General features: G+C 66.8%; 52 protein-coding genes and 1 tRNA gene (1 of these 53 running past the window's edge). 26 read left to right on the top strand and 27 right to left on the bottom strand.

Translation table 11 applies throughout. The annotated features are described in order from the left end of the window. A protein-coding gene (locus ACFQ2S_RS13190; protein WP_386075111.1) for an ATP-binding protein crosses the window boundary here: on the bottom strand, nt 1-210 show its start. The gene continues 1203 nt to the left of window position 1, outside the view; the window shows 210 of its 1413 coding nt (coding positions 1-210); it begins with the start codon at nt 208-210; its stop codon lies off the left edge, out of view. Nucleotides 211-463: 253 nt separating this feature from the next. Between ACFQ2S_RS13190 and ACFQ2S_RS13185 the strand changes: the two genes are divergently transcribed. Continuing rightward, the gene (locus tag ACFQ2S_RS13185; protein WP_386075109.1) at nt 464-1603 is read left to right on the top strand and encodes a patatin-like phospholipase family protein; all 1140 of its coding nucleotides are present in this window, start codon (nt 464-466) and stop codon (nt 1601-1603) included. A 25-nt stretch (nt 1604-1628) separates the two neighbouring features. Here the strand turns inward: ACFQ2S_RS13185 and ACFQ2S_RS13180 are convergent, their stop codons facing one another. From ACFQ2S_RS13180 to ACFQ2S_RS13165, 4 genes are all read right to left on the bottom strand, one after another. Then, the gene (locus ACFQ2S_RS13180) at nt 1629-3953 is read right to left on the bottom strand and encodes a Tex family protein (RefSeq protein WP_386075108.1); all 2325 of its coding nucleotides are present in this window, start codon (nt 3951-3953) and stop codon (nt 1629-1631) included. Nucleotides 3954-4054: 101 nt separating this feature from the next. Continuing rightward, nucleotides 4055-5032: a 2-dehydropantoate 2-reductase gene (locus ACFQ2S_RS13175; RefSeq protein WP_386075106.1), complete on the bottom strand. Its 978-nt coding sequence runs from the start codon at nt 5030-5032 to the stop codon at nt 4055-4057. Between the two features lie 9 nt (nt 5033-5041). Continuing rightward, nucleotides 5042-6583 carry an acyl--CoA ligase gene (locus tag ACFQ2S_RS13170; protein ID WP_386075104.1) on the bottom strand — a complete coding sequence of 514 codons (1542 nt, stop codon included), beginning with the start codon at nt 6581-6583 and terminating at the stop codon, nt 5042-5044. 31 nt (nt 6584-6614) lie between these two features. Then, nucleotides 6615-7301 carry a fumarylacetoacetate hydrolase family protein gene (locus ACFQ2S_RS13165; protein ID WP_386075102.1) on the bottom strand — a complete coding sequence of 229 codons (687 nt, stop codon included), beginning with the start codon at nt 7299-7301 and terminating at the stop codon, nt 6615-6617. A 132-nt stretch (nt 7302-7433) separates the two neighbouring features. On the opposite strand from ACFQ2S_RS13165, the gene ACFQ2S_RS13160 reads away from it, so the two are divergent. The 8 genes from ACFQ2S_RS13160 to ACFQ2S_RS13125 all read left to right on the top strand — a co-directional run bounded on the left by ACFQ2S_RS13160 (nt 7434) and on the right by ACFQ2S_RS13125 (nt 14854). After that, on the top strand, nt 7434-8162 hold the full coding sequence (locus ACFQ2S_RS13160; RefSeq protein ID WP_386075101.1) for a FadR/GntR family transcriptional regulator: 729 nt from the start codon (nt 7434-7436) through the stop codon (nt 8160-8162). An 80-nt stretch (nt 8163-8242) separates the two neighbouring features. Further along, a complete protein-coding gene (locus tag ACFQ2S_RS13155) occupies nt 8243-9205 on the top strand; it encodes an ABC transporter substrate-binding protein (protein WP_386075100.1) in 963 nt (320 codons plus the stop codon). A 79-nt stretch (nt 9206-9284) separates the two neighbouring features. Further along, the gene (locus ACFQ2S_RS13150; RefSeq protein WP_386075099.1) at nt 9285-10046 is read left to right on the top strand and encodes an ABC transporter permease; all 762 of its coding nucleotides are present in this window, start codon (nt 9285-9287) and stop codon (nt 10044-10046) included. Continuing rightward, nucleotides 10033-10833 (top strand): ABC transporter ATP-binding protein, encoded by an 801-nt coding sequence (locus ACFQ2S_RS13145; protein WP_386075097.1) that lies wholly within the window; start codon nt 10033-10035, stop codon nt 10831-10833. Before ACFQ2S_RS13150 ends, ACFQ2S_RS13145 begins: the two co-directional genes overlap by 14 nt. A 3-nt stretch (nt 10834-10836) precedes the next feature. Beyond that, nucleotides 10837-11589 carry an ABC transporter permease gene (locus ACFQ2S_RS13140; protein ID WP_386075095.1) on the top strand — a complete coding sequence of 251 codons (753 nt, stop codon included), beginning with the start codon at nt 10837-10839 and terminating at the stop codon, nt 11587-11589. A gap of 392 nt (nt 11590-11981) precedes the next feature. Continuing rightward, nucleotides 11982-12974, top strand: a complete 993-nt coding sequence (locus tag ACFQ2S_RS13135) for a TRAP transporter substrate-binding protein (RefSeq protein WP_386075093.1) — start codon at nt 11982-11984, stop codon at nt 12972-12974. A gap of 72 nt (nt 12975-13046) precedes the next feature. Next, nucleotides 13047-13547 (top strand): TRAP transporter small permease, encoded by a 501-nt coding sequence (locus tag ACFQ2S_RS13130; RefSeq protein ID WP_386075091.1) that lies wholly within the window; start codon nt 13047-13049, stop codon nt 13545-13547. After that, complete coding sequence (locus tag ACFQ2S_RS13125; RefSeq protein ID WP_386075090.1) at nt 13544-14854, top strand: TRAP transporter large permease; 1311 nt, start codon at nt 13544-13546, stop codon at nt 14852-14854. Before ACFQ2S_RS13130 ends, ACFQ2S_RS13125 begins: the two co-directional genes overlap by 4 nt. 57 nt (nt 14855-14911) lie before the next feature. On the opposite strand, the gene ACFQ2S_RS13120 is transcribed toward ACFQ2S_RS13125, so the two are convergent. From ACFQ2S_RS13120 to iolD, 4 genes are read right to left on the bottom strand one after another with little or no spacing between them, the layout of a single operon-like run. After that, a complete protein-coding gene (locus ACFQ2S_RS13120; protein ID WP_386075088.1) occupies nt 14912-15754 on the bottom strand; it encodes a class II fructose-bisphosphate aldolase in 843 nt (280 codons plus the stop codon). Continuing rightward, nucleotides 15751-16593, bottom strand: a complete 843-nt coding sequence (locus ACFQ2S_RS13115; protein WP_386075086.1) for a 5-deoxy-glucuronate isomerase — start codon at nt 16591-16593, stop codon at nt 15751-15753. Before ACFQ2S_RS13115 ends, ACFQ2S_RS13120 begins: the two co-directional genes overlap by 4 nt. A gap of 14 nt (nt 16594-16607) precedes the next feature. After that, complete coding sequence (iolC, locus tag ACFQ2S_RS13110) at nt 16608-17591, bottom strand: 5-dehydro-2-deoxygluconokinase (RefSeq protein WP_386075085.1); 984 nt, start codon at nt 17589-17591, stop codon at nt 16608-16610. Then, on the bottom strand, nt 17591-19456 hold the full coding sequence (gene iolD, locus ACFQ2S_RS13105; RefSeq protein WP_386075084.1) for a 3D-(3,5/4)-trihydroxycyclohexane-1,2-dione acylhydrolase (decyclizing): 1866 nt from the start codon (nt 19454-19456) through the stop codon (nt 17591-17593). The genes iolC and iolD overlap by 1 nt, the downstream gene beginning before the upstream one ends. 127 nt (nt 19457-19583) lie before the next feature. Between iolD and ACFQ2S_RS13100 the strand changes: the two genes are divergently transcribed. Genes ACFQ2S_RS13100 through ACFQ2S_RS13090 form a run of 3 tightly spaced genes read left to right on the top strand, consistent with a single transcriptional unit; the run spans nt 19584 to nt 22745 of the window. Then, nucleotides 19584-20693 carry a Gfo/Idh/MocA family protein gene (locus tag ACFQ2S_RS13100; RefSeq protein WP_386075082.1) on the top strand — a complete coding sequence of 370 codons (1110 nt, stop codon included), beginning with the start codon at nt 19584-19586 and terminating at the stop codon, nt 20691-20693. A 13-nt stretch (nt 20694-20706) separates the two neighbouring features. Next, on the top strand, nt 20707-21600 hold the full coding sequence (locus ACFQ2S_RS13095) for a sugar phosphate isomerase/epimerase family protein (RefSeq protein ID WP_386075080.1): 894 nt from the start codon (nt 20707-20709) through the stop codon (nt 21598-21600). Between the two features lie 11 nt (nt 21601-21611). Continuing rightward, nucleotides 21612-22745, top strand: coding sequence for a Gfo/Idh/MocA family protein (locus ACFQ2S_RS13090; protein ID WP_386075078.1), 1134 nt, complete (start codon nt 21612-21614; stop codon nt 22743-22745). 4 nt (nt 22746-22749) lie between these two features. On the opposite strand, the gene ACFQ2S_RS13085 is transcribed toward ACFQ2S_RS13090, so the two are convergent. Then, on the bottom strand, nt 22750-23748 hold the full coding sequence (locus ACFQ2S_RS13085) for a LacI family DNA-binding transcriptional regulator (protein ID WP_386075076.1): 999 nt from the start codon (nt 23746-23748) through the stop codon (nt 22750-22752). Between the two features lie 196 nt (nt 23749-23944). Here ACFQ2S_RS13085 and ACFQ2S_RS13080 point away from each other — a divergent pair, with 196 nt between their 5' ends. The 5 genes from ACFQ2S_RS13080 (at nt 23945) to ACFQ2S_RS13060 (ending at nt 28960) form a co-directional block, all read left to right on the top strand. Then, entirely contained in the window at nt 23945-24883 is a 939-nt protein-coding gene (locus tag ACFQ2S_RS13080; protein WP_386075132.1) for a sugar ABC transporter substrate-binding protein, read from the top strand. Between the two features lie 86 nt (nt 24884-24969). Further along, entirely contained in the window at nt 24970-26094 is a 1125-nt protein-coding gene (locus ACFQ2S_RS13075) for an ABC transporter permease (protein WP_386075074.1), read from the top strand. Nucleotide 26095: 1 nt separating this feature from the next. Beyond that, entirely contained in the window at nt 26096-26884 is a 789-nt protein-coding gene (locus tag ACFQ2S_RS13070; protein WP_089233666.1) for an ATP-binding cassette domain-containing protein, read from the top strand. 265 nt (nt 26885-27149) lie between these two features. Next, entirely contained in the window at nt 27150-28034 is an 885-nt protein-coding gene (locus tag ACFQ2S_RS13065; RefSeq protein ID WP_386075072.1) for a hypothetical protein, read from the top strand. 47 nt (nt 28035-28081) lie between these two features. Further along, nucleotides 28082-28960 carry a Vgb family protein gene (locus ACFQ2S_RS13060; protein ID WP_386075070.1) on the top strand — a complete coding sequence of 293 codons (879 nt, stop codon included), beginning with the start codon at nt 28082-28084 and terminating at the stop codon, nt 28958-28960. A 102-nt stretch (nt 28961-29062) separates the two neighbouring features. On the opposite strand, the gene ACFQ2S_RS13055 is transcribed toward ACFQ2S_RS13060, so the two are convergent. The 3 genes from ACFQ2S_RS13055 to ade form a co-directional block, all read right to left on the bottom strand. After that, nucleotides 29063-29353, bottom strand: coding sequence for an HU family DNA-binding protein (locus tag ACFQ2S_RS13055; protein ID WP_089233669.1), 291 nt, complete (start codon nt 29351-29353; stop codon nt 29063-29065). A gap of 131 nt (nt 29354-29484) precedes the next feature. Continuing rightward, a complete protein-coding gene (locus ACFQ2S_RS13050; RefSeq protein WP_386075068.1) occupies nt 29485-30969 on the bottom strand; it encodes an AMP nucleosidase in 1485 nt (494 codons plus the stop codon). Beyond that, the gene (ade, locus tag ACFQ2S_RS13045) at nt 30966-32771 is read right to left on the bottom strand and encodes an adenine deaminase (RefSeq protein ID WP_386075066.1); all 1806 of its coding nucleotides are present in this window, start codon (nt 32769-32771) and stop codon (nt 30966-30968) included. Before ade ends, ACFQ2S_RS13050 begins: the two co-directional genes overlap by 4 nt. Before the next feature lie 111 nt (nt 32772-32882). Between ade and ACFQ2S_RS13040 the strand changes: the two genes are divergently transcribed. The 3 genes from ACFQ2S_RS13040 to ACFQ2S_RS13030 all read left to right on the top strand — a co-directional run bounded on the left by ACFQ2S_RS13040 (nt 32883) and on the right by ACFQ2S_RS13030 (nt 35626). After that, on the top strand, nt 32883-33326 hold the full coding sequence (locus tag ACFQ2S_RS13040) for a DUF1810 domain-containing protein (RefSeq protein ID WP_386075064.1): 444 nt from the start codon (nt 32883-32885) through the stop codon (nt 33324-33326). A 257-nt stretch (nt 33327-33583) separates the two neighbouring features. Then, complete coding sequence (locus ACFQ2S_RS13035) at nt 33584-34447, top strand: SDR family oxidoreductase (protein WP_386075062.1); 864 nt, start codon at nt 33584-33586, stop codon at nt 34445-34447. 117 nt (nt 34448-34564) lie between these two features. Continuing rightward, nucleotides 34565-35626: a DUF1254 domain-containing protein gene (locus ACFQ2S_RS13030; protein ID WP_386075060.1), complete on the top strand. Its 1062-nt coding sequence runs from the start codon at nt 34565-34567 to the stop codon at nt 35624-35626. A gap of 195 nt (nt 35627-35821) precedes the next feature. Here the strand turns inward: ACFQ2S_RS13030 and dxs are convergent, their stop codons facing one another. From dxs to ACFQ2S_RS13000, 6 genes are all read right to left on the bottom strand, one after another. Further along, entirely contained in the window at nt 35822-37747 is a 1926-nt protein-coding gene (dxs, locus tag ACFQ2S_RS13025) for a 1-deoxy-D-xylulose-5-phosphate synthase (protein WP_386075058.1), read from the bottom strand. Nucleotides 37748-37801: 54 nt separating this feature from the next. Then, nucleotides 37802-38674 (bottom strand): polyprenyl synthetase family protein, encoded by an 873-nt coding sequence (locus ACFQ2S_RS13020; RefSeq protein ID WP_386075056.1) that lies wholly within the window; start codon nt 38672-38674, stop codon nt 37802-37804. Continuing rightward, the gene (locus tag ACFQ2S_RS13015; protein ID WP_386075054.1) at nt 38671-38913 is read right to left on the bottom strand and encodes an exodeoxyribonuclease VII small subunit; all 243 of its coding nucleotides are present in this window, start codon (nt 38911-38913) and stop codon (nt 38671-38673) included. Before ACFQ2S_RS13015 ends, ACFQ2S_RS13020 begins: the two co-directional genes overlap by 4 nt. Continuing rightward, nucleotides 38910-39845 carry a histone deacetylase family protein gene (locus ACFQ2S_RS13010; RefSeq protein WP_386075052.1) on the bottom strand — a complete coding sequence of 312 codons (936 nt, stop codon included), beginning with the start codon at nt 39843-39845 and terminating at the stop codon, nt 38910-38912. Before ACFQ2S_RS13010 ends, ACFQ2S_RS13015 begins: the two co-directional genes overlap by 4 nt. Before the next feature lie 68 nt (nt 39846-39913). Beyond that, on the bottom strand, nt 39914-40648 hold the full coding sequence (locus ACFQ2S_RS13005) for a response regulator (RefSeq protein WP_386075051.1): 735 nt from the start codon (nt 40646-40648) through the stop codon (nt 39914-39916). After that, complete coding sequence (locus tag ACFQ2S_RS13000; protein ID WP_386075050.1) at nt 40645-41157, bottom strand: MarR family winged helix-turn-helix transcriptional regulator; 513 nt, start codon at nt 41155-41157, stop codon at nt 40645-40647. The genes ACFQ2S_RS13005 and ACFQ2S_RS13000 overlap by 4 nt, the downstream gene beginning before the upstream one ends. Before the next feature lie 156 nt (nt 41158-41313). Here ACFQ2S_RS13000 and ACFQ2S_RS12995 point away from each other — a divergent pair, with 156 nt between their 5' ends. Together ACFQ2S_RS12995 and ACFQ2S_RS12990 are read left to right on the top strand one after the other, a co-directional pair. Next, entirely contained in the window at nt 41314-42183 is an 870-nt protein-coding gene (locus ACFQ2S_RS12995; RefSeq protein WP_386075048.1) for a branched-chain amino acid aminotransferase, read from the top strand. Nucleotides 42184-42244: 61 nt separating this feature from the next. After that, on the top strand, nt 42245-42718 hold the full coding sequence (locus tag ACFQ2S_RS12990; RefSeq protein WP_386075046.1) for a hypothetical protein: 474 nt from the start codon (nt 42245-42247) through the stop codon (nt 42716-42718). Between the two features lie 32 nt (nt 42719-42750). Here the strand turns inward: ACFQ2S_RS12990 and ACFQ2S_RS12985 are convergent, their stop codons facing one another. From ACFQ2S_RS12985 to mtgA, 4 genes are all read right to left on the bottom strand, one after another. Beyond that, entirely contained in the window at nt 42751-42948 is a 198-nt protein-coding gene (locus ACFQ2S_RS12985) for a hypothetical protein (RefSeq protein ID WP_089233683.1), read from the bottom strand. Nucleotides 42949-43050: 102 nt separating this feature from the next. Then, nucleotides 43051-44082, bottom strand: a complete 1032-nt coding sequence (queG, locus tag ACFQ2S_RS12980) for a tRNA epoxyqueuosine(34) reductase QueG (protein WP_386075044.1) — start codon at nt 44080-44082, stop codon at nt 43051-43053. A 96-nt stretch (nt 44083-44178) separates the two neighbouring features. Continuing rightward, nucleotides 44179-44844 (bottom strand): FtsZ-binding protein FzlA, encoded by a 666-nt coding sequence (fzlA, locus tag ACFQ2S_RS12975; protein ID WP_386075042.1) that lies wholly within the window; start codon nt 44842-44844, stop codon nt 44179-44181. A gap of 58 nt (nt 44845-44902) precedes the next feature. Beyond that, nucleotides 44903-45658, bottom strand: a complete 756-nt coding sequence (mtgA, locus tag ACFQ2S_RS12970; RefSeq protein WP_386075040.1) for a monofunctional biosynthetic peptidoglycan transglycosylase — start codon at nt 45656-45658, stop codon at nt 44903-44905. Nucleotides 45659-45826: 168 nt separating this feature from the next. On the opposite strand from mtgA, the gene ACFQ2S_RS12965 reads away from it, so the two are divergent. Further along, nucleotides 45827-46333, top strand: a complete 507-nt coding sequence (locus ACFQ2S_RS12965) for a hydrolase (RefSeq protein ID WP_386075039.1) — start codon at nt 45827-45829, stop codon at nt 46331-46333. Between the two features lie 82 nt (nt 46334-46415). On the opposite strand, the gene gltB is transcribed toward ACFQ2S_RS12965, so the two are convergent. The 3 genes from gltB to ACFQ2S_RS12950 all read right to left on the bottom strand — a co-directional run bounded on the left by gltB (nt 46416) and on the right by ACFQ2S_RS12950 (nt 53316). Continuing rightward, complete coding sequence (gene gltB, locus ACFQ2S_RS12960) at nt 46416-50966, bottom strand: glutamate synthase large subunit (RefSeq protein WP_386075037.1); 4551 nt, start codon at nt 50964-50966, stop codon at nt 46416-46418. After that, nucleotides 50963-51802 (bottom strand): hypothetical protein, encoded by an 840-nt coding sequence (locus ACFQ2S_RS12955; protein WP_386075036.1) that lies wholly within the window; start codon nt 51800-51802, stop codon nt 50963-50965. Before ACFQ2S_RS12955 ends, gltB begins: the two co-directional genes overlap by 4 nt. Nucleotides 51803-51879: 77 nt before the next feature. Further along, nucleotides 51880-53316, bottom strand: coding sequence for an NAD(P)-dependent oxidoreductase (locus ACFQ2S_RS12950; protein WP_386075034.1), 1437 nt, complete (start codon nt 53314-53316; stop codon nt 51880-51882). Nucleotides 53317-53533: 217 nt separating this feature from the next. Between ACFQ2S_RS12950 and ACFQ2S_RS12945 the strand changes: the two genes are divergently transcribed. Next, entirely contained in the window at nt 53534-54337 is an 804-nt protein-coding gene (locus ACFQ2S_RS12945; protein ID WP_386075032.1) for an undecaprenyl-diphosphate phosphatase, read from the top strand. A 78-nt stretch (nt 54338-54415) separates the two neighbouring features. Here ACFQ2S_RS12945 and ACFQ2S_RS12940 read toward each other — a convergent pair whose 3' ends face one another. Continuing rightward, on the bottom strand, nt 54416-55396 hold the full coding sequence (locus ACFQ2S_RS12940; RefSeq protein WP_386075031.1) for a complex I NDUFA9 subunit family protein: 981 nt from the start codon (nt 55394-55396) through the stop codon (nt 54416-54418). A gap of 173 nt (nt 55397-55569) precedes the next feature. On the opposite strand from ACFQ2S_RS12940, the gene ACFQ2S_RS12935 reads away from it, so the two are divergent. Further along, nucleotides 55570-55656, top strand: a tRNA-Leu gene (locus ACFQ2S_RS12935). Nucleotides 55657-55738: 82 nt separating this feature from the next. Beyond that, nucleotides 55739-55930: a DUF6538 domain-containing protein gene (locus ACFQ2S_RS12930; protein ID WP_386075030.1), complete on the top strand. Its 192-nt coding sequence runs from the start codon at nt 55739-55741 to the stop codon at nt 55928-55930. The last annotated feature ends 49 nt before the right edge of the window (nt 55931-55979 follow it).

Raw genomic sequence — 55979 nt, 5'->3', positions numbered from 1 at the left:
CTCGAGCTCCGGCCAGCCGCCGGCCCCGGAATCGTAATCGGCGGCCAGGGTTTCGGCCAGCCCGTCCAGCCGGCGCAGCTCGCCCTTCAGCAGGTAGACCGAGAACCCCTCGCGCATGCCGTAGGCGACCAGCAACGCCATAACCACCACGACCAGCATGGAAGCCAGGCCGATGGCGGCAAAAAGCCTGTAGGTCAGGGACAATCGCATGGGGCCCATATCGCCCATTAGCCCTTTCAATGTGAAGCGAAGATGGAGCGGCGCGGCGAAGCCTCACTGCAACGGTGTGAAATTTCCGTTCACGGGCTTCCTTCTCGCCCCACATTTGCCTGTCATCTTCCCCTCGGAGAGGGCCCCGGAAGGTGTGCCCGACGCAGACGAGACCTCGCCGGGGCAGGGCAGGCGGCGCTGGCCATATGGCGGCGCGGTCGCCGGACCGGCACGCAACCGGGATGACGTTCAGATGACCGACACACCCCTGACCCCTTTCGGACTCGGGCGCCGACAGGTGCTGGCCGGGCTCGCCGGTCTCGCGCTCGCCGGCTGCGCGCAGCCGACCCGCACTGAGCTTTCGACGCGCTCCTACACGGAGGACGACCCGCTGTCCGGCTGGCGCCTGCCCGCGAATGCCGGCGCCTCGGTATGGTCCGAACACCTGCCCGCCGCTGAGCTTGCCAGAGGTCCGATGACGCTGGCGATCTCCGGCGGCGGGGAGGATGGCGCCTTCGGGGCCGGCGCGCTCGTGGGATGGTCGCGGACCGGGCATCGGCCGGCGTTCGACGTGGTCACCGGCGTCTCGGTCGGCGCGCTGATCGCGCCCTTCGCCTTTCTCGGCCCGTCCTATGACGACGCGCTGCGGCGGATCTTCACCGAGTACGACGCGGACGATTTCATGGCGCTATCGATCTCTGACGCGGTCTTCGGCTCGGCGCTCTACGACACGGCAGGGCTGCGGAAACTGCTGGAGACCTTCGTTCCCGACAGCCTGATCGACGCGGTTGCGGAGCGGCATGCGGATGGCGCGCGGCTGTTCGTCGTCTCCTCCTGCCTGGAAACCTCGCGCGGCCATGCCTGGAACATGGGAAAGATCGCGCAGGCCGGTCACTACGACCTGTTCCGCGGTATCCTGCGGGCCTCCTCCGCGCTGCCGGGCGTGTTTCCGCCCGTCGCGCTGGCGATCCCGGTCGACGGCGGGACCCTGACGGAGACCCATGTCGACGGCGGGGTTCAAATGCAGTTCCTGGCGCTGCCGGCCGCCATCGCGCCGGGACGGGGGCAGATCTATGTCCTGATCAACAACACGCTCACGCCCGCGGCCACCGACGGGGCGCACAGCGCCTTGGGCGTCTCACAGCAGGCGCTGACCGCGATGATCCGGGCCAATGCGCTCTCCGCGGTGCAGGCCGCGGCACGGCGGGCCCGCGCCAACGGCGTGTCCTTCGCGGTGGCCGCCATCGATCCGGCGAGCGGGATCGTCTACGACCCGTCCAACCGGTTCGACGCGGGTTACATGAACGCGCTTTACCGGCACGGCTACGAGCGCGCGGTCGGGGGCAGCCTGTGGACGCACCCGACCGGCGAGGGCGCGCCCGCGCCGACCTGAGCCGGCGGGGCGGGCCAGGCGGGCGTCAGTCGCGCTTCATCGCATCGAGCAGTGCCGCCCCGAAGGAGCCGGTGCCGCCGTTGCCGGACGTGGCGCCGCCGGACTTGCCGCGCGGCGCCTGGCCCTTCTGCGGCCGGCCGCGGCCGGAGGCGCCGCCGGTGGCGCGTTCCGGACGGTCGCCGCCGCGCTCCGGGTCCTTTTTCATCGACAGGCCGATGCGCTTGCGCGCTACGTCGACCTCCATCACCCGCACCTTCACCACGTCGCCGGTCTTCACCACCTCGTGGGGGTCCTTCACGAACCGGTCGGCGAGCTGCGAGATGTGGACCAGGCCGTCCTGGTGCACGCCGACATCGACGAAGGCGCCGAAGGCCGCGACGTTGGTCACCGTGCCCTCCAGCAGCATCCCCGGCTTCAGGTCGGTGATCTGCTCCACCCCGTCGGTGAATTTCGCGGTGACGAACTCCGGGCGCGGGTCGCGGCCGGGCTTGGCAAGCTCGGAGAGGATGTCGCGCACCGTGGGCAGACCGAAGGTCTCGTCGACGAAATCCTCGGCGCGGAGCGTCCGGAGCCGCGCCTCGTCGCCCATCAGGCTGCGCAGGTCGCGCCCGCAGGCGGCGACGATCCGGCGGGTGACCTCGTAGGCCTCGGGGTGCACGGCGGAGGCGTCGAGCGGTTCCTTGCCCTCGCGGATCCGCAGGAAGCCCGCGCATTGCTGGAAGGCGCGCGGCCCGAGGCGGGCGACCTTGAGCAGGTCCTTGCGGGTGTCGAAGGGCCCGTTGGCATCGCGATGCGCGACGATGGATTCCGCGAGCGTCGACCCGACGCCGGAAACCCGCGCCAGCAGCGGGGCGGAGGCCATGTTGAGATCGACGCCGACCGCGTTCACCGCGTCCTCGACCACCGCGTCGAGCGCCTTGGCGAGGCGGAACTGGTCGACATCGTGCTGGTACTGGCCGACCCCGATGGCCTTGGGCTCGATCTTCACAAGTTCGGCCAGCGGGTCCTGCAGGCGCCGCGCGATGGAGACCGCACCGCGCAGCGACACGTCGAGCCCGGGGAATTCCTTCGCCGCCAGTTCGGAGGCGGAATAGACCGAGGCGCCGGCCTCGGAGACCACGACCTTCATCGGCTTGGGTGCCGGCAGGTCGCCGATCAGCTCGGCCACCATGCGCTCGGTCTCGCGGCTGGCGGTGCCGTTGCCGATGGCGATGAGCTGCACGCCGTGCTGGCGGATCAGCCGGGCCAGCGCGGCTTGCGCGCCGCGCAGGTCGTTCTTGGGCTGGAACGGATAGACCGTTTCGGTGTCGAGCAGCTTGCCGGTCGCATCGACCACGGCGACCTTTACGCCGGTGCGGATGCCGGGGTCGAGCCCCATCGTCGCGCGGTTGCCGGCGGGGGCCGCCAGCAGCAGGTCCTTGAGGTTGCGGGAGAAGACGCGGATCGCCTCTTCCTGCGCCCGCGCGCGAAGCTCGCCCTGCAGGTCGAGCAGCATGGTCAGGCTCAGTTTCACCCGCCAAGCCCAGCCCGCCACGCCGCGCAGCCAGGCATCGCCGGGGCCGTCGCCGCGGGTGTCGAGCGCGGCGCAGACCATCGCCTCCACCGCCGGGAGGTCGGCCTCCGGATCGGGCGCGATGTCGAGCCGCAGGATGCCCTCGTTGCTGCCGCGGAACATCGCCAGCGCCCGGTGGCTCGGCACGTCGGCCCAAAGTTCGCGATGGTCGAAATAGTCGGAGAACTTGGCGCCCTTCTCCTCCTCGCCCTCGTTCACGCGGGAGGTCAGGTAGGCCCGCGCCTGCATGAACTCGCGCAGGCGGCCCAGCAGGTCGGCATTCTCCGCCAGCGTCTCCACGAGGATGTCGCGCGCGCCGTTGAGCGCCTCCTTGGTGTCGGACACCTCGTCGGTGATGAAGCCCTGGGCCAGTGACTCGGGCGGCGTGGCGCGGTCGGCCAGGATCGCATCGACCAGCCCGCCCAGGCCCCGCTCGCGGGCGATCATCGCACGGGTGCGCCGCTTCGGTTTGTAGGGCAGGTAGAGGTCTTCGAGCGCAGCCTTGGTCTCGGCCGTCACCAGCCGCTTCTCCAGATCCTCGGTCAGCTTGCCCTGCTCGCGGATCGAATCGAGGATCACCCTCCGCCGCGCCTCCATCTCGGTCAGGTAGGCGAACCGCTCCGACAGGTTGCGCAGCTGGGTGTCGTCCAGCCCGCCGGTGGCCTCCTTGCGGTAGCGCGCGATGAAGGGGACGGTCGCCCCTTCGTTCAGCAACCCGATGGCGGCGGTCACCTGCTCCGGCCGGGCGCCGATTTCGGTTGCGATGCTGCGGGCGATGCGGGGGGTGTCAGCTGTCATGGCGCTCCGGAACTCCGTTGGGAAGCCCGGTTTACAGCCCCCGCCGGACTCGGCCAAGCCCAAACCGGCGGGCTCGGCTCATCCCCGCCCGGCCGTCGCGGTCAGTAAAGCCCCGCCGACCGCGCCCGGAGCTGAACCAGCGCGAGGATCGTGTCGATCATCGGCGTCGGCAGGTCCACCAGCCGCCCCAGCTCCTGCACCGAGGCGACCAGCGCGTCGATCTCCATCGGCCGGCCGAGTTCCAGGTCCTGCAGCATGGAGGTGCGATGCACGCCCACTTCGGCGCCCGCGTCGATGCGGCGGTCGACCTCGATGGGGAAGCGCACGCCGAGCGCCTCGCCGATGGCCTGCGCCTCGACCATCATCTCGCGCACCAGCGGCCGGCAGCCGGGATCGGTGCAGAGAACGTCGAGCGTGGCATGGGTCAGCGCCGAGATCGGATTGAACGAGAGGTTGCCCCAGAGCTTGATCCAGATCTCCTCGCGGATGCGCGGCCGCACCGGCGCCCGCAGGCCCGCCTCGCCCATCAGCTTCGACAGCGCTTGCGCCCGGTCGGATTTCGACCCGTCCGGCTCGCCCAGCGAAAAGCGGTTGCCCTCGACATGGCGCACCACGCCCGCCTCCGGCATCTCGGCCGCCGGGTAGACCACGCAGCCGAGGATCCGCTCCGGGCCAATGCCGTCCCACTGTACGTCGCCCGGATCGACCGTGGCGAGCCGGGTGCCTTCGTATGCTCCGCCGACCTGGTGGAAATACCACCAGGGCAAGCCGTTGACGCCCCAGACGACCGTGGTCTCGGGCCCGAGAAGCGGCTGCATCCGGTCGACCACCCCGGGCACCGAATGCGCCTTGAGCGTCACGATCACGTAGTCCTGCGGGCCGAGGTCCGAAGGGTCGTCGGAGGCCCGGAGCCGCGCCGTTTCGGGCTCGGCGCCCTCTTCCAGCAGGGTCAGCCCGTTGGTCCGGATCGCCTCCAGGTTGGGGCCGCGCGCCACCAGGCTCACCTCCGCCCCGGTCCGCGCCAGCCGCGCCCCCATGAAGCCGCCGATGGCGCCCGCTCCGAATATGCAGATCTTCATCGTCGCCCCTTACGCGTTTGCCAGCCCAAGCTTTTCGGCCAGGCCGATCCGCTGGATCTTGCCGGTGGCGCCCTTGGGGATCTCGTCCAGAACCACGATCTGCCTCGGCACCTTGAAGTCGGCCAGCCGGCCGGAGGCGTAGTCGCGGATGCCGCGCGCGTCCGCTTCAGCGCCCTCGCGGATCACCACCGCCGCGCCGATCTCCTCGCCGAGCTTGGGATGCGGGATCGAGAAGGTCACGGCCTGCGCCACGTCGGGATGCTCCAGCAGCACGGTGTCGATCTCCAGCGGGCTGATCTTCTCGCCGCCGCGATTGATGATCTCCTTGAGCCGTCCGGTCAGGCTCAGGTAGCCGTCGCCGTCGAACGTGCCCTGGTCGCCGGTGCGGAACCAGCGCCGCCCCTCGGCCTCGAAGAAGGATTTCGCATTGGCCTCCGGGTTGCTCTCGTAGCCGGGGGTCACGTTGGGACCGGAGATCACCACTTCGCCGGTCTCGGCGCTCCCGATCAGCCGGTCCTCGGCCTCGTCGGCCAGCCGCACCTCGGGGCCGGCCGGAACGCCGACGGAACCGGGCTTCTGCGCCCCGCGACCCAGCGGGTTGCAGGCCATCTGGTGCGCCGCCTCGGTCATGCCATAGGCCTCGATCACCGGCGCGCCAAAGGTCTCCTCCAGCGCGCGCATCACCGGCGCGGGCAGAGAGGCGGAGGAGGAGCGGAGGAACCGCAGCCCGGCCTCGCGGATGATCTCCTCGTTGCGCCCGGCGCGGGCCAGGATCGCCTGGTGCATGGTCGGAACGGCCGTGTACCAGGTCGCGCCGCTAGCCTTCAGCTCGGCAAAGAACCGCAGCGCGGTGAAACCCTGCGAGCACCAGATCGACCCACCCGAGGACAGGGTCGCCGTCACCGCCGCGATCAGCCCGTGGATGTGGAAGAGCGGCATGACGTTCATGCAGCGATCCCCGGCGGTGAGGTCCAGCGAGCGGGCGACGTTGCCCGCCGAGGCCGCGACGTTGGATTGCAGCAGCGGCACGATCTTGGGCCGCGAGGTGGTGCCGGAGGTATGCAGGATCAACGCGACATCCCCGGCCTCGGGCGCGGCGGTGTCGGGCGTCCCGGCAATGCCGCCGCCTTCGTTCTTGAGGCGATAGGCGCCGGCGGGCGCGCCCGGCTCGACCGCCAGCCGCAGCAGCCGCAGGCCGAACTTGCGCGCCGCGGCGATGGCGGGGCCGTCGTAGCCATCGGCAACGATCAGCGCCCTCGCGTCGAGGTCGCCGAGGTAGAACTCGAACTCCTCCTCCCGGTAGGCCGGGTTGAGCGGCGCGGTGGTCGCCACCTGGGCTACCGTGATGAAGGCGCTCGCCATTTCCGGGCCGTTGGGCAGGACGATGGCGACGCGGTCGCCGCGGCCGATCCCGGCGGCGTGGAGAGCGGCGCGGGTCTCGGCCACCTGCGCGGCAAGACCCGCGTAGCTCAGCCAGGCACGCCCCTCCGCGCCGAGCGCCGGGCGCTCCCCGGGGATATCGGCCAGAAGGCCGGCAATCGTGTCGCTCATCGTCCTGCCCTCCCGTTGCTGTCCCGCGCTGTCAGACGACCGCGACCGACAGCTCGCCAAGACCGGCCACGGAGGCCTCCATCCTGTCGCCGCGCACCACCGGGCCGACGCCCGAAGGCGTGCCGGAGAGAATCACGTCGCCCGCGGCCAGCTCGAAATACTCGGAGAGGTAGGAGATCATCTCCGGCACCTTCCAGATCATCTGGTTGAGGTCGCCCTCCTGGGTCACCTTGCCGTTCACCTTGAGTTGGACCAGCCCTTCGGAGGGATGACCGACCTCGCTCGCCGGGTGAACCGGCCCGCAGGGCGCGGAGCGCTCGAAGGCCTTCCCGATTTCCCAGGGCCGGCCCATCTTCTTCATCTCGCCCTGCAGGTCGCGGCGGGTCATGTCGAGCGAGACGCCGTAGCCGTAGACGTGATCGAGCGCCTGATCGAGCGGGATGTTCCGGCCGCCGGATTTCAGCGCCACCAGCATCTCGATCTCGTGGTGCACGTCCTCGGTGTGCGGCGGATAGGGAAATTCGCCCGAAACATCGAGGTTGTCGGGGTTTTTCTGGAAGAAGAACGGCGGCTCGCGATCCGGGTCATGGCCCATCTCGATGGCATGGGCGGCGTAATTGCGGCCGATGCAATAGACCCGTCGCACCGGAAACATCGCCTCCGACCCGGCGACGGGAATCGCCACCACGGGGGGCGTGGAAATCACGTAATTCGTCATGTCGTCCTCCATCCGACCCGGTCTTCCTTCTGCGGGCGACCGAAACCAATTACGCAACCAATCGCAACCAATCGCTGTCTTGTCAACAAATCTATTGACGAAAGCCAATTGATCGGCCCTAATCGAACCAATATGACGAAATTGGGCGATCAATTGCCGGTTCACCCGGTGGCCTCCAACGGAGGCGGGCCCGTCTCGAGGGAGGCGGCGGTCGCGGCGCTGCGCCGGCTGATCGAGCTTGGAAACTACGCGCCGGGCGACAGGCTTCCGCCGGAGCGGGAGCTGATCGTGCAGCTCGGGCTGACCCGGGCTGCGCTGCGCAAGGCGCTGGAGACGCTGGAGGCCGAGGGCCTGATCTGGCGACATGTCGGCAAGGGCACCTTCATCGCCAGCGAGGGGGAGGGGGCCGTCGCCGGCCGGTTGCACGACCTCGCCAAGCAGATCACCCCGGTCAAGATGATGCGGTCCCGGATCGCCATCGAGCCGGCGATCGCCCGGGAGGCTGCGCTGAACGCCTCGAGCGAGGCGCTGGCGCGGATCGAGGATGCGCTGACCCAGACGGTGAACGCACCGACATGGGACGAATACGAACAGTTCGACGACCTGCTGCACCGGCGGATCGCCCTGGCGACCGACAACCCGCTGCTGATTTCGTTGTTCGACCAGCTCAACCAGGTGCGCCGTGCGGTGGCTTGGGGAAATGTCGTGCGGGCCTCGATCCGCCCGCCGGCCGACCACACGAGCTTTGCCGAACATGCTGGAATCGCCGAAGCGATAGCCGCACGCGACGCAAACGGCGCACAGGAGGCGATGCGCAAGCATCTGGCGTCCGTGTCCGCGCGGCTTTTTGGGGAGGTTTGATACGACGGAAGACATCCGCGCAGGGGCGGCAGAACCCCGACCGGACCAAGGACCTACGGAACATGTCTAGGGAGGACACCATGAAACACCTGATGAAACGGGCCATGGCCGCTGCGTTCGCAGTCGGCTTCGCGGCAACGGCGGCGCAGGCGGACACCATCCGCATCGCGCTCGCCGAAACACCTTCGGACGAACTCGCGGCCTTCTTCGTCGCGCTGGAACGTGCGAAGGCCAACGGTCTCGACTACGAGTGGACGGCATTCTCGGACGAGGAACTGGCAATTCAGGCCGTGCTGAGCGGCCAGATGGACATCGGCTTCGGCACCCCCTACGCGGCGATGCAGCGCTCCAAGGCGCCGATCCGCATCGTCTTCCAGCTCTCCAAGCTGAAGTTCTTCCCCGTCACTTCGAAGAAGTACGAGAAGCTGGAGGACCTGGACGGTGAGCCGATCATGCTGCACTCGCGTGGCGGCGGCACCGATTCCATCGCCAACGTGATCGAGGAAAAATACGGCATCACGTTCGGCGAGCGGTCCTACGTGCCTGGCTCCGCGAACCGCGTCGTGGCGCTGGTTGCCGGGCAGACCGATGCCACGATCCTCGACCTGTCCAACAAGAACAAGCTGATGAAGCAGGAAGGCGACAAGTTCAACGTCCTGCCGATGTTCGAGGTCGAGGCCAGCGACGAAGCGCTCTTCGCCAACCTCGACTGGATCCAGAACAACGAGGAGGCGGTGAACACCTTCGTCGCCGCCCTGGTCAGCACCTGGCAGGACATGTCGGAAGATCCGACGATCATCAGCCGCGAGACCAACCCGGACGGCCCGATCGGGCAATTGCCGCCGGAGATCCTCGGCAACCTCGACACCTTCTACACCGACGCCGTCGAGGGCGGGCTCTATGATCCGAACGGCGGCGGCGAGAAGGCCGCGATGGCGGACCTGGAATGGTACTCCGGGGCCGGTCAACTCGAGGGCGACCCCTCCGAGCTGAAGATCGAGGACTTCTGGTACCTCGAGCCGCTCAAGGCCGCGACCCAGTAAGGGCCACGTGCCGTGCCGGCCCGGGCCGACCGGGCCGGAAATCCTTTCCCAACCAGTTTCGCGACAGGAGTTCCAACGGATGCTCTCGCGCCCGACCCTGCTCAAGATCCTCTCCACGCTGATCGTCTTCGGCGCCTGGGAGATCGCCGGACGCATACCGGTGAGCTACGCCTTCCCGACCTTCATCGAATCCATGCAGGCGCTGGCCCGGATGACCTTCGATGGCACCCTCTTCACCGCCTATGGCGAAACCCTGAAACCGCTGGTGATCGGCATCCTGATCTCGACGGTGCTGGGCATCAGCATCGGTCTCGCAATCGGCCTGAGCGGCTGGTTCGACTGGCTGATGTCGCCGATCTTCATCGTCATGCAGGCCGCCCCGCTCGCGGCGTTGATCCCCCTGCTGGTGATGGCCTACGGGATCGGGCTGACGTCCAAGGTCTTCGTGGTCTGCATCATGGCGATGCCGGTAATCGTCCTTAACACCTCGAGCGCGGTGCGCAACACGCCCTCCTCGCTCAAGGAGATGGGCCGTTCCTTCCTCGGCAACGACCTTGAGATCATCACGAAGATCATCATCCCCTCGGCTTCTCCGATCATCTTCTCCGGCCTTCGGCTGGGGGTCTCGGCCGGCTTCATCGGGGCGATCCTGTCGGAGCTCAAGATCACGCCTACCGGGGTAGGCGACATCATCACCTACAGCCGGTCCATCGCCGACTATCCGTCGATGTATGCGGCAATCTTCTCGATCATCCTGCTCGCCGTGCTTTTCCTGAACCTGCTGGAAACGATCGAAAACATCCTCTTCGAAGGGAACAACCGTGGTTATGTCTCAGACTAAGGAAGCGTTCGCCAAGGCGACGGCGCTGGACACCGACATCGCTGTCTCGACGCGCAACATCTGCAAGAACTACGGCGCGGTCGAGGCTCTCAAGAACCTGTCGCTGGAGTTTCCCCGCGGCCAGCTGACATCCCTGCTCGGGCCCTCGGGCTGCGGCAAGACGACCTTGCTCAAGATCATCGCCGGGCTGCTGGAGCCGACCTCGGGCGAGGTCGAGGTCAACGGCAGGCTGGTCACCGGGCCGGGACCGAACCGGGCTTTCGTTTTCCAGGATTTCGCGTTGCTCCCCTGGGCCAGCGTGATGCGCAACGTGGCCTTCGGGCTGGAGCTGCGCGGCGTGGCGAAGTCGGAGCGCGAGGCGATCGCCGAGCGCTACATCAACGCCGTCGGCCTCACCGGGTTCGAGAAAAGCTATCCGCACGAGCTGTCGGGCGGGATGCGGCAGCGGGTTGGCCTGGCCCGCGCGCTCTCGGTCGACGCCAAGGTCCTGCTGCTCGACGAACCGTTCTCGGCTGTCGACGAGCAGACCCGCCGCAAGTTCCAGGAGGACATGCTCAACCTCGTGGCGCACGAGAACAAGACCTTCATCTTCGTGACCCATTCGATCGAGGAGGCGGTGTTCATCTCCGACCAGATCGCGATCCTGTTGCCGCGTCCGAGCCGGGTGTCGGAGATCATCCGCCCGACCGGCTTCCGCAACCGCGACATGGCCAACATCCGGCGCGACCCGGAATACCTCGACATCGTGGACCAGATCTGGGCCTCGCTGCGCAGCTATGTGGAATAGACCATGAAGATCGGAACCTACACGCTTCCCAACATGTCCTCGCTGCTGCTCTGGGGCTTGCTGTGGGAGATCATCGGACGCTCCGGCATGACGTTCTTCGTGCCGCCGCTCTCCGAGGTCGTCGTGACGCTGTTCTCGGTGATCGGCACACCGGCCTTCTTGAAGGCCCTCTCGGAAACCGCCTATGCCTTTTTCGCCGGTGTCTTTTTCGCCATCGCCATCGGCGTGCCGATCGGCGTGATGATGGGCAAGAGCCGACTGGTCGACGAACTGCTGCTGCCTTGGGTAAACATGTTCCTCAGCGCGCCGCTGACCGCGCTGGTGCCGGTGCTGATGGTGCTCTTCGGCTTCGGCATGAAGTCGATCATCATCACCACCACGCTCTTCGCGATCTGGATCATCATCCTGAACACACGGGCCGGGGTGAAGCAGATCAACCGGTCGCTGATCGAGATGGCGCGGAGTTTCGGTGCCACGGCGCGGGACGCCTTCTTCAAGATCTACATCTGGGCGGCCCTGCCCGAGATCCTGAACGGTATCCGGATCGGCGTGATCCGGGCGGTGAAGGGGGTGATCATCGGCCAGCTCCTGATCAGCATCGTCGGCTTCGGCGCGCTGTTCGAGCTCTATTCGTCCAACTTCCTGATGGCGCATTTCTGGGCGGTCCTGATCGTTCTCTTCGCCATGGCCTTTGCGGTGTCGGAACTGCTCGCCTATCTCGAGCGCCGGGTGTCCTACTACGCCTCGACCCGCTGAAGCGGCCCCGAAGCGCCGGCCGGCCGGCTGATCCCGTCAGCCGGCCGAGCGCGTTTTATGCCATCCGTTTATCCCCGCCGGGGCGCCGGTCCGATCCCGGCGGCTCAATTTTTTGACGTTGGGTCAGGTTGGGTCGGTAGGCGGGTGCCGCCCCCCGGAAAAAAATTTGTCATATTTGTTACGCACCCGTGAGCCTTGCGCGGGCGTGCAACGCATTGAACTGAGTGGAAAACTTTGTGGATGCCGCGCGCGCCCTGACGTTTCGCCCGCTGTCGATGCGACAAATAACTACTTGATTTATGGCGTTACTTTGGGGAAGCGTCTGGGCGACATGATGGGTCGGACAATGTTTGCCGGCCCCATTTGTCGACGTCCAATGGGAGGAATACAATTTGTCACTATTTAGCTTCGGCCGCGCAACCGTGGCCGCGATTGCCGTATCTGTCGCTGCCGCGCTCCCCGTCTCGGCTGCCGACCTGACGCTCCGCGGCGCAAGCCTCTTCGACGAGAATCACGCCTACACCAAGACGCTGGTCAAGTTCACCGAGCTGCTGAACGAATACTCGGATGAAGACATCGAGTTCGACATCCGTCTCAACAGCGAGCTGGGCACCGAGCCCGATTTCGTCAACTTCCTGACCCAGGGCGTCGCCATCGATTTCGCGATCATCGCGCCGTCCAACCTGGCCCGCTTCGCCGACGCGCTGCCGCTGATGGACATGCCCTTCGTGTTCCGGGATCTCGATCACTGGAACGCCGTGCTCTCCAGCGACGTTTTCACGCCCCTGGAGGAGGAACTCCGCGAGAAGGCCGACCTCGTGATCGTGGGCTACGCCGGCGGCGGCACCCGAAACCTGATCTCCAACAAGGAGATCAAGAATTTCGACGATCTCAACGGTCACAAGATGCGGGTCATGGGCGCGCCGATCCAGGCGCAGATTTTCAACGCCCTGACCGCCAGCCCCTCCGCCATCGCCTATGCGGAGGTCTACAACGCCATCCAGACCGGCGTCGTCGACGGGCTGGAGAATGAATCCGCCAGCCTCGCCCAGTACAAGTTCTACGAAGTGGCCCCGCACGTCACGCTGACCAAGCACTCGATCACCGTGCGCCCGATCGTCTTCTCCGGCAAATCCTTTGCCAAGCTCTCGCCCGAGCTGCAGGAAGCGATCATGCGGGCCGGCCGTGAAGCAGGCGACTATGGCCGCCAGCTGGAAACGGTCGAGGACGCAGAGAAGCTGGCCGCAATGACCGAAGCCGGCAACATCCAGGTCCACGAGTTCGAGGGCCGCGAAAAGATGCTGGAAATGGTGATCCCGGTTCAGGACGCCTATGCCGAGGAGCTCGGCGCCGCGGAACTGCTTGAAGCGATCCGCTCCAAGTAATCCCAGACCCTTGCTGTCCCGGGCCACCCTCCGGCCCGGGACGATCCCCATATCCAAGAAAAGACCCCCACAATGAAAACCATCGGGCGGGCCCTGGAACTCTCGTGCATGGCGTTGCGAGTGATCATCGGCGTCCTTGTCGGTCTGTTGACCGTCCCCGTCGGTATGCAGGTGATCTCCCGCTATACCGGCATCATCCCGGTCTATCTCTGGACCGAGGAACTCGCGACCTTCATCTTCGTCTGGATCGTCATGCTCGGCTCGATGCTGGCCGTCTGGGACCGGACGCATTTCGACGTCCACGTCCTCCCCGAGGCCACCAGCCCGCTGGGCCGGCTGCTCCAGCAGGGCTTCGTGCACGTGATGGTCTCGGCCTTCGCCATCCTCTTCATCTGGTATGGCATCGGCTACACCGAGTTCGGCTCGATCCAGCATTCCGTGATGCTGCGCATGAACATGGCGCTGACCTATGTCACCGTGCCGGTCGCCGGTGTCGGCTGGGCGCTGTTCTCGCTCTACCACCTCTCCGAAGAAGTCCGGATCTACCGCGACAGCCGCAGGACAGCCCAATGATCGTCTCCACCGCCCACGCCTGCGCCCTCCTCGTCGGCAGCTTCATCTTCCTTGTCGCGATGCGGGTGCCGGTGGCCTTCGCACTTGGCATCGCCACCATCCCGGTCGTCATGATGGATATCCGCCTGACGCCGTTCCTGATCATGGACCGGATGTTCCAGTCCTATAACTCCTTCATCCTTCTGGCGGTGCCGTTCTTCCTGCTGGCGGCCAACCTGATGAACTCCGGCAAGATCACCGACCGGCTGATCGAACTGGCCCGCGTGCTGACCGGCTGGATGCCGGGGGGGCTCGGGCACGTCAACGTTGCGGTCTCGATGCTGTTTGCCGGCATTTCCGGCTCCTCGACGGCCGACGCCGCCGGCTGCGGCAAGATCCTGATCCCGGCGATGACCAAGCAGGGCTACGACGCGCGCTTCGCCGTGGCGATCACCGCCTGTTCCTCGGTCATGGGCGTGATCATCCCGCCCTCGATCCTGATGATCGTCTGGGGCGGCGTGATGTCGATCTCGGTCGGCGCGCTGTTCCTGGCGGGCGCGATTCCGGGCTTCCTGATCGCGGTGGCGCTGATGGGGACGGTCTTCGTCTATGCCAAGATCTACGACTACCCGACCGCCGGACGGCCGACGCTCTGCGACTTCTGGGCCGCCTTCAAGGGCGCCGGGCTCGCGGTGCTGACGCCCGTCTTCGTGATCGGCGGCATCGTAGCCGGCATCGTCACGCCGACCGAAAGCGCCATTATCGCGGCGGGCTATTCGCTGATCCTCGGCATGTTCGTCTACCGCACGATCACGGTGAAGGACCTCGGCCACGTGCTCTACGACACCGGCCGCTTCGCCTCGATCTCGCTCTTCGCGATCGGCACCGCTTCGATCTTCGGCTGGCTGCTGGCCTTCTACGACGTGCCGCGGCTGATCGTCGACGCGCTGACCGGGTTGAACGTCGGGCCGTTTACGACGGCGCTGATCATCGCCGGGCTGTTCCTTTTCTTCGGCCTCTTCATCGACGCGATCCCGACGATCATCATCCTCGGCACGGTGCTCTACCCGGTGGCCTCGGCGGCCGACATCCACCCGATCGCCTTCGCCATGATCGGCATCGTCTCGCTGGCCTTCGGGCTGGTGACGCCGCCCTACGGGCTCTGCCTGCTGATCTCGGCGGCAATCGCCGGGCTCAACGTGGTGCAGGTGCTGCGCGACGTGGCGATCATCCTGGTGCCGATGCTGGCGATCCTTCTGCTACTGATCATCTTTCCCGAGATCGCGCTCTGGCTTCCCGGAAAACTGATGCCGCAAGCAATCCAATAATCGGGCAGTGCAAGAAGCGGGGCGCCGGTCGCGAAAGCAGCCGGGGCCCCGTGGCGTTCATGGGCGCGCGACGGGCGCTCCAAAGGCGCGCAGGACCTGCCGCGTGGCGGCCACCACGGGATCGTGGGTCTCGCGCAGGATCTGCACCCGGTCGAACCGGTCCGGATCGCGGTTGACGGCCTCGCGCAGCGCCGCGCCAAAGGCCATGCGCAACTCGGTCCCTATGTTGAACTTGCAGATGTTTGAGCCGCGGGCGAGTGCGGTGCGCTGCGCCACCGGCACGCCGGAGCCGCCGTGGATCACCAGCGGCACTTCCGTCACCGCCTCGATGGCGCGGATGCGCGCCTCGTCGAGCCCCGCGCCGCTCTCCTGCTGGAGATGCACGTTGCCGACCGAGATCGCCATCGCGTCCACTCCGGTTTCGCGGGCAAAGCGCGCGGCCTCATCAGGGTCTGTTCCGGCGGAGGTCTCGCCGCCCGAATAGCCCACAAAGCCAATTTCCCCCTCGCAGGAGATCCCGGCCGTATGGGCCATCTCGGCAATCGTCGCGGTCTCGTCGATGTTCTGGGCCAGCGGCTTGCGGGAGCCGTCGAACATGAGCGAGGTGAAGCCCGCATCGAGCGCCGCGCGGCACTCCTCCAGCGTGTAGCCGTGGTCGAGATGCGCCACGACCGGCACGCTCGCCTGCTCGGCCAGATGCCGGAACATCCTGCCCAGCACCGGCAACGGCGTGTGCTCCCGGCAGCTCGGCCCGGCCTGCAGGATCACCGGGCAGCCCTCGGCCTCGGCGGCGGCCACGTAGGCGCGCATGTCCTCCCAGCCGAGCGTCACCAGCCCGCCGACCGCGTAGCCCTGTTTCAGCGCCGGTTGCAGGACGTCGGACAAGGTCGCGAGGGTCATTTGAACTTCGCCACCATGTCCTTGATGCCCGGGATCGTGTCGAGCTGCGCGGCATGGGTCGGCTGGAAATACTGCACCAGTGAGCGCTGGCTCAGACCGCCGAGGATGGTGAAGTAATACATCTCGTAGCCGGGCAGCACGCAGCAGGGGTGATAGCCCTTGTCGAGCAGGATCGTGGAGCCGTCCATGATGTGGTAGGCCTCGCCCGGCTCGTTGTCGACGCGCTGGAGCATCTGCACGCCGGAGCCGTAGTTCGGCCGGAAGCGGAAGTTGTAGGTCTCATCGTGGCGGGTCTCGTCGGGCAGCCGGTCGGTGTCGTGCTTGTGCGACGGGAAGCCGGACCAGCCGCCCTGGCCGACCGTGAACAGCTCCGACACCAGCAGCCGGCCGACCTTGCCGTGCTGTTTCTGCCCGAGGATGTGCTTGATCTTGCGGTGGGTCTTGGTGTCGTCCGATCCGTATTGCACGACGTCGAGCCCGTCGGCGCGCACGTCGAAGGGCTCCAGAACCTCGTCGAACTTCGCGCCGGCGACGAACACCTCCGCCTCATCGGAAATGCAGACCATTCGTGCCCTGGCGCCCGACGGCACATAGACGCCCTCGGGCTCGCCGTCCCAGACGTCGAGGCGGCGGTTGCCGAGCGCGGCAAAGCCCACGCCCTCCACGTCCACGTCCACCGTGCCGGTCGCCGGCGCGATGCAGGTCTCGTAGCCCGGCACCTGGTACTCGAAGGCGTCGCCCTTCTTCAGCTTGACGATGTTGAAATAGTTGAGCGGCACGGTTGCGTCATCGACATCGACGATCGGGCGGTTCTGGTTGTCATGAGGAGGGATATGCATGGTGTCTTCTCTTGTTAGACCGGGGTCGGGCCGGGGTGGCTGGCGAGGAAACGCTCCAGCGCCTCCGTCGTCGGCATGGCGGGGGCGCAGCCGGGCTGCGAAACGACGATCGAGGCGCAGGCCGAGCCGCGGAGCACCGCGTCGCGCAGGTCGCGCCCCTCGGCCAGCCCCGCCAGAAGGCCGGCCATGAAACTGTCGCCGGCGCCGTTGGGCTTCACGGCGGTGACGGGGTAGATGCCGGTGCGGATCTCCTGGCCGTCGGCGAGCGTCACCGCGCCCTCGTGGCCCATCTTGTAGATCACGATGCGGCCGGGCCGGGAGGCCAGCTCGCGCGCCTTGTCCAGCCCCTTGTCGATGCCGCCGGCCATGAAGCCGAACTCCTCGTCGTTGCCGACGATCAGGTCGCTCTCCTCGCCGGCGCGGGACAGCACCTCGGCAGCCACCTCCGGCGAAGGCCAGGAATAGGGCCGGTAGTCGATGTCGAAGATCACCGGCAGGCCGGCCTTGCGTGCGTTTTCGAAGGCGCGGAACGTGGAGCCGCGCGACGGCTCGGCAGCAAAGACGGTGCCGGCGGTGATCAGCGCGCCGAAATCGCCGTAATCCACCCGGTCCACATCGGCCTCGGTCACCTGGAAATCCACCGCGTTGTTGCGATAGATCACCAGCTGGAAATCCTCCATCGTGCTCTCGTAGACCGCCAGCGAGATCCGCGCCTCGCCCGGCAGCGAGCGAAGATACTGCGTCTCCACCCCGTAATGCGCCAGCCGGTTGCGGCAGAACCGGCCCACCGCGTCGTCCGAGATCGAGGTCACCAGCGCCGAGCGCGCGCCCAGCTTGCACAGCCCGGCGCAGATGTTGGCCGAGGAGCCGCCGAGATCCGAGCGGAAGCTCTCCGCGTGCTCGGCCTTGGTGCCCGGCGGGTCGGCGAACATGTCCATGCCGGCGCGGCCGAAGACCACGAAGCTGTTCTTGCGGATGCCGTCCATCAGGCTGCTCATCACACGCCCTGCCTCTGCCGGGGGCGGGCCGATTCCCACTCCGCGTGGGCCGCGCGGACCTTTTCGCTCTCGCTGACCTCAGGCGTGCCGCATTCCCACCAGGTGTGGCCCTTGTCGGTCCAGGCGCCATAGGCCGCGACCTTCATGCAGATCACGTAGGTCTTGTCCGAGGCCTTGGCCCGCTTGAACGCCTCGCCCAGTTCCTCGGCATTCTCCACCGTCTCGGCCGTCGCGCCCATTGCAGCAGCATGGGCCTCGAAATCGACGTCGAAAGGCTCGGGGATCGTCGGGGCGTCCTCGTAGAGGCAGTTGAAGCTCTCCGACCCGACGTTGTTCTGCAGCTTGTTGATCACCGCCCAGCCGCCGTTGTCGAGCAGCAGCACGATCATCTTCTTTCGGGTCAGGACCGAGGAATAGATGTCGGAATTCATCAGCATGTAGGCGCCGTCACCAACAAACACGATGGTGTCCTTGTCCGGCTCGCGCTCGGATTGCGCGATCCGCGCGCCCCAGCCGCCGGCCACCTCGTAGCCCATGCAGGAAAAGCCGAACTCCACGTCGACGGTGCCGGTGTCGAGTGTCCGCCAGTTGGCGGTGATCTCGGCCGGCAACCCGCCCGAGGCGGTCACGATCCGGTCGCGCGGATCGCAGAGCGCGTTTACCGTGCCGATCGCCTGGGCGTAGGAATTTGGCTTGTTGCCGTGCGACACGTTCTCGGCCACGTAGGCGTCCCAGCAGGCGCGCTCGCGCCGCGCCAGCTCGGTCCAGCTCTCCGGGGCGCGATACCCCGCCATCGCCGCGCCGAGCGCCTCCAGCGCCCGTTTCGCATCGCCGACCACCGGAAGCGCCCGGTGCTTGCCGGCGTCGTGGCGGGCGGCGTTGATCGAGACGATCCGCGCGTCCCTGGCAAAGGCCGTCCAGGAGCCGGTGGTGAAATCCTGAAGCCGCGTGCCCACGGCAAGGATCACGTCCGCCTGCTCGGCAATGGCGTTGGCGCTGTCGGAGCCGGTCACGCCGATGGGGCCGATGTTGAGTGGGTGGGTCGCCACCATGTTGGCGCGGCCGGCGATGGTCTCGACCACCGGGATGTCATGCGCCTCGGCAAAGGCGGTCAGGTCCGCCACGGCACGCGAATACTGCACGCCGCCGCCGGCGATGATCATCGGCCGCGCGGCGGATTTCAGCAGCGCGGCAGCATCCGCGATCTCCTCGGCGTCGGGGCTGACGCGGCGGATGCGGTGCACCTTCTTCTCGAAGAAGACGGCGGGGTAGTCGTGGCTCCAGCCCTGCACGTCCTGCGGCAGGCCGATGAAGGCCGGGCCGCAATCGGCGGGGTCGAGCAGCGTGGCGATGGCGGCGGGCAGCGACTGGATCACCTGCGCGGGGTGGGTGATCCGGTCCCAGTAGCGGCTGACCGGTCGGAACGCGTCGTTCACGCCCAGCGTCGGGTCACCGAAATTCTCCATCTGCTGCAGTACCGGGTCAGGCAGGCGGGTGGCATAGGTGTCGCCGCAGAGCATCAGCATCGGCAGGCGGTTGGCATGGGCCAGCGCAGCGGAGGTCACCAGGTTCGAGGTGCCCGGACCCGCCGAGGCAGTGCAGAACATGAACCGCTGGCGCAGCCAGGTCTTGGCATAGGCGGCGGCGGCGAATCCCATGCTCTGCTCGTTCTGCCCGCGATAGAGCGGCAGCGCGTCGCGATGCGCGTAGAGCGCCTCGCCAAGGCAGGTCACGTTGCCATGGCCAAAAATCCCGAAGCCGCCGCCGCACAGCCGGTACTCGGTTCCGTCGATCTCGATGAACTGGTTCGCCAGCCAGCGGACAATGGCCTGCGCCGTTGTCAGCCGATATGTCTCGTCGCTCATGCGTTGCTATCTCCCGGGTGGTCATCGCGGCCCTCTCCTCCGATTGCCGCTTGCACGATCCTGATTCCGAGGATAACAATTTTGCAACCGGTTGCAAATTGAATCTGAGGGAGGAGCAGGCTCGATCATGCGACAAATCGGAATCGGAATCCTGGGCGGGGGCTACATGGGCAAGGCCCATTCCGTCGCCATGGCCGCCGTGGGCGCGGTGTTCGACACCGGCCTGCGGCCCCGGCTCGAGATGATCTGCGCCAGCAGCCAGGCCTCGGCCGAGCGCTATGCCCGGGCCTTCGGTTTCGCCCGCGCCACCGCCGACTGGCGCGTGCTGGTCGAGGATCCGGCGATCGAGGCGATCGTGATCGCCACGCCGCAGGCCCTGCACCGCCAGATCGCCGAGACGGCCTTTGCCCTCGGCAAGCCGGTGTTCTGCGAAAAGCCGATGGGCGCATCGCTGGAGGATGCCGAGGCGATGGTCGCGGCCGCCGAGGCCAGCGGGCAGGTCAACATGGTCGGCTACAACTACATCCGAACGCCCGCCAGCCAGTACGCCCGCAAGCTGATCGCCGACGGCGAGCTGGGCGAGATCACCTGGTTCCGCGGCGAGCATACCGAGGATTTCTACGCCGACCCGCAGGCACCGGCGACCTGGCGGACCGACGGCATGGCCAACGGCACAATGGGCGACCTTGCCCCGCACATGATCAACGCCGCGCTTGCGCTCATGGGGCCTGTCGCCTCGCTGATCGCCGAGGTCGAGACGGTCCACACCGACCGCCCCGGCGGCAAGGTCACCAACGACGACCAGGCGCAGCTGATGTGCCGTTTTGCCAGCGGCGCCATGGGCCATATGCATTTCAGCCGCATCCAGACCGGGCGCAAGATGGGCTATACCTACGAGGTGACGGGCACGCGCGGCGCGCTGCGCTTCGACCAGGAGGACCAGAACGCGCTCTGGCTCTACCGGGCCGAGGGGCCGGAGGCCGAGCGCGGCTTCCGCAAGATCCTGACCGGCCCGGCGCATCCCGATTACCTGCCGTTCTGCCAGGGGCCGGGCCACGGCACCGGCTACCAGGACCAGATCATCATCGAGGCCCGGGACTTCCTGCGCGCCATCGAGACGGGGGACCCCGTCTGGCCCACCTTCCGCGACGGCCTCGAGGTCGTCCGGATCGTCCATGCCGCGATCGCCTCCGCACGGAACCGGACGTGGCGCGACCTCCCTTCAGACCAGAGTTGAAAGGCTCGACAACATGACAATCCGCATTGGAAACGCGCCCTGTTCCTGGGGTGTGGAATTTGCCGATGATCCGCGCAATCCGACCTGGCAGAGCGTGCTGAAGGACTGCGCCGAGGCCGGTTACAAGGGCATCGAGCTCGGCCCCGTGGGCTTCATGCCCGAGGATCCGGCGATCCTCGGCGCGGCGCTGGCCGACAACGGGCTGGAGCTGATCGGCGGCGTGGTCTTTCGCCCCTACCACGACCCAGATGCCTGGGACGACGTGCTGAACGCCACCCATCGCACCGCGCGGGCGCTCCGGGCGCATGGCGCGCAGCACTTGGTGCTGATCGATTCCATCTCGCCCCGCCGCGCCCCCACCGCCGGTCGCGCCTCCGAGGCCGAGCAGATGGACAAGGCCGAATGGACCGCCTTCCGCGACCGTCTCGCCGAAAGCGCCCGGATCGGCACCGAGGAATACGGGCTGACCGTGGGCATCCACGCCCACGCGGCCGGCTTCATGGATTTCGAACCGGAGCTTGAGCGCCTTCTGGACGAGATCGACGAGACGATCCTCAAGATCTGCTTCGACACCGGCCACCATTCCTACGCGGGCTTCGACCCGGTTGCCTTCATGAAGAAGCACATTGGCCGGATCTCCTACATGCACTTCAAGGACATCGACCCCAAAGTGAAGGCCGAGGTCATCGACAGGCGCACCGGCTTCTACGACGCCTGCGGGCAGGGGATCTTCTGCAACCTCGGCCAGGGCGACGTCGATTTCCCGGCGGTGCGCCAGGTGCTGCTGGACGCGGGTTTCGAAGGCTGGTGCACGGTCGAGCAGGATTGCGACCCGACGCTCGACGTCAGCCCGATCGACGACGCGCGGGCCAACCGCGAATACCTCGAATCCATCGGTTTCAAGTAAGGAACGGACAGATGACCAAGTTGAAATGGGGCATGATCGGTGGCGGCGAAGGCAGCCAGATCGGGCCCGCGCACCGTCTCGGCGCTCTGGCCGACGGGCATTTCGAGTTTGCTGCCGGCGCGCTGGATCACCGTCCCGAGGCGGGGCGCGACTACGCGCAGCGGCTCGGCATTGCCGCCGACCGTGCCTATGGCGACTGGAAAGAGATGCTGGCCGGCGAGACCGGCCGCGACGACCGGATCGACCTCGTGACGGTCGCCACGCCCAACTCGACGCATTTCGAGATCACCAGGGCGTTCCTCGAGGCCGGGTTCAACGTGCTCTGCGAAAAACCCATGACCATGACGGTCGAGGAAGGCGAGGAGATCGTGAAGGTGGCGCAGGCCTCCGGCAAGATCTGCGCGGTCAACTACTGCTACTCGGCCTACCCGATGGTCCGGCAGGCCCGCGCCATGGTCCGCGCCGGCGAGATCGGCAAGGTGCGGCTGGTGGTGACGAACTTCAGCCACGGCCACCACGGCGACGCGACCGATGCCGACAACCCGCGCGTGCGCTGGCGCTATGATCCGGCGATGGCCGGCGTCTCGGGCCAGTTCGCCGATTGCGGCATCCACGCGCTGCACATGGCGAGCTTCATTTGCGACGACGAGGTGGAAAAGCTCTCGGCCGACTTCGCCTCGACCATCGCCAGCCGCGAGTTGGAAGACGACGCCATGGTGAACTTCCGCATGTCGGGCGGCACCGTGGGGCGGCTCTGGACCTCCTCGGTCGCCATCGGCCGGCAGCACGGGTTCGACATCCAGGTCTTCGGTGAAACCGGCGGCCTGCGCTGGGCGAGCGAACAGCCCAACCAGCTGATCTACACGCCCGTCGGCGGCCGCACCCAGATCATCGAAAAGGGCGAGGGCGGGCTGCACGCGGATGCGCAACGCCTGAGCCGGGTGGCGATTGCCCACCCCGAGGGCTTCCCGCTGGCCGTGGCCAACATCTACTGCGACCTCGCCGACGCGATCCGCGGCGAAACCCGCGACGGCCTGCCGAGCGCCGCCGACGGGGTGCGCTCCATGGCGGCGGTGCACAACGCGGTGGCCTCCGCCCGGCAGGGCGGCGCCTGGGTGGACGCGCGTCCGCCGATGTTCCGTTAAGGGATCAGGGGCGGGGTCGCAGCGTGCCCCGCTCCACCACCGTGCAGGGAAACAGCCGCGCCTCCGGGTAGCGGTCCGGCTCCGCCAGCATCGCCACCACCAGCTCTACCGAGGAGCGGATGATCTGCTGAATCGGCTGGCGGATCGTGGTCAGGTCGATGTTCTCCCACCCCGCCATTTCCATGTCGTTGAGCCCGATCAGCCCGATGTCCTCCGGCACCCGCAAACCGGCATCGCGGACGGCGCTGAGCGCGCCGATGGAAAGCACGTCATCGCCGCAGAAATAGGCCTCGGCCGGACCCTGCGCCAGCAGCGCCTGCATCTCGGTGCGGCCGGCGCGGAACGAATAGGCCGAGGCAAAGCTGTGGCTCACCGCGATCTCGGGGTGCAGCGCTATCTCTTCAAGGAAGCCCGCGAGGCGGTCCTGGGTCGAGGTCGCGGATTCCGGGCCGGCCAGCATCGCCACGCGGCCGTAGCCGCGCGCCACCAGCTCCCGCGCCGCAAGCCGCCCCGCCTCCACGTTGTCGATCCCCACCACATGCACCTGCGGCGCGCCGGACAGCCGCCCGAAACTGTGCACCACCGGGATGCCCGCGTCGCGGAACGCCATGGCGAAGGCCGGGGGCAGGGTGGAGGAGGCCACGACGACCCCGTCCACCGAATATTGCCGCAGCATCCGGACCGAGCTGTCGGGCTCGGTCTCGTTGCTGAGGTTGACCAGCAGCGGGCGCAGGCCGCGTTCCTGCAGCCCGCGGGTGAACAGATCGAACACCTCCAGGAAGATCGGGTTGTGGAAGTTGTTCGACACCAGCCCGATCAGCTTGGTCCGCCCGGTGGTCAGGCTGCTGGCCAGCGCGTTGGGGCTGTAGCCGAGCTCGGCGGCGGCCTTCTCGACCTTGCGCCGCATCTTGGCCGAGACCGACGCCCCGTCGGTGAAGGTGCGCGACACCGCGGACCGGGATACGCCCGCGCGTTCAGCAACATCCCTCAACGTAGCCGGCATCTTCCGGTCCTCCGACATCCTGCGATCCACGCCGTGTCTATCCGCTACGCGGACCGGGGTCAGTATGATTTCGTCGAACCCGAATTGCAACCGGTTGCAAAAATATACGATTCGTGTCATCGTCGGTCGGGAGCGAGACAGGACCGCTCCGAAAATGAACGAAATGGAAATCTGGGAGGATACCATGGAACGCAAGCTGACATCGCTGCTGATGGGCGCGGCCCTTGCCGTCGTACCGGTGCTGAGCGCAACGCTGGCATCGGCCGAGGGGGAGAAATACGTGCTGGTGAGCCACGCCCCCGACAGCGACAGCTGGTGGAACACGATCAAGAACGGCATCGCGCTCGCGGGCGAGCAGATGGGCGTGGAGGTCGAGTACCGCAACCCGCCGACCGGCGACCTTGCCGACATGGCGCGGATCATCGAGCAGGCGGCCGCCGCCGGCCCGAACGGCATCATCACCACGCTGGCCGATTTCGACGTGCTCCAAGGTCCGGTCAAGGCCGCGGTCGATTCCGGCATCGACGTCATCATCATGAACACCGGCACGCCCGAGCAGGCGCGCGAGGTGGGAGCGCTGATGTATGTCGGCCAGCCCGAGTACGACGCGGGCCTCGCAGCGGGCATGCGCGCCAAGGACGACGGAGTGACCTCGTTCCTCTGCGTCAATCACGCGATCCAGCAGCCGACCGTGGGCGAGCGCTGCCGGGGCTTCGCCGATGGGCTCGGCGTCGACCTCGGGGATTCGATGCTCGACAGCGGCACCGACCCGGCGGAGATCAAGAACAAGGTCCTGGCCTACCTCTCGGCCAACCCCGAGACCGACGGCATCCTTACGCTCGGCCCGGTCTCGGCCGACCCGACCATCGCCGCACTCGAGGAGAACGGCATGGCGGGCGACATCTACTTCGGTACCTTCGACCTCGGCGACGAGATCGTGAAGGGAATCAAGGCCGGCGTGATCCAGTGGGGTATCGACCAGCAGCCCTTCCTGCAGGCCTACCTGCCGGTCGTTATCCTGACCAATTACCACCGTTACGGCGTGCTGCCGGGCAACAACATCAACTCCGGCCCCGGCTTCGTGACCGCCGACGGGCTTGAGATGGTCGAGAAATTCGCCGGCGAGTATCGCTGACGACCTCCCGGCAAGGGGGCGCCAGACCGGCGCCTCCTTGTTCTCCGCTCACGCACCCCCCACACGCATTCCAGAGGATCCGATCGATGTCGGAGACACCCACCGTTGCCGTCACGGATGACGAGCGCGTCAAAGAGATGTCGACCTTCCGCAAGGCCCTGATCCGCCCCGAACTCGGCGGCATCTGCGGAACCATCATCGTCTTCACCTTGTTCCTGCTGTTCGCCCACGACAGCGGCATGTTCAACAGCCAGGGCATCATGAACTGGTCCGTGGTCTCGGCCCAGTTCATGATCATCGCCGTCGGCGCCTGCCTGCTGATGATCGCCGGCGAGTTCGACCTCTCCGTCGGCTCGATGATCGGTTTTGCCGGCATGGTTATCGCCATTTTCTCGGTCACCCTCGGCTGGCCGGTCTGGATGGCGATCCTTGTGACCTTCGCACTCTGTATCGCGATCGGCGCGCTCAACGGCTACATCGTCGTGCGCACCGGCCTGCCGAGCTTCATCGTCACCCTCGCCTTCCTGTTCATCCTGCGCGGCTTCACGATCTACCTGCCACAGACCATCGAGCGGAAGACGATCATCGGCGGCGTCTCCGACGCGGCGCAGGGCGACTGGCTCGCCGCACTGTTCGGCGGCAAGGTGCTGACCGGGCTGTTCTCCTGGTTGGGAGAGGCCGGGCTGATCGAGACCTTCGAGCGCGGCACCCGCGCCGGCCAGCCGGTGGTCGACGGCATCCCGATGCTGATCGTCTGGGCGCTCGGGCTGGTGGTCTTCGGCCATGTGCTGCTCACCCGCACCCGCTTCGGCAACTGGATCTACGCCTCCGGCGGCGACGCGCAGGCCGCGCGCTACGTCGGTGTGCCGGTGAACCGGGTAAAGATCCTGATGTTCATGTTCACCGCCTTCTGCGCCACCGTCTTCGCCACCTGCCAGGTCATGGAATTCGGCTCCGCCGGCGCCGACCGCGGCCTGCTCAAGGAATTCGAAGCGATCATCGCGGTGGTGATTGGCGGCGCGCTGCTCACCGGCGGCTACGGCTCGGTGATCGGGGCGGCGCTCGGCGCGCTGATCTTCGGCGTCGTCCAGCAGGGCCTGTTCTTCGCGGGGGTCGAAAGCTCCCTGTTCCGGGTGTTCCTCGGCATCATCCTGCTCTTCGCGGTGATCCTGAACACCTACATCCGCCGCATGATCACCGGAGAACGTTGAGATGAATCCCGAACACGCGCCTCTCATCGAGATGAAGAACATCGAGAAGCATTTCGGCTCGGTGATCGCGCTCGCCGGTGTCTCGGTCGAGATCTATCCCGGAGAATGCCACTGCCTGCTGGGCGACAACGGCGCCGGCAAGTCGACCTTCATCAAGACCATGTCCGGCGTGCACCGGCCAACCTCCGGGGAGATCCTCTTCGAAGGCCGACCGATGCGCTTCGACGACCCGCGCGATGCCATCGAGGCCGGGATCGCCACGGTCTACCAGGATCTCGCGATGATCCCGCTGATGTCGGTCAGCCGGAACTTCTTCATGGGCAACGAGCCGCTCAAGAAGGTCGGGCCGCTGAAGTTCTTCGACCACGCGCTGGCCGCCGAGGTCACCATGTCGGAGATGCGCAAGATGGGTATCAACCTGCGTGGCCCCGACCAGGCCGTCGGCACCCTTTCGGGCGGCGAGCGGCAGACCGTGGCGATCGCCCGCGCGGTGCATTTCGGCGCCAAGGTCCTGATCCTCGACGAGCCGACCTCGGCGCTCGGCGTGCGGCAGACCGCGAACGTGCTGGCCACCATCGACAAGGTGCGCAAGCAGGGCATCGCCGTGGTCTTCATCACCCACAACGTCCGCCACGCGCTGGCGGTGGGAGACAGGTTCACCGTGCTCAACCGCGGCAAGACCCTCGGCACCGCCCAGCGGGGCCAGATCACGCCCGACGAGTTGCAGGACCTGATGGCCGGCGGGCAGGAGCTGGTTGCGCTGGAGGATTCCCTCGGCGGCACCGTCTGACCCCGGTCCGCCGCCGGCCGTCCCCGGTCCGCATGTCCGGCGCCGGGCGATCCCCGGATGACCCAAACCCCGCGCGGTCGAAACCACCGCGCGGGGTCAATGCGCCCAGCTGCTGCGCACCGTTGCCCGCCTGACGCAACGGCATGGCCGGCCGGGCGACCACCTGGGGCTTCCCGGGCTTGCCGCCCCCGAGCCCGGCCCCCCAAACTGTCGCCAACGGCGCGTCCATTTCGCCGCCGATCATCCGACAGGTGGTTTCAACTCCATGATTTTCATTCGCTTTGCCCTTTGTCTCCTGCTGGTCGCGTGGTCCGGTCCCGCGCTCGCGCATTCGCCTTACTACCAGTCGGGCGAAACCGTGGAACTGCCCGGCTTCGGCGTAGTCAAGTTCCGCGTGCTTCGTGGTGACGGCCTCTACATTACGGATCCGCGTGCCATCGTGGCCGTCGACGCGGAAGGCCGGCTTCTGGCCGTGTCGCCGATCTCCTTTTCCATGAAGACGATATGCCGAACGTCGGAAGGCACCCGCTCCTGCATCGGCTACAACGCGCATGAAGGGTTGGTGTACACGCCCGATCTCACGGCCTTCGCCTCGACCGTCATGCTCGAGGAGAACGGGCGGCCCAAGACCGATCCCCGCCGCCTCGGCAACCCCTACGGTTTCACGATGCACGAGGCCGGTCTCATCGAGCGCCTGGTGCTCGATGCCAGGAAACTCGTGTGGGAATTCCCGATCACGATCGTTTCCATTCTCTGGTTTGCCGTCATGTTTGCACCCTTGTTCGCCTTCTGGCGCGAAGCACTGAACAGCGAAGACACCGAGGAGGTGATCCAGCCTCCGCAGTTGTTACCGCTCTGGGCCTCGGCCGTTGCCATGCCGATCTATCTCTGGTTTATCAATCCGGGCTCGCCCTACCTGATGGTAGTCTACATCACTTCCGGCGCTGCCCTGGGGAACCGGCTGTCGCGGCTCCGACCGCCGCGTTGGCTGGCGTTGAGCCTCAAGGGCATCGGGTTCGTCTTGATGGCGCTCATGCTTGTTTTGGCGGGTCCCCTTTTTGTTCAGCCCTTCATCGTGGCGCTCATTGCGGGACTCCTCATCGCCCCCTTCATGCGAAGGTTGATCCTCCGACGGCGCAGCAGCGGCTAGGCTTGGCGTCAACCGCAGGCTAGGCTGGGGCGACAGGGAGACGCGCGATGACCTCACAGTCCAGCCACCTCGTGAAGGGCCTCTGCCTTGCGCTGCTGGCCGCCGTGCCCGCCGCCGCGCAGGAAGCCCCGGCCCCCTTCGCGACCTTCGACAGCGCCAGCGAGCCGGTGCTGAACGACCCGCACGACCTCGCCTTCGGCCCCGACGGGCGGCTCTACGTCGCCGACAAGTTCGGCAGCCGCATCGCCGTTTTCGACCCCGAGACGCTGGACCTGCTGGAGACCTTCGGCGACGGGATGCTGCCCAACGTGCACGACATCTCCTTCGGGCCCGACGGGCGGGCCTATGTCGCCGTGACCGGCCTCGGCGCGGTCGCCATCTTCGACCTGAGCAGCGGCACGCCCGAGAGCCAGGGCCTGCTCGGCGCCTTCCCCCGCACCGAGGGCGCGCTCGCCCATTCCAACGGGCGGCTCTATGTCATGGCTTCCGGCACCGGCGTGCTGATGGCCGTCGAGGGCGAGGAGGTCGTGGCCGCGGCCGGCGGCATGCCCGGCGCGCATGACGTCGAAGAGGCGCCCGACGGCTCGATCTGGGTCGCCGACAATTTCAACCGCCGCCTCGTCCGCTTCTCGACCGAGCTGGAGCAGCTGCAGGTGCTCGACGCCCCGCACTACGGCTTCGTCGGCCCGCGCTACCTCGCCATCGACGATTTCGGCCAGCTCGTCGTCGCCGACCAGGACGCGCACCGCGTGCTGCTGATCGACCCCGCGGCCGACCTCCTGCTCGGGGTCATCGGCACCGGAACGCCCGGTCTCGGCTCCAACCTGCTCGACGACCCCGAAGGCGTCGCCGTCCGCGGCAGCACCTATTACTTCGCCGACAGCGACAACAACCGGATCGTCAAATATGTCGTCGTCCTGAACTAGGCCCGCTGAACCAGGCCCCCACCGGCCGCCGCCATCCGCGCAATGAAAAAGGGTCGCCCCGCGGGACGACCCTGTCACACAAACAGCGAAGTGGTCGACGGATCAGCCGTTTACCGAATCCTTCAGCGCCTTCGCGATCGTCATCTTGACGACCTTGTCGGCTTCCTTGTCGATCATCTCGCCGGTGGCAGGGTTGCGCACCTGGCGGGCCGGACGCTCGCGGCAGAAGATCTTGCCAACGCCGGGCAGGGTCACCGCGCCGCCATTGGCGACTTCGCTGGTGATGATGCCGGTCACGGCGTCCAGCGCGGAGGTGGCGGTTTTCTTGTCGGCATCCATCGCCTCGGCGATCGCGGCGACGAGCTGGGTCTTGGTCATCGGTTTGGTGGCCATGTATGGTCTCCTCGTTGTTGCCCTTTGTGTTGGGGCTTATTCGGCTGATTCTACGCCATGTTGTCTCAGCTCACAACGTTTTGTGGTCACGAGCGCAAGAAAACAAGGGGTTTTGTTACGATTACTCCAAGTCAGAGGAAGGCTGTTTCCTCGAAACTCCGCAATTTCCGCGAATGCAGCCGTTCCAGCGGCATCTCGCGAAGCAGTTCCATGGCTCGTATCCCGATCAGCAGGTGGCGTGCAACCTGTGTTTTATAGAAGGCCGAGGCCATTCCAGGCAGCTTCAGCTCCCCATGCAGCGGCTTGTCGGAGACGCACAGCAGCGTGCCATAGGGCACCCGGAAGCGGAATCCGTTGGCCGCGATCGTGGCGCTCTCCATGTCGAGCGCGATAGCCCGCGACTGGCTCAGCCGCTGCACCGGCCCGGACTGGTCGCGCAGCTCCCAGTTGCGGTTGTCGACCGTGGCCACGGTGCCAGTTCGCATGATCCGCTTGAGCTCGTAGCCCTCAAGCTGCGTGACCTCCTCGACCGCGTCCTCCAGCGCCACCTGCACCTCCGCGAGCGCCGGGATCGGCACCCAGACCGGCAGGTCGTCGTCCAGCACCTTGTCCTCGCGCAGATAGGCGTGGGCCAGAACGAAATCCCCGAGCGCCTGCGTGTTCCTCAGCCCCGCGCAATGGCCGACCATCAGCCAGACATGCGGCCGCAGCACGGCGATATGGTCCGTCGCGGTCTTTGCGTTCGACGGGCCGACGCCGATGTTGACCAGCGTGATCCCGCCGCCGTTCGCGCGCTTGAGGTGATAGGTCGGCATCTGCGGCAGCTTGGCCGGCGGCGGCATCTCCGCATCGGCCTCGGTGATCACCACGTTGCCGGGGCCGACGAAGGCGTCGTAGCCGCTCTCCGGGTCGGCCAGCGCCGCCCGGGCATAGGCCTCGAACTCCTCGACATAGAACTGGTAGTTGGTGAACAGCACGTGGTTCTGGAAATGCTCCGGCACCGTCGCCGTGTAATGGCTGAGCCGGGCGAGCGAGTAATCTACCCGCTGCGCGGTGAAGGGCGCCAGCGCCCGCGCGCCGTCCTCGTAGACGAAATCGTAGCCGTTCACGATGCTGTCGTGGGTCGTCGACAGATCCGGCACGTCGAAGACGTCCCGCAGCTGGAACTGCATCGCGCCCTCCTGCGGCACCGTCAGGCTTGCATCGTTCAGCACCGCGAAATGCACCGGGATCGGCGTGTCCGAGGCACCGATCATCACCGGCACCTTGTGGGTCTCGATCAGCAGGCCGATCTGTTGGGTCAGGTAGGCGCGGAACAGGTCCGGCCGGGTGACGGTGGTCGAATAGGTGCCCGGCTCCGGTACATGGCCGAAGGCCAGTCGCGAGTCGACGGGGGCAAAGCTCGTCGTCGTCAGCCGGATCTCGGGGTAGAAGGCCCGATAGCGGTGCTCCGGCTGGCCGCTGTGGATCACCTCGCCGAACTTCTCGGCAAGGAAACGCGTCGCAAGGTCATACAGCTCGATCAGCCGGTCGACCGCCGCCGCCGCGTCGTCGAACATCTCCGCCTTCGGCAACTCCGGGGTCATCACCGGGATCACGCGTCCATACCTGTTCATGTCAGCACCTCCTCGATGACCGGCACGACCTCGAACCGCGTCACATCCACCAGACCCTTGTCCGAGATCCGCAGCTCCGGAATCACCACCAGCGCCAGCAGCGAATGCTGCATGTAGGCATTGTTCAGCGTGCAGCCTGCCGCCCGCATCGCCTCGCCCAGGGCCTCGGCCTTCGTCGCGACACTCTGGGCCAGGTCGTCCGACATCAGCCCGGCGATCGGCAGCTCCACCAGCGCCTTCTCCTCGCCATCGGCAAAGAGCACCACCCCGCCGCCGACCTCTGCCAGCCGGTTTGCCGCCAGCGCCATCTGCGCCCGGTCGGTGCCCACGACGATCATGTGGTGGCTGTCATGCGCCACGGTCGAGGCCATCGCCATCGGCCCTTCGTAGCCGAAACCCTGCACGAAGGCGTTGGTCACGCCCCCGGTGCCCCGGTGCCGCTCGACCAGCGCGATCTGGCAGATCTCGCCCGTCGCCTCCACCAGGCCCTCCGAGACCGGCAGGTCGGCAGAGAGCGCCTTGGTCGGCGCCTGGTTCTCGATCACCCCGATCACCCGGGCGCGCACGTGGTTCGCCCCCTCCGGCGCCGCGATCTCGAAATCCTCCGCTGCCAGAGGCTTGCCGAGCCGCACCGAGGCCCGCGCCGCCTCCGGCCAGTCGATATGCGGGCAATCGACCTGGATCTTGCCATCCTCGGCCACCACCTTGCCGCGCGCGATCACCATCTCGATCGGCAGCGCCCGCAGGTCCGACGACAGGATCACGTCCGCCCGCCGCCCCGGCGCGATCGAGCCCAGCTCCCGCTCCAGCCCGAAATGCGCCGCGGTGTTCACCGTCGCCATCTGCAGCGCCACCAGCGGGTCGCAGCCGCACTCGATGGCGTGCCGCACCACCCGGTTCATGTGGCCCTCGTTGACCAGCGTGCCGGAGTGGCAATCGTCCGTGCACAGGATGAAGTTCCTCGGGTCGAGCCCCTTTTCCGTCACCGCGGTGATCTGGCTTTCCACGTCGTACCAGGCCGAGCCCAGCCGCAGCATCGCCCGCATCCCCTGGCGCACCCGCGCCACGGCGTCGGATTCCTTGGTGCCCTCGTGATCGTCCGCCGGCCCGCCGGCGGCATAGGCATGGAAGGCCGGGCCGAGGTCGGGCGAGGCGTAATGCCCGCCCACGGTCTTGCCCGCCGCCTGCGTCGCCGCCATCTCGGCCAGCATCTGGCGGTCGCCCGCGACCACCCCGGGAAAGTTCATCATCTCGCCCAGCCCGATGATCCCCGGCCAGGCCATCGCCTCCGCCACGTCCTCGGCCGTGATCTCGAACCCGGTGGTCTCCAGCCCCGGCGCCGACGGCGCGCAACTCGGCATCTGGGTATAGATGTTCACCGGCTGCAGCAGCGCCTCGTCATGCATCAGCCGCACGCCCTCCAGCCCGAGCACGTTGGCGATCTCGTGCGGGTCGGTGAACATCGTCGTCGTGCCGTGCGGGATCACCGCGCGGGCGAACTCCGCCGGCGTCAGCATCCCGCTCTCGATATGCATGTGCCCGTCGCACAGACCCGGCAGCATATAGCGCCCATCGGCCTCGATCACCTGCGTCCGGTCGCCGATACAATGGCCCGCATCCGGCCCGACATAGGCAATCCGCCCGTCGGCAATGGCGATATCGTGGTTCGGCAGCAGCTCCCGGCTCTGCACGTTCACCCAGATACCCTGGCGGATGACCATGTCGGCGCTCTCGCGGCCCACGGCCACGGCGATCAGGCGGGGGGCCGCGTCGGCCCAGCTTTTCAATGAAGGTCTCGTCATGCGCCACCCTTTCCCGGTTTCCCCGTCGATGCAAGACACCCTCTGGAGGCTGGCATTCGGGCGCCCATCATGCGCCTATCGGGATGACATCCAAACAACAGCGGAGCCGATATGTTCGACGAAACCGACCTGGAGCGCTTCGTGGAGGCGCAGGACGAGCACGGCGCCTGGGCCGAGGCGATGGCCGAGATCGACGCCGGGCTGAAGCAGGGGCACTGGATCTGGTACGTCTATCCCCAGCTTCGCGGCCTCGGCCACAGCCACCGCGCCACCTATTTCGGCCTCTCCGGCGCGGAGGAGGCCCGGCGCTACCTCGCGCACCCCGTGCTCGGGCCCCGGCTTGAGGAAAGCGTCCTGCGCCTCATGGCCCATGCCGGCCGCTCGCCGGAGCGCATCCTTGGCGATGTCGACGCGGTCAAGGTGCAATCCTGCGCCACCCTCTTCGCCGCCGTCGCCGCCGACCCGCGGCCCTTCGATGCCGTGCTGGAGGCCTTCTTCGGCGGCGAGCGCTGCGGCGCGACCCTCGACATGCTGGCGGAGAATGGCCGGACCTGACCCGCAAGGCCGCCCGGATCTTGCCTGCCAGATTTAACGCATGTAGAATATACCTATTCCGCCGCCGACTCAGCCCCCACATCCCCGAGGCCGTGAGGACGTCGGTTGCGGAGCAGGGCGCCCCTGCAATTTCGGGTGGTGTCCGAGTGCCTGACGGGAGCGGTCCGCCAGGCTGGGCGACGGCGGCCCCCCGGGCGACCGTCGCCGCCCAGACTCTCCGGCTTTCCTTTTCCGCGTATCTTGCACATATCTTCCCCATGACCCGTACGCTGCTCTCCCTGGGCCACGGCTACACCGCCCGTGCCCTCGCCCGCCGCCTGTTGCCGCAAGGCTGGACCGTCCTCGGCACCACCCGCTCGCCAGACAAGGCCGAGGCCCTTCGCGCAGAAGGCGTTATGCCGCTGGTCTGGCCGGGCAGCGATCTCGCCCCCGCCGTGGCGCAGGCCACCCATGTGCTCGCCTCCGCCGCCCCCGGCGCCGAGGGCGACCCCTTCCTGCCCCACATCGCCGAGGCGCTGCGCGACGCGCGGCCCGATTGGGTCGGCTATCTCTCCACCACCGGCGTCTACGGCGACCACCAGGGCGGCTGGGTCGACGAGACGACGGCCCTCACCCCCGCCACCCGGCGCGGTCAGATGCGGGTCGAGGCCGAGGCCGCCTGGCAGGCGCTCGCCGCCGAGGCCGGCCTGCCGCTGCACATCTTCCGCATCGCCGGCATCTACGGCCCCGGCCGCGGCCCCTTCGCCAAGGTCCGCGCCGGCACCGCCCGCCGCATCATCAAGGAGGGCCAGGTGTTCTCCCGCATCCATGTCGAGGACATCGCCCAGGTGCTCGCCGCCTCCATCGCCCGGCCCAACCCCGGCGCGATCTACAACCTCTGCGACGACGACCCCGCCCCGCCGCAGGACGTGCTCGCCCATGCCGCAGAGCTGCTCGGCCTGCCGCTGCCCCCCGCCGTCGCCTTCGACGAGGCCGAGTTGACCCCGATGGCCCGCAGCTTCTATGCCGAGAGCAAGCGGGTCCGGAACGACCGCATCAAGAACGAACTCGGCGTCGACCTGCTCTTCCCCGATTACCGCACCGGGCTCGCGGCCCTGCTGCGCGAGGCCTTCGACGGCTGACACCCCCGCCTGCCCTTGACGCAGGTCATGGCCGCCCGCGAGCCGCCGTGCGATCCTCCGCGCGGCCCGGGCTTCGGCGCCCTGCCGCCCTAAGCCCGGCGGACAAGGGAGGAAGTCATGCGAAAATCGATTCTGTTCAGCGCCGCATTGGCCGCGGGCGCCGGGCTGGTGAGCTCCAGCGGCGCCGTCGCGCAGGACGCCTCAGACGCGCTGCGCGCCTTTCTCGACACGCGCGACATCCCTGTGACCGTCGACAACTTCGTGCGCGCCGCCACCGACATCGAGTTCGGCAAGTATCTCGCGCTCAGCGGTGGTGTAAACCAGCTGTTCCATGTCCGGACGCCGACCCTGATCGAACAGCAACCGACCATCCGGATGAACCGCGACACGCTTTACTCGATGGCCGTGATCGACATCAGCGAAGGCGCCACGCTGACGCTGCCGGACACCGGAGATCGCTACATCTCCGCCCAGGTGGTGAACCAGGACCACTATATGAACGAGGTCTTCCTTGGCGGCGGCGACCACGCCCTGACGCTCGAAATCTTCGAAACGCCCTTCGTCCTGGTCATCATTCGCACGCTGGTCGATGCCTCCGATCCGGAGGATCTCGACAAGGTCCACGCGATCCAGGACCAGATCTCTATTGCCGCCGGCTCCGCCAGGCCGTTCATCGTACCGGACTACGACGACCGGAGCTTCGAGGACGTGCTGGAGGCCGCCAAGGGGCTCGCCCGCTTCATCCCGGACAGCCGCCTCACATTTGGCCCCAGCGACACCGTCGATCCGGTCCGGCACATGCTTGGCGCGGCCTTCGGGTGGGGCGGGCTGCCGGAGGATCAGGCCTTCTATCTTACCGTCGAGCCCGGCCTGCCGGTCGGCGTCTACAAGATCGAGGTTCCCCCAGACGTCCCGGTCGGCGCCTTCTGGTCGGTCAGCCTCTACAACGCCGACGGCTACTACGAGAAAAACCCGCTCGCCGCCTACAACATCAACTTGGTGATGGGCGCGCGCAACGAGGACGGCTCGATGACCGTCCACCTCGGCGATTGCGATGACGGGCGGGTCAACTGCCTGCCGATCACGGAGGGCTGGAACTACACCGTCCGGCTCTATCGACCGGGCGCCGAGATCCTCGACGGAAGCTGGTCCTTCCCCGAGGTCGAGCCCGCCGGTTGACAGCACAGGGAGCGGATTGGACGGGCACGCGCCGTTTTCGGTCGTTTTCCCCGGTCGTTCCGACCGACCTTCCGGTCATTTCGGGATGGTCGGGGGCTGCGGGTACGCCAGTCCGGTCGTATCGACCAAAAGCGGAGGGGAAACGACCGCGAGTCCGGTCGTTCTCCCCCCGGAAATGTCCGAAACGACCGGTCCTCAGGCCCGAGCCGCGCCGATCTGCGCCACGCCCAGCACCTCGAGCACCTTGGCCTCGATGTCCTCGGCGTTCATCCCGGCCACGGCATACATGTCCCGCGGGCTCGACTGGTCGATGAAGATGTCGGGCAGGACCATCGACCGGAACTTCAGTCCGTGGTCGAAAATCCCTTCGTCTGCAAGGAGTTGCGCGACATGGGAGCCAAACCCGCCGACCGCGCCCTCTTCCAGGGTGATCAACGCCTCGTGGTCCTGCGCGAGCTGAAGAATCAGCTCCCGGTCCAGCGGCTTGGCGAAACGGGCGTCCGCGATGGTCGGCGTAATGCCCCGTTTCTGCAGATTTTCTCCAGCGATTTCAGCCTCTTGTAGGCGCGTCCCGAACGAGAGAAGCGCCACGCGCTTGCCCTTCTGGATGATCCGGCCCTTGCCGATCTCCAGGACCTCGCCGCGCTCCGGCATCTCCACGCCGACACCCTCGCCACGCGGGAACCGGAAGGCGATCGGACCTTCGTCATGCGCCACGGCGGTCGCAACCATATGTTTTAATTCAGCTTCATCCGCCGCCGCCATCACCACGAAGCCCGGCAGGTTGGCCAGGAACGCGATGTCGAACGAGCCCGCATGGGTCGCCCCGTCAGCCCCCACCAGCCCCGCGCGGTCGATCGGGAACCGCACCGGCAACCGCTGGATCGCCACGTCGTGCACCACCTGGTCATAGCCCCGCTGAAGGAAGGTGGAGTAGAGCGCGCAGAACGGTTTCATCCCGCCGGCGGCCTGCCCGGCGGCGAAGGTCACTGCGTGCTGCTCGGCAATTCCCACGTCAAAACAACGGCTTGGATAGCGTTCGGCAAAGAGGTTCAGCCCCGTCCCGTCGGGCATGGCGGCGGTGATCGCGGTGATCCGGTCGTCCTCCGCGGCGTGCTGCAGCAGCGCCTCGGCGAACACCTTGGTATAGCTCGGCGCGTTGGACGGCGCTTTCTTCTGCGCCCCGGTCACCACGTCGAACTTGGCCACGCCGTGGCCGCGGTCGGTGGCCCGCTCGGCCGGCGCATAGCCCTTGCCCTTCTGGGTGATCGCGTGGATCAGCACCGGCCCGTCAGCCCGCGCCTTCACCGTCCGCAGTACCGAGAGCAGCATGTCCATGTTATGCCCGTCGATCGGCCCGATGTACTCGAAGCCCAGCTCCTCGAACAGCGTGCCGCCGATGGTGATGTGCTTGAACACGTCCTTGGCGCGCTTGGCCCCTTCGTAGAAGGGCTCGGGCAGGAAACTCAGCGCGCCCTTGGCGGCGGCCTTGAGGTCCTGGAAGGGGGCGCCGGCATAGAGCCGCGACAGGTAGGAGGACATCGCGCCCACCGGCGGGGCGATGGACATCTCGTTGTCGTTGAGGATGACGATCATCCGCTTGTCGAGATGGCCCGCGTTGTTCATCGCCTCGAAGGCCATGCCGGCGCTCATCGCGCCGTCGCCGATCACCGCGATGGCATCGCCGATGCCCTCGGGAGTGGTGCCCCCGAGGTCGCGGGCGGTGACGAAGCCGAGGGCCGCCGAGATCGAGGTCGAACTGTGGGCCGCACCGAACGGGTCGTAGGGCGACTCGGAACGCTTGGTGAAGCCCGAGAGCCCGTCCTTCTGGCGCAGGGTGCGGATGCGGTCGCGCCGGCCGGTCAGGATCTTGTGCGGGTAGCACTGGTGCGAGACGTCCCAGATGAGCTTGTCCCGCGGGGTGTCGAACACCGCGTGGATCGCCACGGTCAGTTCCACCACCCCGAGCCCCGCGCCAAGGTGCCCGCCGGTCTCGCTGACCGCGCTGATCGTCTCGGCGCGCAGTTCGGAGGCCAGACGTTCCAGTTCGTCGTCGGTCAGGTGCTTGAGGTCCGCCGGGCTTGTCACCCGGTTCAGCAGGGGTGTCGCAGGTCTCACCATGGCTCGGCCCTCCAGTGGCCGCGGCTCCCCACCGCGCCTTGCGGCGCGCCGGGCTTACTTCTCGCGGGCGATAACGAACCGGGCCGCAGCCCGCAAGGTCTCCGCCGTCGCACCAAAGGGGGATAACGCCTCTTCGGCCTCTTCCACAAGGGCTGCTGCCCGCGCCTTGGCGCCTTCCAGCCCGAGCAGAGAGACGAATGTCGCCTTGCCGGCGTCCTCGTCCTTGCGGAGCCGCTTGCCGGCGGTCTCCGCATCCCCCTCGACGTCCAAGATGTCGTCGGCGATCTGGAAGGCAAGGCCGAGCGCGGTCGCATAGGCGGAAAGCGGCGCCGGGTCGGCCCCGGCCAGACGCGCGCCGGCCTCGGCCGACCAGCGGATCAGCGCGCCGGTCTTGTTGGCCTGCAGCTCGGTGATCTGCGCCAGCGTGAGCGGCGCGGCGGCGGTTTCGGCGGCGATGTCCTGGGCCTGGCCGAGCACCATGCCGCGGGCACCGGCGGCCTCGGCGAGCGTCGCGATCAGCGCCACGCGGCGGGCCGGGTCGCGCGCACAACCTTCCCGCGCGAGCAGGTCGAAAGCCAGCGTCTGCAGCGCATCGCCGGCCAGGATCGCCGTCGCCTCGTCCCATTTGACGTGCACGGTTGGCTGGCCGCGGCGCAGGTCGTCGTCGTCCATCGCGGGCAGGTCGTCATGGACCAGCGAATAGGCGTGCACCGCTTCCACCGCCGCGGCGGCCCAGATCGACTGGCTCTCGGACACGCCATGCAGTCGCGCGCTCTCCATCACCAGGAAGCCACGCAGCCCCTTGCCGCCGGTCACGGCATAGCGCATCGCGTCGATGATCGGCTCGCTGCCGTAGCCCCGCAATTCCGTGGCAAGGCAGGCCTGAACCCGGCCCGCCGCTTCTGCCAGCGCTGTCTGGAAATTCATTGCGGGTCGAGCGGCGCCGTGCCGGTCGGGTTGCCCTGAGTGTCGGTGGTGATAGTCGCCACCTTCTCCTCGGCCGCCTTCAGCTTGGCCTCGCAATGGGCCTTGAGCGCCTCGCCGCGCTCGTAGAGCGAGATCGACTCCTCCAGCGGGACGTCGCCCCGTTCCAGTTGCGACACGACCTTCTCCAGATCGTTCATCGCTTCCTCGAAGCTCATCTGTTCCACCGGCTTGTCGCTCATCCGCCCTGCTCCATCAGAACCTTCACATGCGCCGCCGTGCAGGCGGCCAGCGCCTCCAGATCATAGCCGCCCTCGAGAGTCGAGACCACGCGGCCCCCGCAATGCCGCCGGGCGAGGGCGCAGATCTGCTCGGTGGCCCAGGCGAAATCCTCGGCGGTGAAGTTGAGCTGCGCCAGCGGATCGGCGACATGGGCGTCGAAACCCGCGGAAACCAGCACCAGTTCGGGCGCGAAATCCTCCAGCGCGGGCAGGATTTGCCCCTCCATCGCGCGGCGGAAGGCGGCGCCGCCGGCCCCGGGCGGCAGCGGCACGTTGATGATGTTGCCATGGGCGCCGGTTTCGTGCGCAGAGCCGCTGCCGGGGTAGAGCGGCATCTGGTGGGTCGAGGCAAAGAGCACGCGGGGCTCGTTCCACAGGATGTCCTGGGTGCCGTTGCCGTGGTGGACGTCGAAATCGACGATCGCGACCCTGGTCAGCCCGTGGTGGTCGAGCGCGCGTTTGGCTGCGATGGCGATGCTGTCGAACAGGCAAAAGCCCATGGCCATGGTCCGCTCGGCGTGGTGCCCGGGCGGGCGGATGGCGCAGAAGGCATTTGTGACCTCGCCGGCCAGCACCGCGTCAACCGCCGCGACATTGGCGCCCGCAGCCCGCAGCGCCGCGGTCAGCGAGCCGGCCATGACGTGGGTGTCGGCATCGAGCGACACCCAGCCCTCGGCGGGGATCGACGTCTCGATGAACGCAACCTGCGCCTCGGGATGTGCCCGGAGTATCTCGGATCGTTCGGCCAGTGGCGCATCGCGCCTGTCGAGCGCGTCGAACTCCGGCCCGTTCAGAGCCGCGAGCACGGATTCGAGCCGCGCGACCCGTTCCGGATGGCCTTCCGGGGTCACGTGGCCGAGGCAATCGGGATGGGTAAATAATGCGGTTGTCATCTGCAGCCGCCCTCCCTGTTCTTCGGTAGCGCGCCGCCCCTTCGGCGGCGCTGTCCGTTCACGCCCGATCAGTCGGGCGCGAGCATGTATCCGGCCCCCCGCACCGTCTGAAGGTAGCGCGGCTGGCGCGGGTCGGTTTCGATCTTGCGCCGCAGCCGGGTGATCTGCACATCGACGGCGCGTTCCTGCGCCTGTCCGCCGTCGCGGCCGAGATCCTCGACGAGCTGCGCGCGGCTCAGCGCCTGCCCCGGGGCCGCGGCGAAGATCCGCATGAGCTGCGATTCGGTTGCGGTGAGCCGCACCGGCTCCTCGCCGCGCCACATCTCGGCGCGGTCGATGTCGTAGCGCACCGGCCCGAGCCGCAACACCTTGGGCAGGGTCGCGGCGGGCTCCTCGGTCGGCATCCGGCGCAGGATCGCGTTGATCCGCAGCAGCAGTTCCTTGGGCTCGAACGGCTTGGCGAGGTAGTCGTCCGCCCCGGCCTCGAGCCCGGCAATCCTGTCCTCGGTCTCGCCCCGCGCGGTCAGCAGCAGAATCGGGGTGGCGAGCCGCTCCCGCAGCGCCGCGGTCAGGCTCACACCGTCCTCGCCCGGCATCATCACGTCGAGCACGATCAGGTCGAACTCCAGCCCCGACAGCAGCCGCCGCGCCTGTTCGGCGTCGCGCGCCGCGCTCACCAGGAAGCCGTGGCGCATCAGGAATTTCTGCAACAGCCCGCGAATCCGCTCGTCATCGTCGACGATCAGCAGATGCGCGTCGATCTCGGCGCTGCCCGGCACTCCCCCCGCCTCCTTCTGCTTCATAAGCCGTTCTCCGACAGCCTCTGGTACCGCCTGCGCATTTCGGGATCCATCATCTCCTCCAGCACCGTCCGGAACCCGGCGACCGCCGCCGGCCCGGCCGAGCGGAAGGCGTCCCGCATCCGGGCCTGCTGCACGTCACTCAACTCGCGTTCGAGCAAGGCGCCCTCGGCGGTAAGATAGAGATGACGTTCGCGCTTGTCTCGGGTGCCGACCCGGCTCTCGACCAGCCCGTCCTCGATCAGCGTGCGCAGCACCCGGTTCAGCGATTGCTTGGTGACCCCGAGAATCGTCAGCAGGTTGTTGACGGTGGTGCCGTGGGAGCGGTGGATGAAGTGGATGGCCCGGTGATGCGCCCGCCCGTAGCCGCGGGATTCCAGGATCCTGTCGGGATCGGAGGTGAACCCCTTGTAGGCAAAGAACATCGCCTCGATGCCTTTGCGCAGTTGCTCGTCGGTCAGGTAGAGCAGCGTCTCGCCGCGCTGGCCTCCGCTTGTCGGTCCGTCCGCCATATCGGATTCCGTCTTTCTTCCGTTCTTCACGTTTTATGTCAGCCTTGTTGACATTGCCAGAGCCAACTGCTAGCTCCGATCAGATTTTGCGCAACTTTGCGTCCGAAACGGACATAAACTGCGCAACTTTTGAAAACCACGCCAAGGAGAGAGACGATGGCTGGCGCATATGACGATCGAGATGGCTTCATCTGGATGGACGGGCATCTCGTGCCCTGGCGCGAGGCCAATGTGCACGTACTGTCCCACGCGTTGCACTACGCATCTTCGGTCTTCGAGGGTGAGCGGTGCTACAACGGCAAGATCTTCAAGGGCGTCGAGCATTCCGAGCGGCTGCTGCGCTCCGGCAAGCTGCTGGACATGGATATCCCCTACACGGTCGAGCAGATCGAGACGGCCAAGTACGACATGCTCAAGGCGAACGGCTGGACCGACGCCTACGTGCGCGTCGTCGCCTTCCGCGGCGCAGGTGAGGACATGGGCGTCAGCTCCGCCCGTAACCCGGTCCGCATGGCGGTGGCCGGCTGGGAATGGGGCGCCTATTACGGCGACGCCAAGATGAAAGGCGCCAAGCTCGACATCGCCAAGTGGCGACGCCCGAGCCCCGAGACCATCCCGACCGCCGCCAAGGCCGCCGGGCTCTACATGATCTGCACCATGTCCAAGCACACCGCCGAGGCCAAGGGCTGTTCCGACGCGCTGTTCTTCGATTTCCGTGGCTACGTGGCCGAGGCCACCGGCGCCAACGTGTTCTTCGTCAAGGACGGCGAGGTGCATACGCCCGATCCGGACTGCATCCTCAACGGCATCACGCGCCAGACGGTGATCGGCATGCTGCGCGACAAGGGCATCAAGGTGCATGAGCGCTACATCATGCCCGAAGAGCTCGAAGGCTTCGAACAGTGCTGGCTGACCGGCACCGCCGCCGAGGTGACCCCGGTGGGCCAGATCGGAGACTACACCTTCGAGGTGGGCGCGCTGACCCGCAACATCGCCGAAAGCTACGAGAAGCTTGTCCGCGCCTGACGGCTGCGAATTCGGCCCGGCCTTAACCTCTCCTTGAGGCGGGCCGGGCCATCCTGCGGCCATGGACAAGACAGCCCGTGCGCCGCATCCGCAGCGGCAGATCTCCATTCTGGTCGCGCTGGTCGTGGCGATCGCCACCCCGGCGACCATGGCGCTCAGCTACTACAAGCTGACCGGCGACCCGACGTTCCGGCCGCTCGCCCTGACGGTCGAACGGCTGATCGCCGGCGGCGTCGATGTGGATTACGAACATGTCCGGGCGGTGGTCCATACCGGCGACACTGCCGAGGATCGCGCCCGAGCCCAACGTCTGGGGGAGGGGGTGCAGGTGGCCTTCTACGGCAAGGGGATCGACGCCCTGGTGCAGTACGAGATCGTCGCCGGCCGGGCGCCCCCCACCGTCACCTATCACGTCGCGAGGCGCAGCTTCGGTCCCTACAGCGGGGCTGCGGCGGCGCAGGGCGTCCGCGCCGCCGTCGAAGCTCTTCGATTGAACAAGGCCGCGGCACAGGCGGGCAGGGAGCACAGCTGGTAGGTCTCGCCCGACCGAACGCCGATGCCCTGGGTTCAGGCGCTGTAGCCTCGGTCGATCTTCAGAAAGGCGCGATAACGGATGGCCGGGTTGTGCGGGCCCTTCGCGCGCCGGGCAAGCGCGACGGCTGCCGGGTGCGACCCTTCCGGGGCCAGGCGGCGGCGCACGGCGGTGAAGGGCGCGAAGCGGCCCGTATCGCGGTCGCGGTTACGGTCGAGAACATGTTTGGACATGATTTCCTCCGGGGTTGACTCGCTCTGTCCTCATCTATGTGCCGAACCTTAGCAGAGGAACCCCCACTGCCCAAATGACCTGTGACAAGCTCCGGGCCGGGATCAGCCGGCCAAACGCGCCAAAGCCCACCGCGCCGCGTCGGCGACCGCCGGATCCGGGTCCGAGACCAGTTCCCCGGCCACCGGCGCTAGCCGCCGCTCACCGGAATTGCCGATCGAATAGAGCACGTTGCGCACGAACCGGTCACGTCCGATCCGCTTGATCGGCGAGCCGGAGAACCGCGCGCGGAACCCGGCATCGTCGAGCCGGGCCAGCTCCTCGAGCCGCGGCGCCTCGAGGTCGGGCCGCGCGGCATAGCGCATCTCCCGCGCCGCGACCGCGAACTTGTTCCAGGGGCAGGCAGCCAGGCAATCGTCGCAACCGTAGATTCGGTTGCCGATCCGCGCCCGCAGATCCTCCGCCACCGGTCCGCGATGCTCGATGGTCAGGTAGGAGATGCAGCGCCGCGCATCCATCCGGTAGGGCGCCACGAAGGCCTCGGTCGGGCAGGCGTCGAGACAGGCCCGGCAGGAGCCGCAATGGTCCACCTCCGCTGTATCCGCCGGCAGCTCGAGCGTGGTGAAGATCGACCCGAGGAAGATCCAGTTGCCGAGCCCCCGGCTTACCAGGTTGGTGTGCTTGCCCTGCCAGCCCAGCCCCGCGGCCTGCGCCAGCGGCTTCTCGGCGACGGGCGCGGTGTCGACGAACACCTTCACCTCGCCGCCGGCCTCCGCGATCAGCCAGCGCGCCAGCCGCTTCAGGCGTTTCTTGACCAGGTCGTGGTAATCCTTGCCCCGTGCATAGACCGAGACGTTCCCGATCTCGGGCCGGCCAAGGTCTTCCCGCGGATCATGCTCGGGCGTGTAGCTCTCGGCCAGCATCACCACGGAGCGCGCCTCGGGCCAGAGCGCCGACGGATCGCCACGCCAGCCCATCCGCTCCGCCATCCAGGACATCTGCCCGTGAAACCCCTGCGCCACGAAGGCGCCGAGCGCCTCCGGCACATGCCCGATGGCATCCGGCCGGCAGATTCCCATGGCCACGAAGCCCTCTGCCAGCGCCTGCGCTTCCAGCCGCTCCTTCAGCCCCTCCACGGCGCTGCGCGATCTTCTTGGCGAAAATACCCTCGGGGGGAGGCCGGGGCCCCGCCCCGGACGGGGGGCAGACAGCCCCCCTCGCCGCCAGCCGTCTCAGAAATCGAGGTCGGCATATTGTACGGACGGCGGGAAGCCCGGGACCTGGTCGGCCAGCAGCCCCCGGAAGGCCGGGCGCGACTTGATCTTGGCATACCAATCCTTGACGTTGGGGCTGCGGTTCCAGTCGACGTCGGAGATGTAGTCCAGCGCCGAGATATGGGCCGCTGCCGCGAAATCGGCCAATGACATCGCGTCGCCGGCGAGCCAGCGCCGCTGGTCGAGCAGCCAGTGCATGTAGTCGAGGTGATACTTGATCGCCTTGGCCCCGGCCTTCACGTTGCGGCTCTCGGGATAGCCCATCTTGGTGATTTTCTTGTTCACCCGCTCGTAGAGCAGGTTGGCGGTCACCTCGTGGTGGAACTTGTCGTCGAACCAGGCGCAGAGCCGGCGCACCTCGTAACGGTCCTCGGGCTTGCGCGGCAGCAGCGGCGGCTCGGGAATGACCTCGTCGAGATATTCGCAGATTGCCTGGCTCTCGGCCATGACCCTTCCGTCCATCCGCAGCACCGGCACCTTGCCCGCCGGGTTGCGGCGCAGGAAATCCGCGTCCTGCTCCCAGTAGCGCTCCTCCACCAGCTCCACCTCGATCCGCTTCTCGGCCAGCACGAGGCGGACCTTCCGGCAGAAGGGCGAGAGGGGGACGTGGTAAAGACGGTTCATTTTGACTAGCTGCTCGATGGGTAGAATTTCCTTTTCTTGCCGTGCCGCGCCGATGTTTTCAATCCTCGAAACAATCCGCCCTGCCATCGACGGCGATCGTCGCGGCGCCATCGGCGATGGAGGAGGCCCTGCTGCGCAGCCAGGGCGTGGGGTTGGCGGCATCCCGCCGCTTGGGGTCGGGCAGGACGGCGGCGATCCGTGCAGCCTGGGTCGCTGTCAGGTCGCGCGGGCTGGTGTTGAAGTAGCGATGCGCGGCGGCCTCGATGCCGAAGACGCCCTCGTCCATCTCCGCCACGTTCAGGTAGACCTCGAGGATCCGCTTCTTGGGCCAGACGATCTCGACCACCGGCGTGATCGCGCCCTCCAGCGCCTTGCGCAGCCAGCTCCGCCCCTGCCAGAGGAACACGTTCTTGACCGTCTGCTGGCTGATCGTCGAGGCGCCACGCTGCGCCCCGTCGTCCAGCGCGTCGCGGATTGCGGCCATGTCGAAGCCCCAGTGGAGGCAGTAGTTCGCATCCTCGGCGGCGACGATGGAACGGGGGACGTGGACCGACATGTTCTCGATCGCCACCCATTGCCGGTCGACCGTGCCGAGCCGCTGCTTCTCGGACCAGATGGTATGCGTGGTCGGCGGGTTCACGAAGCGGAACAGGATCATCAGCGCCAGTAGCAGCAGGGGGGGCACCAGCATCAGCCTCAGGAGCCAGCGCCAGCTCGACACGACGATACGCACCGGCAGGGCCTGGCGCCGCGCCTGTGTCTTCTTCGCCTTGCCCTTGGCCGGCGCCTTCTTCTTGCTGCTCGTCCTGGCCACGGCTTCGTCATGCCGCCCGGCAGGGGGACCGTCAAGCACAGAGCGGCACTGGGGGGCGCTTGCCTCGTCGCGGGGCGCGGTCAGTGCGGATCGGGCAACAGGCTGTTGACCGGGGTCATGGCAAGCCGGGCGCGACAGGCCGAGGATGGGCGGCGGGAGGATACGAGGATGAAGACGAACGCACTTCCTCATTACGACGACCGTATCAACACCACCGGATGCTGCCCACGGTTCAATCCCGAGGGCTGGGACGGGGTGGCCCTGCATTTCGAGGACAAGCCCTTCCTGCGGGCCGAGACCCGCAGCGCCATGCACGTTCCGATCAACATGGGCAGCACGTTCGAGCGGGTCGGCACGCGGATGGAGGCGGCGGGCGCGCTCGACACCGACAACATGATCGTCCTCAGCCGGGACCTGTCGCCGTGGAAGGCGGAGCACCTTTTCGCGACGGACAGGCCGGTGGAGGGGGAGGAGATGACGACGCTGTCGGGCGATTTCGTCACCAAGGTCTTCGAAGGTCCCTATCGCGAGGCACGTGCCTGGAACGGAGAGATGGAGCAACTGGTGCGGGATCGCGGCGCTGAGCCGTCGGACATCTACTTCTTCTACACCACCTGCCCGAAATGCGCCCGCGCCTATGGCGAGAATTACGTGGTGGGCGTCGCACGGATCTGAGGGCCGCACGGCACCGCCCGGCGGAACGAAAACGGGCCGCCCTGAACGGGCGGCCCGGTGTCGTTGTCGCTGGGGATCCGCTCTATTCAGCCGGGATCGCGCCTTCCTCGGTGGTCAGCGGGAAGGGGATGTGGATCAGCATTTCCTTCGGGCAGATCTGGACGAAATGGCCCAACTCCAGATCCCAGTGCTGCAGCAGGTTCGCGGCCTTGGCGGATTCGGTCTCGGCGACGTGGCGCTCGATCAACTCCCGCAGCTCGGCTTCCCAATGGGAATGGGTCACCGGGCAGGTCACCAGCGTCTCCATGTTGATCAGCTCCTGCGCGCGGCCATCGGGATCGTAGACATAGGCCATGCCCCCGGTCATGCCGGCGCCGAAGTTGGCCCCGATCGCGCCGAGGATCACCGCGACCCCGCCGGTCATGTATTCGCAGCCGTTGGAGCCGCAGCCCTCGATCACCACCTTCGCGCCCGAGTTGCGGACCGCGAAGCGCTCGCCCGCGCGGCCGGCGGCAAAGAGGTAGCCGTCGGTTGCGCCGTAGAGCACGGTGTTGCCGATGATCGTGTTCTCGTCGGCCTTGAGCGGCGAGTTCATCGGCGGCCGCACCACGACGGTCGCCCCCGACAGGCCCTTGCCGACATAGTCGTTGGCGTCGCCCGCGACCTCGATCTTGAGCCCCGGCGCGCCGAAGGCGCCGAGCGACTGGCCCGCGGAGCCGGTGAGCTTCACGGTCAGATGGTCGGGCTGGAGCGCGTTGCGCATGCCGAAGCGCTGCACGATGTGGCTCGAGGTGCGCGTGCCGATGGTCCGCAGCGTGTTCTGAACCGCATAGGACAGCTGCATCTTTTCGCCGTCCTTGAGGAAGCGGCTCGCGTCCTTGACGATCTGCGCATCCAGCGTGTCCGGCACCTCGTTGCGCGGCTTGTTGACGTCGTAGACGATCTCCTGCGCGCCATCGACGGTGATCAGCAGCGGGTTGAGGTCGAGGTCGTCCAGATAGGCGTTGCCGCGGCTGACCTGGGCCAGCAGGTCGGTGCGGCCGATCACCTCGTCGAGGCTGCGGGCGCCGAGCTCGGCCAGGATTTCCCGGACTTCCTGGGCGTAGAAGGTGATGAGGTTCACCACCTTGTCCGCCGTGCCGGTGAACTTGTCGCGCAGCTTCTGGTCCTGAGTGCAGACGCCCACCGGGCAGGTGTTCGACTGGCACTGACGGACCATGATGCAGCCCATCGCGATCAGCGCGGCGGTGCCGATGCCGTATTCCTCGGCGCCGAGCATGGCGGCGATGACGATGTCGCGGCCGGTGCGCAGGCCGCCATCGGTGCGCAGCGTCACGCGGTCGCGCAGCTTGTTCATCGCCAGCACCTGATGTGCCTCGGTCAGGCCCATCTCCCAGGGGAGACCGGCGTATTTGATCGAGGTCGCCGGTGACGCCCCGGTGCCGCCGTTATGGCCGGACACCAGGATCACGTCGGCTTTGGCCTTGGCCACGCCGGCGGCGATGGTGCCGACGCCGGAGGAGGCCACTAGCTTGACCGTCACCTTGGCGCGCGGGTTGATCTGCTTGAGGTCGTAGATCAGCTGCGCGAGGTCCTCGATGGAGTAGATGTCGTGGTGCGGCGGCGGCGAGATCAGGGTCACGCCCTTGGTGGAGTGCCGCAGACGCGCGATCAGCTCGGTGACCTTCATGCCGGGCAGCTGGCCACCCTCGCCGGGCTTGGCGCCCTGGGCAACCTTGATCTCCAGCTCCTCGCAGTGGTTCAGGTACTCGGCGGTGACCCCGAAACGGCCGGAAGCCACCTGCTTGATCTTGGCCGAGGGGTTATCGCCGTTGGGCTCGGGCACGAAATGCGCCGGATCCTCGCCGCCCTCGCCGGAGTCGGACTTGGCGCCGATCCGGTTCATGGCGACGTTGAGCGTCTTGTGCGCCTCGGGACTCAGCGCGCCGAGCGACATGCCGGGCGTGACGAAGCGCTTGCGGATCGAGGTGATGCTCTCGACCTCCTCGATCGGCACGGTGCGGCCGAGCGCCTTGAAATCCATCAGGTCGCGCAGGTGGATCGGCGGGTTGGACTGCATCTTCTTCGAATACTGCTTCCACAGCTCGAAGGAGCCGGTGTTGCAGGCGGTTTGCAACATGTGCATCGTCTGCGCGCCCCAGGCATGGGTCTCGCCGGATTTGCGGGCCTTATAGAAGCCGCCGATGGGCAGGATGTCGGTGCCGCCGAGCCAGCCCTTGGCGTGGATCTTCTCGGTCTTGCGCTGGATGCCGACGATGCCGATGCCGGAAATGCGGCTGATCATGCCGGGGAAGTATTCCGCCACCATGGCGCGGCTGAGGCCGACGGCCTCGAAGTTCAGGCCGCCGCGATAGGACGAGATCACGGAGATGCCCATCTTGGACATGATCTTGAGCAGGCCGGCGTCGACCGCGGCACGGTATTTCGCCACCGCCTCGGTCAGCGAGCCTTCGAGCAACCCGCGCGAGATCCTGTCGGCGAGGCTGTCCTCGGCGAGATACGCGTTCACCACCGTTGCGCCACAGCCGATCAGCACGGCGAAGTAATGCGGGTCGATGCATTCGGCAGAGCGCACGTTGAGCGAGCAGAAGGTCCGCAGGCCCTCGCGCGTCAACCACGAATGCACCGCGCTGGTGGCCAGGATCATCGGCATCGGCACCTTGTCGGCCGACTGGTGATGGTCGGTCAGCACGAGGTGGCCGGCGCCGGAACGCACCGCCTCCTCGGCCTCCGCACGGATCCGATGCAGGGCCTCGCCGAGGGCGTTGTGGTGCCCGTCGGCGGCGAAGGTGCAGTCGATTTCGACCATCGGCGCGTTGAAGTTGCGCACCAGCTCGTCGAACTGCGCGTTGCCGACAAAGGGGCTGTCCAGCACGATGATCTCGGTCTGGCTGCTGTCCTCGTCGAGCACGTTCTTGAGGTTGCCGAAGCGCGTCTTGAGGCTCATCACCCGGTATTCGCGCAAGGAATCGATCGGCGGGTTGGTGACCTGGCTGAAGTTCTGCCGGAAGTAGTGGCTGAGCGGGCGATACTGCTCGGAGAGCACCGCGGCGGGTGTGTCGTCGCCCATCGAGGCGATGGCCTCCTTGGCGTCCTCGGCCATCGGCAGCAGGACCTGCTCCAGTTCCTCCACCGAATAGCCGGCCGCGATCTGCCGCTTGCGCAGGTCCGCGCCGGTGAACATCGGCTTCTCGGCGACGCTGGCAAGCACCTCGTCAAGCTCGTTGATCTTGCCGACCCATTCGCCGAAAGGCTGCGAGGCGGCGAGCCGGTTCTTGATCTCGGTGTCGTGGTAGAGCTTGCCCTCGGCCATGTCGACGGCGATCAATTGCCCGGGGCCCAGTGCGCCCTTCTCCACGACCGTGGTTTCCTTGGTCGGAACCATGCCGACCTCGGAACCCGCGATCAGCAGGCCCTCGCCGGTGACGACATAGCGCATCGGGCGCAGGCCGTTGCGGTCGAGCCCGCCGCAGACCCAGCGGCCATCGGTCATGGCCAGCGCCGCGGGGCCGTCCCAGGGCTCCATCACCGAGTTGACGTAGGAATACATGTCACGCCATGCCTGCGGCAGTTCCACTGCCTGCATCGACCAGCTCTCGGGTACCAGCATGGTCTTGGCCATCGGCGCGGAGCGGCCGGCGCGAACCAGCATCTCGAACACGGAATCGAGCGCTGCCGAATCCGACGAGCCCTGAGCGATGATCGGCTTGATGTCGTCCGCCAGCTTTCCGAAGGTCGCGTGCGCCATCCGGATCTCGTGGCTTTTCATCCAGTTGATGTTGCCCTTGAGCGTGTTGATCTCGCCGTTATGGGCTAGCATGCGGAAGGGCTGGGCCAGCCACCATTGCGGGAAGGTGTTGGTCGAATAGCGCTGGTGATAGATCGCGAAGGCGCTCTCGAACCGCTCGTCCTTGAGGTCGGGGTAGAATTCGGCCACGTCCTGCGCCAGCATCATCCCCTTGTAGATCACCGACCGGCAGGAAAGCGAGCAGACGTAGAAGCCCGGCACACGGGCGGCGGCGGCGGCCTTCTCGATGCGGCGACGGATCACGTAAAGCTCGCGCTCGAACGTCTCCTCGTCCACACCCTTGGCGTTGGAGATCAGGATCTGCTCGATCTCCGGACGGGTCGCGTTGGCCTTGTCGCCGAGGCACTCGATATTCACCGGCACATGGCGCCAGCCGTAGATGTAGTAACCCATCCGCAGGACTTCGCTTTCCACGATGGTCCGACAGGTTTCCTGCGCGCCGAAATCGGTCCGCGGCAGGAAGATCTGGCCCACCGCGATCAGGCGGTTCACGTCCGGCTCGTGGCCGGTGCGGCGGATCTGGTCGTAGAAGAAGGGCACCGGGATCTGCACGTGGATGCCCGCGCCGTCGCCGGTCTTGCCGTCGGCATCCACGGCGCCGCGGTGCCAGACGGCCTTGAGCGCGTTGATGCCGTCCTCGACGACCTTGCGGCTCTTCTTGCCGTCGATGGCGACTACGAGGCCCACGCCGCAGGAGGAGTGCTCGTCTTCCTCCCGGTAGAGGCCGTTTTCGGCCATCCATTCCCGCTTGGCTGTTTCGGCTTCGGCCCAGGCGGCGTCAAAGTGAGTCAATTCCCGAGTCATTCGCGTACCCTCCGCGGTTGGGACAGCTTGCGGCCCGGGGCCGGCAGAAGCGTGTCGGTCGAATTCTGAAGGGCGCCGGCGGTCAGCGGCGCAGTTGTCTGTGTCGATTCACCCTCGGTCAGGGGGCGGAACAGGATTTCCTCGGTCGCCTCGCATTCGAAGCGGGGCATCATGTCTTCGAAGCCCGGCTCGCCGGGGCGGATGAACCGGACGGGGCTGAAATCGTTCTCCTGCTCTTCCATGCCCTGCACGAAAGTGTCGGGCCCGAGGAAGAACAGGCGTTCTTCCGGCAGGACGTACTGGTTGCCGAAGACCGAGTATTCCTCCTCCCCCGACAGCGCGTCGAGCGCGGTGGCGGAGAATTCCGTCTCAAGGAGTGTGACGCCGTCGATCACGACCTCGCGGCCGCTCAGCGTGTCTATCCCCTGGTGGACGATGTCGCGGATGCCGTCGGGGCCGGTCTCGCGCATCACGAAGGCGTAGCTGTCCGTGCCGGTTTCGATCAGATTGCTGAGCGAAGCGGGGTCGGGGCCATCCTCGACAAGAAACTCGCGACGCCCGTCCTCGAAATATCGGCTGTCGAGCCACTGGAATTCCGGGCTGTAGACGGAGACCGAGAACAGCCCGTCGACGGTGTAATGCGCCTCCCAGGTGTTCTGCTCCGGGTCGGCCTCGCAGCGCCAGTAGTGGGAGACGCCGCACCCTTTCATTTGGACCGTCAGGAACCCCTCGCAGCCCTCGGGAACCTGCACGCCCGACTGGGCATGCGCGGCCGGGGCCGTGGCGGCGAGCGCCACGGCAAGACCAGCAATCCGATGAGCGTTCCAGAGTTCCATGTTCATTCCAGAGCTGTCAGGTCGGGTGCCGGACCGCTGCACGATCCGGCCTTTTCGCAAAGGGGGCGGCGCCGTGGTTACTCGGCGGCGACCCCGGTGCTGGCGGCCTCGAATGCCTCGAGCATAGCGTCGGCCGCCTCGCGCCCGTCGCGGATCGCCCAGACCACGAGGCTCGCGCCGCGCACGATGTCTCCGACGGCATAGACGCCGGGCATCGCGGTCTCGTGGGTTCGGAAGTTCGCCTTCACGGTGCCCCAGCGGGTCACCTCCAGCGCCTCCTCGCCCCAGAGCGCGGGCAGGTCCTCAGGCTCGAAGCCGAGCGCCTTGATCACGAGATCTGCCTCTTCGACATAGTCGGCGCCCTCGATCACCTCCGGCGACTGGCGGCCGGAGGCGTCCGGCGCGCCAAGGCGCATCCGTTGGACCATCACGCCGCTCACCGGGTCGCCGGCGAAGCCCTGCGGCGCGGTCAGCCATTCGAAGACGACGCCCTCTTCCTCGGCGTTCTGCACCTCGCGCTGCGAGCCGGGCATGTTTGCGCGGTCGCGGCGATAGAGACATTTCACGCTGTCGGCGCCCTGCCGGATCGCTGTGCGAACGCAGTCCATCGCGGTATCGCCGCCGCCGATCACGACGACCTTGCGGCCCGCGGCGTTCAGCTCGCCGCTCTCGTATTCCGGCACCGTGTCGCCAAGGTTCTGGCGGTTGGAGGCGGTGAGGTAGTCGATCGCCCGTACGATCCCCCTGGCACCGGAGCCCGGCCCTTGAAGGTCGCGACTCTTGTAGACGCCGGTGGCGATCAGCACCGCGTCGTGCTTCTCGCGGATCTCGGCAAAGGAGATGTCGCTGCCCACGTTGCAGTTGAGCACAAACCTCACGCCGCCGTCCTCGAGCTGCTTGTTGCGGCGCATCACGACCTCTTTCTCCAGCTTGAAGCCGGGGATGCCATAGGTCAGAAGCCCGCCGGCACGGTCGTAGCGGTCATAGACGGTCACCTGCACGCCGGCGCGGCGCAGCGCATCGGCTGCCGCCAGCCCGCCGGGGCCCGCACCGATGATGCCGACGCTTTCGGAACGCTCCACCGCAGGACGGATTGGCTGCACCCAGCCTTCTTCCCATGCGGTGTCGGTGATGTATTTCTCCACTGCGCCGATGGTGACGGTGCCATGACCGGATTGCTCGATCACGCAATTGCCTTCGCACAGCCGGTCCTGCGGACAGATCCGCCCACAGATCTCGGGGAAGGTATTGGTGAGCTGGCTCAGCTCGTAGGCCTCCTGCAGGCGCCCTTCGGTGGTCAGGCGCAGCCAGTCCGGAATATTGTTGTGCAGCGGGCAGTGCGACTGGCAATAGGGCACGCCGCACTGGCTGCACCGGCTCGCCTGTTCGGTTGCCTTGGCATCGGCGAACTCGCCGTAGATCTCCTTGAAGTCATGCGCGCGCGCTTCCGCGGCCCGTTTCTCGGGCATCTGCTTTTCCACGGACACGAACTGGAGCATTCGCTGTTTTGCCACTGGCTTGCCTCCGTTTATCGGTTGGCGCTGATTACATGGACTCACGGGAGAAATAAAGTCACAAATGGTGACCTAAATGGACCTATTTTTTCGCCCAAGGGCGCTCCTGGAGCGAAAAAACTCTGATTTAGGTCAGCACAACTTACTAACTTTGTCGCTTTTCTTTAATAATCATCTGGTTAGGATGCGCACAAAAATCCCCTGAGGCACCGGGTTCATGTCGCTCTTCCACATACTTCTTGTCGCAATAATCCAAGGCGTTACCGAGTTTCTGCCGGTCTCCTCCTCGGGGCACCTGATTCTCCTTCCGAATCTTACAGGCCTCGATGACCAGGGACAGACCATCGATGTGGCGGTGCATGTCGGAACCCTGTTTGCCGTCATCCTTTATTTCTGGCGCGACGTTCGGGAAGCCGCGATCGGCCTCGGCCGGCTGCTTCGCGGGCGGGTCGACACGTCTGGTGCCCGGCTGGCGCAGCTGCTGCTGATCTCGACAATCCCGGTGACCTTGCTCGGGCTTTTGCTGAACATGACCGGACTGGATCAGGCGATGCGCGGGATCGCGGTGATCGGCTGGACCATGATCCTCTTCGGCATCCTGCTCTACTGGGCGGACCAGAACGGTGATGACCGCTTGGATGCAAAGGACTGGAGCGTGAAACACGCCTGGATCATGGGCCTCTGGCAGGCGGTGGCGCTGATTCCCGGCACCTCGCGCTCGGGCATCACCATCACCGGCGCGCGGATGCTCGGCTATGCCCGCCATGACGCGGCGCGGCTGTCGATGCTCATGTCGATCCCGACGATCATCGCTTCCGGCAGCCTGCTCGGTCTGGAAGTGGCGGCAAGAGGCGACCTGAACCAGATTCGCGATGCCGCCATCGCCGCGGTCTTCGCCTTTGCGGCCGCGCTTCTGGCGCTGATCCTGATGATGCGCCTGCTGCGCAGCGTCAGCTTCACGCCCTACGTGATCTATCGTCTGGTTCTGGGCACGATCCTGCTGGGCATCGCCTACTTCTGAAGTGCCTGACGCTGGAAAGAAGAACGGCCGCGCATTGGCGCGGCCGATGTCATGTTGGAAAGATGTGCTCTTGGCAGGTCAGGCGTTGAGGTTTCGCGCCGATTCCGTAAGCGTCTCGTATTGGCCGCTGGGCCGGTAGCGCCACAGGTATTCCGGCAGCACCGCTTCCATCGAGGTCGGCGTGATCCCGAGTTCCGCGAACCCCTTCGCACCGTCGCTCACCACGTTGTCGGTGGCGAGGTTCTTTACCTGGTCCAGTGTCAGAGGAGCGCCGATGATGCCGAAGCTCAGCTTCTCTGCCACGCCAAAGGCCCGCGCCATCAACTTGGCGGGCCCGAACCCCATGTCGTGCACCAGACGGCGGCGGCGGATGATCCGCAGCATCATCTCCATCAGTTCGCGGAAGGTGTCCACGTCGGGGCCGCCGAGCTCGTAGATCCCGGGTGCCGCCTCGCCGGTGGCGCCAAGCACCGCTGCCTGTGCCACGTCGTCCACGTAGACCGGCTGGAACCGGGTCTCCGCACCGACGATGGACAGAACCGGACCCAGCCGTGACATCGTGGCGAAACGGTTGAAGAACTCGTCCTCGGGCCCGAATATGACTGACGGCCGCAGGATCACCGCATTCGGCATGTGACGCAGCACACCGGCCTCGCCGGCGGCCTTGGTGCGGGCATAGTCGCTCTCGGATTCCGCCGAGGCGCCGATCGCCGAGATATGCACCATGTGTGCGACGCCTTCGGCGGCTGCCAGTCGGGCAATCCGCTCGGGGCCTTCCGCCTGAAGCGCCTCGAAGGTGTTCTTGCCGTGCTCGGCCAGCACGCCCACGCAGTTGATCACCGCATCGGCACCGTGCATCGCGGCCTTCACCGATTCTTCGTGGCGCAGGTTGCAGGGCACCGGTTCGACCTGGCCGACCTCGCCGTAAGTCCGAACGAAGAGCGCCTCGTCGGGCTCCCGCGTAGCCACCCGCACCCGCCAGCCGAGCTTGGCCATGCGCCGCGTGATGTAACGTCCGACAAACCCGGAGCCGCCATAGATCGTGACGAGCCTGGACATGGAAATACCCTCCGTACGGTGCCTTGGCATGGAGATAGCGCCCGCCGTATCGCGGAACAAGCCGCGATTGCACCGAGGGCCTGCGTCGACACCGATCGGGATCGGGAAAAAATCGTCAGAATGGCCGTTGACACCCCCTCGGGCCGGATATAATGACCGCGCTCACGACACCTGCCCAGGTGGCGGAATTGGTAGACGCGCTAGCTTCAGGTGCTAGTGTCCGTATGGACGTGGAGGTTCGAGTCCTCTCCTGGGCACCATTTCCCAAAGAAACATCAATATGTTCAAGGCATTGACCTTGAAATCGCTACACATTCGCTACACATGGCGCGTGGAGTGAGCATGAAGATCTTTGTTGAGATGGACTACCTAACGACCAACCGAAAGTCTGGCAAATACAAGTACAGGCGTAGGGTTCCGCAGGAACTGGTGGCCACGATTGGCAAGCGTGAGTTCTCTGTCTCGTTGAGGACGAGCAACGCCGCTGAAGCTGCCCGTATGTACCCGGAAATCCACCTGGAGTGCCCCATCTGAACTGGTCCACCGTTATGTTTAGGAAACGGAGGACAGAGAATGGCGAACA

It is taken from the genome of Tropicimonas aquimaris (genome assembly GCF_042676185.1).
In the GTDB taxonomy this organism is placed as follows: domain Bacteria; phylum Pseudomonadota; class Alphaproteobacteria; order Rhodobacterales; family Rhodobacteraceae; genus Tropicimonas; species Tropicimonas aquimaris.
This window is presented reverse-complemented; position numbering and strand designations above follow the sequence as displayed.

Coding starts and splice junctions, on each gene's coding strand:
- ACFQ2S_RS13185 (WP_386075109.1), top strand. CDS start 464: ATGACCGACACACCCCTGACCCCTTTCGGACTCGGGCGCCGACAGGTG.
- ACFQ2S_RS13180 (WP_386075108.1), bottom strand. CDS start 3,953: ATGACAGCTGACACCCCCCGCATCGCCCGCAGCATCGCAACCGAAATC.
- ACFQ2S_RS13175 (WP_386075106.1), bottom strand. CDS start 5,032: ATGAAGATCTGCATATTCGGAGCGGGCGCCATCGGCGGCTTCATGGGG.
- ACFQ2S_RS13170 (WP_386075104.1), bottom strand. CDS start 6,583: ATGAGCGACACGATTGCCGGCCTTCTGGCCGATATCCCCGGGGAGCGC.
- ACFQ2S_RS13165 (WP_386075102.1), bottom strand. CDS start 7,301: ATGACGAATTACGTGATTTCCACGCCCCCCGTGGTGGCGATTCCCGTC.
- ACFQ2S_RS13160 (WP_386075101.1), top strand. CDS start 7,434: ATGACGAAATTGGGCGATCAATTGCCGGTTCACCCGGTGGCCTCCAAC.
- ACFQ2S_RS13155 (WP_386075100.1), top strand. CDS start 8,243: ATGAAACACCTGATGAAACGGGCCATGGCCGCTGCGTTCGCAGTCGGC.
- ACFQ2S_RS13150 (WP_386075099.1), top strand. CDS start 9,285: ATGCTCTCGCGCCCGACCCTGCTCAAGATCCTCTCCACGCTGATCGTC.
- ACFQ2S_RS13145 (WP_386075097.1), top strand. CDS start 10,033: ATGTCTCAGACTAAGGAAGCGTTCGCCAAGGCGACGGCGCTGGACACC.
- ACFQ2S_RS13140 (WP_386075095.1), top strand. CDS start 10,837: ATGAAGATCGGAACCTACACGCTTCCCAACATGTCCTCGCTGCTGCTC.
- ACFQ2S_RS13130 (WP_386075091.1), top strand. CDS start 13,047: ATGAAAACCATCGGGCGGGCCCTGGAACTCTCGTGCATGGCGTTGCGA.
- ACFQ2S_RS13125 (WP_386075090.1), top strand. CDS start 13,544: ATGATCGTCTCCACCGCCCACGCCTGCGCCCTCCTCGTCGGCAGCTTC.
- ACFQ2S_RS13120 (WP_386075088.1), bottom strand. CDS start 15,754: ATGACCCTCGCGACCTTGTCCGACGTCCTGCAACCGGCGCTGAAACAG.
- ACFQ2S_RS13115 (WP_386075086.1), bottom strand. CDS start 16,593: ATGCATATCCCTCCTCATGACAACCAGAACCGCCCGATCGTCGATGTC.
- iolC (WP_386075085.1), bottom strand. CDS start 17,591: ATGAGCAGCCTGATGGACGGCATCCGCAAGAACAGCTTCGTGGTCTTC.
- iolD (WP_386075084.1), bottom strand. CDS start 19,456: ATGAGCGACGAGACATATCGGCTGACAACGGCGCAGGCCATTGTCCGC.
- ACFQ2S_RS13100 (WP_386075082.1), top strand. CDS start 19,584: ATGCGACAAATCGGAATCGGAATCCTGGGCGGGGGCTACATGGGCAAG.
- ACFQ2S_RS13095 (WP_386075080.1), top strand. CDS start 20,707: ATGACAATCCGCATTGGAAACGCGCCCTGTTCCTGGGGTGTGGAATTT.
- ACFQ2S_RS13090 (WP_386075078.1), top strand. CDS start 21,612: ATGACCAAGTTGAAATGGGGCATGATCGGTGGCGGCGAAGGCAGCCAG.
- ACFQ2S_RS13085 (WP_386075076.1), bottom strand. CDS start 23,748: ATGCCGGCTACGTTGAGGGATGTTGCTGAACGCGCGGGCGTATCCCGG.
- ACFQ2S_RS13075 (WP_386075074.1), top strand. CDS start 24,970: ATGTCGGAGACACCCACCGTTGCCGTCACGGATGACGAGCGCGTCAAA.
- ACFQ2S_RS13070 (WP_089233666.1), top strand. CDS start 26,096: ATGAATCCCGAACACGCGCCTCTCATCGAGATGAAGAACATCGAGAAG.
- ACFQ2S_RS13065 (WP_386075072.1), top strand. CDS start 27,150: ATGATTTTCATTCGCTTTGCCCTTTGTCTCCTGCTGGTCGCGTGGTCC.
- ACFQ2S_RS13060 (WP_386075070.1), top strand. CDS start 28,082: ATGACCTCACAGTCCAGCCACCTCGTGAAGGGCCTCTGCCTTGCGCTG.
- ACFQ2S_RS13055 (WP_089233669.1), bottom strand. CDS start 29,353: ATGGCCACCAAACCGATGACCAAGACCCAGCTCGTCGCCGCGATCGCC.
- ACFQ2S_RS13050 (WP_386075068.1), bottom strand. CDS start 30,969: ATGAACAGGTATGGACGCGTGATCCCGGTGATGACCCCGGAGTTGCCG.
- ade (WP_386075066.1), bottom strand. CDS start 32,771: ATGACGAGACCTTCATTGAAAAGCTGGGCCGACGCGGCCCCCCGCCTG.
- ACFQ2S_RS13040 (WP_386075064.1), top strand. CDS start 32,883: ATGTTCGACGAAACCGACCTGGAGCGCTTCGTGGAGGCGCAGGACGAG.
- ACFQ2S_RS13035 (WP_386075062.1), top strand. CDS start 33,584: ATGACCCGTACGCTGCTCTCCCTGGGCCACGGCTACACCGCCCGTGCC.
- ACFQ2S_RS13030 (WP_386075060.1), top strand. CDS start 34,565: ATGCGAAAATCGATTCTGTTCAGCGCCGCATTGGCCGCGGGCGCCGGG.
- dxs (WP_386075058.1), bottom strand. CDS start 37,747: ATGGTGAGACCTGCGACACCCCTGCTGAACCGGGTGACAAGCCCGGCG.
- ACFQ2S_RS13020 (WP_386075056.1), bottom strand. CDS start 38,674: ATGAATTTCCAGACAGCGCTGGCAGAAGCGGCGGGCCGGGTTCAGGCC.
- ACFQ2S_RS13015 (WP_386075054.1), bottom strand. CDS start 38,913: ATGAGCGACAAGCCGGTGGAACAGATGAGCTTCGAGGAAGCGATGAAC.
- ACFQ2S_RS13010 (WP_386075052.1), bottom strand. CDS start 39,845: ATGACAACCGCATTATTTACCCATCCCGATTGCCTCGGCCACGTGACC.
- ACFQ2S_RS13005 (WP_386075051.1), bottom strand. CDS start 40,648: ATGAAGCAGAAGGAGGCGGGGGGAGTGCCGGGCAGCGCCGAGATCGAC.
- ACFQ2S_RS13000 (WP_386075050.1), bottom strand. CDS start 41,157: ATGGCGGACGGACCGACAAGCGGAGGCCAGCGCGGCGAGACGCTGCTC.
- ACFQ2S_RS12995 (WP_386075048.1), top strand. CDS start 41,314: ATGGCTGGCGCATATGACGATCGAGATGGCTTCATCTGGATGGACGGG.
- ACFQ2S_RS12990 (WP_386075046.1), top strand. CDS start 42,245: ATGGACAAGACAGCCCGTGCGCCGCATCCGCAGCGGCAGATCTCCATT.
- ACFQ2S_RS12985 (WP_089233683.1), bottom strand. CDS start 42,948: ATGTCCAAACATGTTCTCGACCGTAACCGCGACCGCGATACGGGCCGC.
- fzlA (WP_386075042.1), bottom strand. CDS start 44,844: ATGAACCGTCTTTACCACGTCCCCCTCTCGCCCTTCTGCCGGAAGGTC.
- ACFQ2S_RS12965 (WP_386075039.1), top strand. CDS start 45,827: ATGAAGACGAACGCACTTCCTCATTACGACGACCGTATCAACACCACC.
- gltB (WP_386075037.1), bottom strand. CDS start 50,966: ATGACTCGGGAATTGACTCACTTTGACGCCGCCTGGGCCGAAGCCGAA.
- ACFQ2S_RS12955 (WP_386075036.1), bottom strand. CDS start 51,802: ATGGAACTCTGGAACGCTCATCGGATTGCTGGTCTTGCCGTGGCGCTC.
- ACFQ2S_RS12945 (WP_386075032.1), top strand. CDS start 53,534: ATGTCGCTCTTCCACATACTTCTTGTCGCAATAATCCAAGGCGTTACC.
- ACFQ2S_RS12940 (WP_386075031.1), bottom strand. CDS start 55,396: ATGTCCAGGCTCGTCACGATCTATGGCGGCTCCGGGTTTGTCGGACGT.
- ACFQ2S_RS12930 (WP_386075030.1), top strand. CDS start 55,739: ATGAAGATCTTTGTTGAGATGGACTACCTAACGACCAACCGAAAGTCT.